Raw genomic sequence first — 49,978 nt, 5'->3', positions numbered from 1 at the left:
TCGTCGAGCGATGCCCGTCCAGGGAGGGATGGCCGAGCTCGATTCTCCAGAAGGTAGCTGGTGACACGAGTGTTGAGCCCACCCAACTAGGGTGACGGAAATTTCTGGGGTTCCGGCTTACATCCCCTCTCTGGAGTGGCTTTGTTGTCGTCAGCTTTCATGCTCAAGCCCCCCCGCCGTCACGAACGCCCCGGGTCACAGTGCGCTTGTATGGGTTGGCCAGGTTTTCCACACACACATGGGCATTGCCGTCACGCAGAACAAACATGCTGTCCAGACGCTCTACGACCACGTAGTCACCCTCACGACGCTTGTTGACCATGGCCTCGGTGCCATCGGGCAACACGCGGTAGAACTGCGGCATATCGGCCCCTTTCTTGAGCAGGAACTTGGTGAACTGCCCATCGTCCATGACCGACTGCAAGCCAATGGCGTCCTTGTCACCCGAATAGCCGTAATTGATATTCGGCGAGCCTGGCGTCCCGGTACTGACCACCGGCGCAGGCTCATGGCTCTTGACCTCAGTGAAGGAGGACACGCGACTGCTTGGGTAGATAAAGCGCACCAGGTACGACTGACCGGTGCGTTTCTTGGAGCTACTGAGCTGGAAGTAGTAGGTGCGCTTGCTGGTGATAACGGTCAGGTTGGTATCCGCATTTTCCTCGACCGGCTTGAGGAAAATGCGATTGCGGAACGGGATGGTTTGCCAGGCGATGGTGTCGCCCAGGGCGACCACCTTCACCATTTCATCAGCTTCGAATTCGAGCGAAGTTTGATAGTTATAAGTGCCCACCAGTTCATAAACTTGGTTCGGATCATAGGGCACTTGTTTGACCCGATTATCGGTCATGAGCGGGGTCGGCAACTTAGCAGCGTGTGCAACACCACCCAAAAAACACAAACTCAGGGCGATAGCGGTCGGCAAAATGCAATGTTTTTTCATGATTTCAGTTTCCTTGAATTGAATGAATTACCGGCGGCTCAGTTCTTCATTCTTACGATAAACGGTAATTACAGTGCCCAGCGGGTTAACCCAACGGTCGCCGAGTTTTCGCGGCTGTAGTGTGTGGGCCAGCTTTACGTTTGCCGTGTAGTTAGTCGCTACAGGTTCGTTTTTACCCGCCTGATGGAAGTACGAAGTAAAAGAGACCTGATAAACATCACCAACTTTGTTGATGGCGTATGCCCTGCCGTCGATCCACTCTTTCTCCCCCAACGTCGCATAAGGGTTAGCCGGGTTATCGGGGCTGATCTCCTGCTCGTACTGGCGGGCAACCTCGGGTGTTGAGTACAGATGGCAAGTGTCTGACAACACCTGACGGCGGCGAGGATCGAAGGTGTTGCACGCATTCACGAAGTCGTACAGGTCAGCTTCAATCAGCGCGTCTTCTGCTCCAACGTTATCCTTGTCGATGACGCGCATTTTCAATACTTCACCGTCTGCACCGACAGTTGCTACCACGGGAATGACCGTGTGAAGGTCAGACAGGACGTAGACCGCACATGCCAGTGCGACAAGAGAAATCGCCTGAGCACCGTTCAGGAACAACGAGCGATTGCGTTCCTGTTTGATCTTCTGTTGCTCGCGCAATGTCTTGCGGCGCAGCTCTTCATCATTTTTGAACGTCTTGTCCATTACACTCGTACTCCCAAAGTTCTTACAGCCATCATCACCAGCGACGAACCTCCTACTGTTGCGCCAGAGGACAACGCAGCGGCCCAACCGCGAACTTGCAACATGCAGATAATCAAGACCCCTTCAACGATCAACAATGTGCCGTACTGTTGAGCCGTCATCAGTGCTGCATCACTGATAGTCGCGGTTTGAGCCACTTCTTCAATGGCGTCCCCAAATACGGAGTAGCCGAACCGGATAATGGCAATGGACAGAATGTAGATAAGTGAGAAGTTCAACATCTTACTTAGCCAATTCATTCCCCATCCCCGAGTTTGTGAGAAGAAAAAGAAAGAGACCAAGACCGGCAAAATCGACATGCTGATGGCAGCGCCAAACTTCGCGATCAGCATATTCAGCACGGCGACCACGAACAGGATGCAATTAATGATGAACAGGCCATAGCCCATCAGGATCATTGCAAACTGCCGCCAACTGACGTTCATCAGAACGCTGGCCACTTTCCCCACATTCACATACAAGGCGTCGAGCATCGACGTGGAACTGACCCCACCGCTCATGATTTTCGCGGCAATGGACTCTGTTGCACCTCCCCATGCCTGATAGAACGCAAGCCCACCAGAAGACCAATTCAGCGTAAGGAACACCATTCCAGTGAGGAACATCCTTTGCGCGAGATCCCAATACTTGAGGGATTGGCCGTTATAGATTGTGAACCCCAAGACCACCCAGTAAGCGACGGCGACCAGGTACACGACCGGAGAGATCAGCTCTGCCAGATCGGGAAACACTTGGCCGACGAAGCTCGTAGTCACTTCGTCAGTGGCACCAATTAAGCCTTCTAGAGTCAGCTGCGCCATGGGTTCGATGCTCCGTACACACCCTTGAAGTGGGAGAGCACTTCAGGATCGCGGAAGTCGCTGGCACTCAACTGCACGCCGGTTTGTGCCTTGATCTCCCTGGCGGTCTGCTCAATGCAGCCTTGAACCAGCGAACCGCCGTAGGACGACGACTTCATGTAGATCTCAGCAAAGCAAGTTCCAGGGAACCAGTTGCCAACGTCCCGTTTGGTCGCGCTCAGCAGTGGGTTTTTCTCGACGCTAATCGGGGCCGATGGGCTGCCCGGTGCAACTGGTTCGGTCGAGAAGTACGAGGCGGTGTTGATGTAAATCACGCTACCAACCACCACAACGCCAACGACTACGGACAGGACGTGATGCAGTTTGAACTTAGGCATTGGTGCGCTCCTGGTCAGCAGTGACAAACGGGGTGAACTGGCAAGCGCAAGGCGACTTGTCGATTTTTCCGGTGTTGGTGACACAGCCCGAGGCAGTACTGACCACCACGGCCAACAGCAGCACTTTCCAGAGCTTGGCGACCATCCACAAAGGCGCCCAGAGCGGGAAGGTGACGATCTTGAGGATCAGGACAAATGCTTTCATTGCGTAGCTCCTTTTCTCGCACGCGAGAATTACTGATCTTTCCACTTGAAGAATTTTTCGTTATCCGCCGTGGCCTGGTTCTCGGCGTTGTTCAGGTTCGCTTGCAGGTTCATGTTCAACGCTGCCAGCTTCGACTGGGCCGAAGACAACATGCCGTTTTCGGCGGCAATACGGTTTTGCAGATCTGCTGCGTCTTTGGCGTTGGTGGTGCTGTCTACTTGGCGCGAGAGCGTGGCCAGATTGTTCAGATGGACTTGCACCTCGCTGTACAAGGCGTCACCGCCCGACATTGCAGCGCGAACGGCGTCTGAGCTGAGTTGGTAACCCTGAGCCCGTTGGCCCTGCGGATTGTTGAACAGCTCCTGCGGTAGCGTGTTGATCAGCTCTTCGTAGTACGACTGCTTGCTGCCATAGGCACCGGAGCCCTGACGAGAAACGACTTCCTGCCATGAACCTGGCACGACCGAGGCCGAGTTGATGGCGTCATTCAGTCCGATAGCACCGCGTCCATACGAGCCCTTGAGGCTTTCCAGAGTGCGGTTTTGCGTCTCGTAGGACTGCTTCAACGTGTCGAACTGCTGTTTCAGAAGAGCGTATTCATTTGCCAATGCAGCCCAGGTCCCGGCGTCGCCAGTTGGAACGCCGGTAGCGTGTACTTGGCCGCTAATAGCCATGACCACCGCTGTAGCGAGGCTCAGCTTTTTGATAGTCGTCATCATTTGACCGCCTTCAAGTTGTGGGTGTTTTTCGCTTTGGCTTCGGCCATGAAGACCGGAACCCATTGCTCAGGATCATCGGTGCCCAGGCGCTTGATGATTGACTCCATCAGGGCCACACCAACATCGTTCGAGGACAGCACAGGGATGAAGTCGGACAGGTCGGCTACTTCATCTTTAGAAGTCAGATCGAATACAACCCTGATCGACTCTTTGCCGCGACGGATAAGAAACTTGCGGGAGCCCTGGCCGATTTCACGGATCCACTTGAGTTCAGCAGCGGTCAGGTTTTGATGATCTTCATCAGTGGCCGCATCGTTCGACAGATAGATCTTGGTGGCACTCTGTTTGTCGATTGAGTCGGTTTCACTGCGGAAGTACTTCGCGTCAGGCGTGACAAAGATAATCAGGCCGTTTTTGCGACGGATCTGCATGATGAAGTTGTCGATTCGCTTCTTCCAATATTCGTTCTTCACCAGGTTCTGCCCTTCCTCCAGTACCAGGATGAAAGGGGTGCCATCCATTGCCTGCTCGATGCGGTGCAGTGGGTAGCTCAACACGACCGGAAGCTCTGGCCGCGCTTCACCACCCTTGAGCAGTTCCATCATTTCGAAGCAGTAGTGCCGAGACGAGTTGAGGTCGATGGAATCATTCACGTTGTCGAAGACACCGGCATTCGCACCAGTAACACCCTTGGCGCCGTGCCAGATGGCCATAACGTCAGCCAGCTCGCCTTGGCCATAGGTCCACACGACATTTCTGAACCGACGATCCGCGAACGGCAGGCTGTAGTTTTCGTCTACCAGAGCCTTGAAGCGTTTGATGTCGTCAGCAGACGTGGGGGTTGATGCATAGCACTGACGCATCAGCACCTGCAGATCCACCAGGAACGCACGGTTTTCAGGAGTATCGGGCAGCTTGAAGGGGTTCCAGTTCATGCCGCTATGAGGCGACAGCGTGGTATGCACTCCGCCCATTGCCTTCATGAACACCTTGGCGCCAAACCGGTTATCGAACCAGAACACTCGCGGCTTGGCTTTGTCAGCCTCGCTTACCATCAGCGAAATTACTGTGGTCTTACCCGACCCAGTATCAGCGGCAATCGCCGTGTGGCCTGCAACCATCCCTTCCAGCTCACGATGGAAATTGAAGTTGTAGGAAGTACCGCTCTCAGTCTCAAAGGCGGTAATGGCCGGGCCCCACAAGTTGCCGTCTCGACGGCCCTTGGCGAAATTGTGCAGCGAGGCAAACCCCGCGAAGTTGGTCGATTTGATTTTGCCGCGACGACCAATCAGGTTCTGTGCCTGGCCAGGCAACTGGGACCAATAAAAGGTTTCCAGTGCCATCCACTCGCGCACGGATTTTACGTTCAGGTCCACGAAGCAGTTTTCCACCAGGCCCACTGCGTGATCGAGGTCCTTCGCGTTTTGCTTGCGGTTGGCATCCGAATCCATGGGCAGAGACGGCACATGAACGAAGATGGTCAGGTGATGCAGGCCGTTGACAGCATCGCCACGACGCAGCGCACGGATACCCTCAGTCAGTTCCTTGCTGTCATCATCGGAAATACCGTGGGTGTCCGAGACAGTCAAACGGCGCTGTTCTTGCGTCATCGCCGATTCAGCTTCGATCCGGTTAGAGAAGAAGAACGATTGCGTGATGATGAATTCCACCGGCTGTTGCAGGAACTTGTTCATCATCCGCGACGGAGTTCTGCGCGGCCATTCGGCCATGCTCAACATCGCTCCGATACGGGAACTGGTGCTGCCGCGCACTTCGCACATAGTTGCCAGCACGCGAAAGTTCAGGCGTGCGTATGGCAACATTTCGCAGATTTTCTGATCACTCACGGGGATCTTGCGATCCTCAAGGTTGATCAGGTAGTTGAAGAACGTACTGAGTTCAGAGAATTCTTCCCCCAAGTAATCCCTCATTACCTCGACAGGGTATTGCTGGTGATCACCGTTATGTTCTTTGAAGTCCACCCAGCTCCAACGGAAGCGGCTCACAGCGTCAAAAGCCTGGTCACGGTCGATGAACTTCGAGTCGGATACAGGGTGCCGCTGGATTTTCAGGCGAGTCGCACCGTACTCCGAGAGCCCACCGAGTAGCATGTTCGACGACTTATACAGATCGTCGGCCATGTCATCGTAGGATTCAGCATCAGGCTTGGTCGGACTGGTCCCGGTAATAAGTGCGATGCCGCGATCCATCAGCCCCGGTACGCCAGAACGAAAACGAGTGCGTACCAGCGAGATATAGATCTCGTTGACGTAGAACCCTTTGTGTTGATAGCGGCCACGCCAAGCGGCGTTGAGCTGCTTCGAGAACCAGGTCCCACCCTCGCCTTCCGGGAAGTCGAAGACCTTCCGGCGTACGGTATGCACGTACAGGCCCAAGTTACTGGACGCGATAGTACGCAGCAGCGTATTACGGCGAACTTCAAACTGTTTGACCTGTTCATCGGTAAGTGAATCAAAGAGCAAGCCATCAATCTTGATAACTTGCACCAATGCACTTTCCTTGGTCATTACCGTTTGATCATCATAGTGATAGTCATACGGCACCATTTCGCTGACTTCCAACTCCAGCAGGTCCTGTTCAGATCCTGCTGGCTGTTGGACACCAAGCGACAGGTCGAGATTGCGCGTCAACTTCTTAAACGCTTTATCAACGAGGCGCATAACTCCGATACCCCCACATATTCCTTAGCCGAGAGGCGCGTAAACGAAATGCAGATTGCAAGACGCCAAACAAATAAACGTCTTTGCTGCAGATGTAATACGACACGCCAAACAGTAGTGGTATTGCCCCAACCGGCCATAACGAGCGAATAATTAATGCCGTTACAAGCGGACCAAATATGCTGATGAGAATGCTCGATAGCGTGAATGCGCCGACCATAGATGGCCGAGCCATCGCTAAAACGAGCACCTCGCCCTCATCGGGCGCGTGCTCGACCGTACTCATTGCAGTGAGCTAGCTGCGCCGGACTTGATCTCGGTGACGATGTTCGGTGCGAAGAACACCAGGAACACACCGGCGACAGTCCAACCGAAGGTGGACCACTCGACACGGCCCGACTTAGCCCGGAAGCCCTGCACCACAATGGCCAGGATGCCCAGGTAGTAACCAATGTCGAAGATCAGGAAGCTGACAACGTCCTTGAGCAGGTTCTTGACCGAACTCATGTCCAGCGCCGCGTTGGCAAATTCAGGGAGGAGGCTGATGGAGAACAGCGACCCGAGGACGGCGATCTTTTCTGCCTTGGCAGTCCAGTCTTTGCGCATCAGGGCCGCATGGTTCATCCCGTCTTTCGGAGTGAAGATATTGCGGAGGGTTGTTGCTGTGTTGCTTTGTTGAATCCTGGTTACCCAGGATTGTTTGTTGGTGGTTGTTTCTTCCTTACGGAAAGTCGATTTTCCAGTGTTGAGTTGCATACCTTTGCCTCTTCTTAGTCATGACGGGGCATCCCCGTACGTTACGGTTATCGCTTTATTTGGATTGTTAGGGCAGGTCTCTTTTATAAAGTCGATGGCGGTATCGGCATTCTTAAAAAGTCTGGTTTTCCCTAACGCAGTTACAACAGAAAATACTTGTCCAGTTGACGGACTTTCGATAATGAGTGCCCACTTGCGCACATCGTCCAAATAGCGCTCTTGCAAATGAACTCGGTAATCCGGCTGGGCGTTTGTGAAAACCGCCAGTTCTTTTTTGTCTAGGGATTGCATCATGTCCTCTGGATAGCTCAGCGCTAAAAACAGAGCGGATACTGGAGTCCCTGACATTTTTCTTCTAGATCCCACCTCGCATTTTCTTCCTCTTTCGTGTTTTGTTCGACGTTTTGCATATTCCGTGACTCACTATAGTAATTTCATTTCACGAAATCAACATTTCGTGGTGTGTTTTTTGGATCCAATCAAAAGGACGGGCAGGAGAAGGCCCCAGGAATGAACCTGCGCACTGATGAGTGGCGATAAGTGATTGAGAAATAAGACGTTTCACGAACTATCCCTTGAGGCCACTGGGTTGGCTTCATGTCGTGTAATGCTGGAAGGCAAGAGGTAGAGCCTTCCACACGCCTATGGACCGTGAGAAATAGTCTTTGTTCAATCAGTGGAGGGGGGGTCAGCAACGAATGCGAGGGGTGATCAAAGGGCAAGGGCTGACCGGGAGCCGCCCCGATCAACCCTCTGGCCAGCTCAGGAGCGCGCAAGGAAACTGACCCCGCGCTCCCAAGAGCGACGTGGCGCGAATTCTAGCAGCCAAAAAACAAATTCTCGCGTGCGAGAACGCATCGCTGCGACCTGTGTTTTCTCGCGTGCGAGAAAAACAAAGTAAACCCTTATTAGGGGTTGACTCACGGGTTTACCATCTGCACACTTGAATCACGGTCCACTATCGGACAAGTCGGAGATCATGATGAAGATCACAACTGTAGCGAATCAGAAGGGCGGCGTAGGTAAGACCACATTGGAGGTTCACCTAGCCTCGTACGCGGCAGAAGATGGTAAACGTGTCCTGGTCGTTGACCTCGACGAGGGCGACCTTTCGCAGTTTTTTGCCGCTGCCGAAGACGGCGATGATACGCCCTACTTAATGTCCAGCCAGCTGTTTAATGGCGGGCATGATGGACGCATGCCACGCCAGGTCGGCCCCAACATCTGGCTGATCGAGGCGGACGTAGCACTGCTCGACGTGGACGATATGGCTCTGGATGTAATCCACAATCTGCGGCCAGCGCTGGACCGGTTTGCCGACGACTTTGATCTCTGCATGATCGACACCCCTCCCAACCTTCAACGTCGCATGGTTGCGGCCTTGACGGCCTCCCATGCCGTAGTGGCACCGTTCAACATCAGCGCCTTCACCTTGGCTCGACTCCCGAAGCTGATGAACACCATCGAAACCGTGCAAGAGCAGTACAACCCTGAGCTGCGTTTCTTGGGTTACTTGCCGAACCTGGTGAACAGTCGTTCGCCCGAGGAAATAGACGCCCTCCCCGGCCTCCGCGAGAACTACGGCAGCGCCATGTTTGCAGAGCAGATCATCTACCGGCCCTGTATCAACAAATCGCTGGCCGCTGGCAATCCGGTCTGGTGGAAGGCTCGCAGTGGTAGTCAGCGCGAAGCTGGCCGGGAAATGAAACGAGCTTGCAAGGCCGTTCTCGATAAAGTTTGGACCGAATGAGGGTTATGTAATGACAACGAAGAAACCCAACGCATTCGGGGGAGCGATCAACAAGCTCTCAGACTTTCAGAAACAAAAAACGGCTGTGCTTGAAGGTGAACGCATCATCAAGGTCAGCCTCGGGGAAGTTGAATGCAAGCCCCAAATCCGTACCAAGGACAACCCGGGCTTTACGCAAGAATCGCTGATTGAGCTGGGCGACGACATTGAGCAGAACGGTCAGGCCGAACCTGCCGTCCTCCGGCCTCACCCGAACCCTGAAAGCGGTTTCAAGTACCTGATGGTCGCGGGCGAACGGCGGCTGCGCTCCTGCACACTCAAAGGAATCTTGCTCGATGCAGTGGTGCGCAACCTCACCGATGCCCAGGCAAAACGGATTCAGCGTGCGGAGAACGTCCAGCGCGAAGGGTTGATGCAGATTGAAGTAGCCCTGTCCCTGAAAGCCGACAAAGAAGAATTAGGCACCCTGCAAGCAGTCGCTGACGAGTGGAAAAAGAGCGTCAGTTGGGTGGCTGAACGTCTCTCTTACCTCGATGCTATTGAAAGCGGCGGGGCAACCCGTACAGCAGTACAGAATGGCGTCACCGCTGACGTGTCGGTGGTTAACGACCTTGCCCGCCTTGAACGTCTCGACCCCGCCGCTGCAGCCGAGGTAGTTCAGCGGGCCGAAGAAGACCCTGACTTGAACGTACGCAACGAGGTACGCACTCAGCTTAGAACAACCAAGGCAATCAGGATCGGCGGTGGAAAGCCCAAGGCAAAACCTGTCGCCACCGGCAAGGCCGCGGAACTGGATCTACTGAAAGAACAAGTCGCCGTCCTGAGTGAACAGGTGAATAGCTTGGAAGCTGAAAAGGCGTATCTCACCGAGGAACTGGAGAAAGCACGGCAAAAAATCGCTGACCAGTGGAAACCCGCAGAATGACTACCCGCCCCGTTGACCAGGACCTGCGAATACCGCACGAAGACTTCGAGCGGATCCGCAGCAACTCAAAGATGCACAGCCGCAGCCTCGACGTGGCCTTTGAAATCCTCGTTGAGGGCAAGAAACTGGTTGCGGTGGCCAACGCGCACGGCCTGACGAAACAACGTGCTTTGGCCATACGCGACAAAATCTATTCCGCCTATTTACTTCAAGCGCCCGAAGGCTGGACCTACGCGCAGATCTGCGCGCCCGAGGAAATGATCGATCGTTTCGTCAAAGAGGCTGACACCGTGCGCTTGCAGTATTGGCAGAACAAATCCATGACGAAGAAGGACCATGACGCATGACCGACAAACACACCCTTGAAGCATTCGCAAAGCTGCTGGAGCCACTGGCGAAGTCACTCAGCAGCATTGATCGTTCCCTCTCGGTGCTGGCCGACCTTGAACTGGCCAAGGAGTTTGAACCCGATCCTGCGAAGCCTTGAATCGTATTCATCGGCACCGCAACCAGTAAGCCATCAGCAATGGAGAACAGCCACATGGAACAGATCGACCAACATCCGTTGATTGGCAAAACAGTGGCGTTTCAGACTGACCTCACCTCATTCGGAACCGGCCAGGTCATCGCTATAAACCTGGCCACCGAGCGAGTCAGCGTGATCGACGACGAGGGACAACGCTGGAACGGCAACATAGATCAAATTGAAATCGAGGGTGTTTGAGCTGTTTCTTTAGGGCATACCCGTGCTGAAACAGCTTTGAGTACATCACTCAGAGCTTTACTTCGATTACTGGTACGCCTAATTTGATACGTCAATAAGTGAACACTCAAACTGATACACCGAGGTGAAGTCCACCATGTTCATCCGTTCATACCTTCGCGCCTCGACCGTCGAGCAAGATGCAAACCGGGCCAATGCAGCGTTGGAGCAATTCGCCGCTGAACATGGACACCTTGTTGCGAGCACATACACCGAGAACGTCAGCGGCACAGAAGCTGACAGGCCTGAATTGCTGCGCCTGCTCAAAGATGCTCGGAAGGGGGATGTTCTTCTTGTCGAAAGCATCGACCGATTATCGCGGATGGAAGATCCTGACTGGCGAACACTCAAAGCCGCTATTGATTCAAAGGGTTTGCGAATCGTCGCCCTCGATCTGCCAACCAGCCACCTGGCAATGAGAACGAACCAAAACGACGAGTTCACCAGCCGTATGCTGGCAGCGATCAACAACATGATGGTCGAAATGATGGCTGCTATCGCTCGCAAGGACTATCAGCAGCGTCGAGAGAGACAAGCACAGGGAATCGCGAAGGCCAAACAGGGAGGCGTATATAAGGGCCGTCCTGCAGACCAGGACTTGCACAAACGTGTACGCGAACTGCTCGCTGCGAACTTTGGCATTCGTGCTGCAGCCAGGCACGCGAAATGCTCGACAACCACTGTGCTCAAAATCCGTGACCAGTTGAGCCGGTCGGAAGTGACTGACTAGCGAAGGCGCAGCCGAAGTCTGTCAGGCGCTTACGAGTGGCCGCTGCCGCAGGCGACTTTGCCTGATTAACATCAAACGCAAAATGTGACAGGTAGAGATCATAAGAGGCAGGAGTTGCGAACCCTTGATTTACGGGGCTTCTAGAGCAGTAGGTAGCTCAATATATGAGCGAACCTTCGGTCACGGTTGATGAACCAACCTCGCTCATAGCGCGTGACCTAACCTAGCTCACCTGATGAGCTACCCCAGACCATGAGCTACCCCTGGCTCATCCTTGCTCGATAGCAAACAGCCATGAGCTACCCGTAGCTCATACGGTGAGCTACCCCTAGCTCATTTCTTGAACGCTATCTGACAAGCCTGTGAGATAGCGAACAAATTTGATCTACCCATAGAGCACGGCGTGAGCTACCCTTGGCTCATTCTTGCACGCTATCGAGCAAGTTTGAGAGATAGCGAACACAACTTGGATGATCTGACAGGAGGGTCAATGTCTGAGGAAATCCGCAACCTACACCAGCCCGCTCCACGCGGGACATGGGTGCAGACAGAGCGTGCTGGGCACGAAGCCTGGGCACAGCTCATAGCGCACGCTCCGCGTGCTGCTCAGCTGCTACACATCCTAGTTGCAAACATGGATAAGAGCGGCGCTCTGATCGCCAGTCAGGCCACATTGGCCAAGCTGATGGAAACCTCGACCGCGACTACCAAGCGGGCCTTGTCGGTGTTGATCGATCAGGCGTGGATTCAAACCATCAGGCTCGGCAGTGATCGAGGCGGCGCACTGGCGTATGTGGTTAACAGCCGAATCGCTTGGGCTGATAGCCGCGAGAACATACGGTTTGCGCGTTTCAATGCGCGAGTGCTGGTGTCGTCGGAAGATCAAAGCGACCTTGGCACCGGGAAGCTGCTGAAAGCGCCGGTCATGGAACCAGGAGATATGCAATTACCTGCCGGTGATGGGATGAACCCACCAGTTCAAGAAACACTGGAAGGCATGCTGCCTGATTTGCCGTCGATCACGGACAAGGCCTAAAAACGACGAAACCCGCAGCACGGCAATGCTTGCGGGTTTCTAGGTTTTCTGCGAAGGAGCAAAAATCCATTCAGATATTCTACAGACTAGAAAGTGGAATGCACAGAAACCCATTCAATTGCATTTTACTTTCTAAAGCTGATTGCAGGCGCCGATGGAACGCTTGCAGCCCGGACAGTTCCCCTACCCCATCGGGCGTTGAGTACCAGGGCATCGGAATAGCACCCCATTCTAAGGTTCCGCAGATCGTGATAGTCATTATCTAAAACCTTAGAGTGCTATATGGACATACAGTAAACAAGGCGCCGTGTCTCTGGTGGTGTTGCAGTGCCTAAGCACCTCCTTCACCAAGTCCAAGAGGGCTATGCGCACCAAATTCCAAGCTTTCATGCCCCTAGCGGAGTCCAAATCACCGCTAAACAATGTACATTGACCATCACTTGAGCACCATCAGAGTGCCAGCACGTAGCGGCACTGCCGCCTTGAAGGATAATTGGGGCTATGGACAAGAAATCGCTTTCCGAACGGGATATCTGTACCAAATTCATCTGTCCCGCTATCGAGCAGGCAGGTTGGGATGTCCAAAAACAGGTACTGGAAGAGTTCGGATTCACCGCTGGTCGTGTAATGGTTCGCGGCAAACTACATAGTCGTGGTGAACGTAAGCGTGTCGATTACCTCCTATCACATCAAAAAAACCTACCGCTCGCAGTGATTGAGGCAAAGGATAACAAGCACTCAATCGGTGCAGGCATGCAGCAGGCGCTAGGATATGCGGAAGCATTGGATGTGCCTTTCGTGTTCTCCAGCAACGGCGATGGTTTTTTGTTTCACGATCGAAGCCATACCGGTTCACAAGTCGAGACGACGTTAAGCCTTGACCAATTCCCCAGTCCTGAGGAACTTTGGAAGCGATATTGTCAATGGAAAGGGCTGCAAGGCGAGGCATGCACGAAGGTCGAAGCGCCCTATTATGATAATGGGTCAGGTCGTATTCCGCGCTACTATCAAACCAACGCCATCAACCGCACCGTTGAGGCAGTAGCAAAGTCGCAGCAGCGGATCCTGCTGGTAATGGCTACCGGTACCGGCAAGACCTACACCGCCTTCCAGATTATCTGGCGTCTATGGAAGTCAAAGCAGAAGAAACGCATCCTGTTTCTGGCGGATCGCAACATTCTTGTTGATCAGACCAAAAACAACGATTTCAAGCCGTTTGGCGCGGCCATGACCAAGATCAGCAAACGTCAAATCGATAAGTCCTATGAAATCTATCTTTCGCTGTACCAGGCAGTTACGGGTAACGAAGAAGAAAAGAACATCTATAAACAGTTCACTCCAGACTTTTTTGACCTGGTAGTGATCGACGAGTGCCATCGTGGTAGCGCTGCTGAGGATTCAGCCTGGCGCGAGATTCTCGACTACTTTTCCAGTGCGACTCACGTCGGCCTCACTGCTACGCCGAAGGAAACGAAGGATGTTTCCAGCACTTACTATTTTGGCGATCCTGTCTACAGCTACTCACTCAAGCAGGGGATTGAAGACGGATTTCTTGCGCCATACAAAGTGGTACGCATCGATTTCAACGTCGATGTCCAGGGTTGGAGACCCTATAAAGGGCAGGTAGATAAGCATGGTCAATTGATCGAGGACCGCATCTATAATCTTAAGGATATGGATCGCAATCTGGTGCTAGAGAAGCGTACTTACCAGGTCGCGCAAAAGGTCACCGATTACCTCAAGGCCACCGGCCCTTTTCAGAAAACCATCGTATTTTGTGACGACATTGATCACGCCGAGCGCATGCGCCAAGCGCTGTCCAACCTCAATCCCGACAGGATTAAGGAGAATCGCAAATACGTCATGCGCATAACTGGCGACGAACAAGAAGGCAAGGCCGAGCTGGACAACTTTATCAATCCCGAAGAGCGTTATCCGGTCATCGCCACCACCAGCAAATTGATGACCACAGGAGTTGATGCCCAGACCTGCAAGCTGATCGTGCTCGACCAACACATCAAGTCGATGACGGAATTCAAGCAGATTATTGGTCGCGGCACCCGGATCAATGAGGAGCATGGTAAGTACTGGTTCACCATCATGGACTTCAAAAAGGCCACTGAGTTATTTGCTGACCCTGCCTTCGATGGTGATCCTGTGCAAATCTATGAACCAGGGGAAGAGGGGAATCCGGTTCCTCCAGATGACGACGGCGACGATATCGATGCATCTTACGACGAATCAAATCCTATAGACGGCTCCGATGACTTACCTCTGGAAAGTGGTGATGACGAACGAGCACCTCGCATCAAGTATGTCATTGCTGACGTAGCAGTTTACGTAATCGCCGAGCGGATTCAGTACTACGGTCCTGATGGCAAATTGATCACTGAATCCTTACGGGATTACACCCGTGCATGCGTAAAAAAACAGTTCGCGTCATTGGACGATTTTCTTCGCCGCTGGACGGATAGTGAGCAGAAGAAGGTCATCATCGAAGAGATGGCCGCCCAAGGCGTTCTCTGGGAGGCGTTGGCCGAAGAGGTTGAAAAGAAACAGGGCAAGCCGCTCGATCCCTTCGACCTGATCTGTCATGTGGCCTTTGATCAGCCTGCGCTTTCGCGTAGAGAACGAGCGGATCAGGTGAAAAAACGCAACTATTTCGCCAAGTACTCCGGCGCCTCGCGCCAGGTGTTGGAAGCACTGCTCGACAAATATGCCGATACCGGCGTCGAACATATTGAAGACATAAAAATCCTTCAGCTTGATCCGTTCAGCCAGATCGGAGCCCCCATCGAGCTGGTCAAAGGGTTCGGTGGCAAAGCGGGCTATGCCAAGGCCGTGCATGAGTTGCAAGATGAATTGTACGCCAGCTAGGCCAGCCTCATTCCGACGCTTTGACACCACAACTAGGTGTCAAAGCTCTACAATCCTCCGCTTTTGTCGTAGCACGTCCGAGAGAATTCCATGTCCATCAGCAGCACCATCAAATCCATTCAGGACATCATGCGCAAAGACGTCGGTGTCGACGGTGATGCGCAACGCATCGGCCAACTAGTCTGGTTGTTGTTCCTGAAAATTTTCGATGACAGAGAAATGGAATGGGAGCTGCTCAATGACGACTATCGTTCTCCTATCCCCGAAAGCTGTCGCTGGCGTACTTGGGCAGCCGACGCCGAAGGCATAACAGGGGATGAGTTGAAGAATTTCATCGACAACGACTTGTTCCCACAGCTTCAAAATCTACATGAATACAGCAATACTCCATCGGCCTTTGTAGTGCGTGGCGTGTTCGAAGACGCCTATAACTATATGAAGTCTGGGCAGTTGATTCGCCAAGTTATCAATAAAGTCCAAGAAGGAATCGACTTCAATAAAGCTCAGGAACGCCACGAGTTCGGTAATCTTTACGAACAACTTTTACGCGATCTGCAAAACGCTGGTAATGCAGGTGAGTTCTATACACCTCGTCCGGTCACCGATTTCATGGTGCGTATGGTTGATCCTAAGCTAGAAGAAAAGGTGATGGACCCAGCGTGTGGTACTGGCGGTTTCCTCACGTGTGCCATCGAGCATAAACGCAGCCGTTATGTGAAAACCGCAGAAGACGAGCGTATTTTACAAGCTAGTATCTTCGGTGTAGAGAAAAAGCCTCTGCCACATCTGTTGGCTACCACAAATATGATCCTTCATGGTATTGAAGTACCAAGCCAGATCCGTCATGACAACACCCTCGCCCGTCCACTCATCAGTTGGGGGCCAAAAGAACGTGTAGACTGCATAGTTGCCAATCCACCATTTGGTGGTATGGAAGAAGACGGCATCGAAACCAACTTCCCTGCAACCTTTCGCACCAGAGAAACAGCTGATCTGTTTTTGGTGCTGATTATGCAAATGTTAAAAACAGGTGGGCGCGCCGCTGTAGTACTTCCTGACGGTTTCTTTTTTGGTGAGGGCATCAAAAGCCGTATCAAGGAAAAGCTACTGACTGAGTGCAACTTGCATACCATCGTTCGGTTGCCAAACGGCGTGTTCAGTCCTTATACAAGCATCAAAACCAACCTGCTGTTCTTTACTAAAGGCACGCCGACCAAGAATGTGTGGTTTTACGAACATCAATACCCGGAAGGTGTAAAAAACTACTCCAAGACTCGCCCCATGCGTGTCGAAGAGTTCATAGTCGAGGAAGACTGGTGGGGCAGCGAGGCCGATGGCTTTGTCACACGAAAGGAACATGAGTTTGCTTGGAAGGTCAGCTTCGAGGAACTGCAGGCCCGCAACTGGAACTTGGACTGCAAGAACCCGCATATTGGCCAGAAGATTAGCCATGACCCGGATGAACTGCTACATGACTATGCACAATTGCAAAAAGGAATCGGCGATCTACGTAACCAGCTTAAAATTATGCTGGCCGAAGCCTTGGAGCGCCAAGTATGACAAAGATGCTCACAGACAAGCTGCCGTTGCTGGCCGGTGCGTCCAATGGCATCCAGAAACTGCGCGAGCTAATTCTGGAATTGGCCGTGCGCGGCAAACTAGTACCGCAAGATCCTTCTGATGAACCAATCTGCGAGTTGCTTAAGCAGATTGCCCAGGAGAAGTTTCAAGACGTTTCTGGTCGAAAGAAATACAGCGAACCATCACCTGATATTACAGACAACCATAAGTATGATTTGCCTAGCACATGGAGATGGGTCCGCTTCGGCGACATCGCTCAGCACAACTCCGGTAAAACCCTAGATAAAGGCAGAAATTCTGGTGTTGCTAGGGACTACATAACAACATCAAATCTATATTGGGGAAGGTTTGAGCTTGATAACGTTCGTCAAATGCTTATTGAGGAAAGTGCTTTAGAACGTTGTACTGCTATCAAAAACGATTTATTGATCTGTGAAGGAGGAGAGGCTGGGCGCGCTGCAGTCTGGGATCAAGATAGGTCAATTTGCTTCCAAAATCATGTACATCGTGCTCGCTTCTATGGGCGAATTCAGCCTTACTATATACAAAAATATTTCGAAAAACTGAATTGTTCAGGAGAAATTTCGAAGTATAGAAAAGGCGTTGGCATATCAAATATGTCAAGCAAGACTTTAGCTTCCATAGCTATTCCACTACCCCCTCTAGCGGAACAAAACCGCATTGTTGCCAAAGTCGATGAACTATTGGAGTTGTGTGAGCGCTTGGAAACTCAGCAGGCAGACGCCGGAGGTGCTCATACCCGACTAGTACAAGCGCTGCTCGATAGTCTGACCATGGACAGCAACGCCACTGAGTTTTCTGGAAGCTGGCAGCGGCTAGCGGAGCATTTTGACACCATATTCACCACGGAATCCAGCATCGAAGCATTAAAATTAACTCTGCAGCAACTAGCAGTGATGGGCAAACTGGTACATCAAGATTCTGATGATGAACTGGCTAGTACTCTGTTAAAAAAGATCGAAATTAAGAAGCAACTGTTAGTCTCAGAAGGCAAACTAAAAAAGCAAAAAATATTAGCTCCAATTTCAGAAGAGGAAAAATCATTCAATTTACCTTCCAGCTGGACCTGGGCAAGAATTGGAGATTTGGCTCTTAGCACAGAGTATGGACTTTCTGAAAAAACCGCAGATATGTCTGACGGCGTCCCAGTACTGAAAATGGGGGATATTCAGAACGGTCGTGTAATTCTTGGTCGTCAAATGAAAGTAAGTAAAGTTACTGAAGGCTTGCCGCAGCTTTATTTAGTCGCTGATGATTTGCTTTACAATAGAACAAATAGTGCTGAGCTAGTCGGTAAAACTGGAATTTTCGCAGGAGAGGATAATCAATATACATTCGCTTCTTATTTGATTCGCATCCGTTGTCTGAAAGAATTTCTGTTGCCATCTTATCTAAATCTTTCAATGAATAGCCCTCTGTTTCGTAAAACGCAAATCAATCCACACCTAAAGCAACAATGTGGCCAGGCTAACGTTAACGGAACAATTATGAAAAACATGGTGGTTTCATTGCCGCCTGTTGCGGAGCAGCACCGTATTATCGCTAAGCTCGAACAGCTAATGACATTGTGTGATCAATTAAAAGTTAAGCTCAACCAAGCAAGTCAGCTCAATGTAAAAATTGCAACTGTATTGGTTGAACAAGCATTGAATGTTGAAGATAAAGCTGCCGACGCAGCAATGGGTCAAGAAAAAGCTAGAATTCTGCTAGCAGCAGAAATCGTTCAACAACTCCATTGTGAAAAGCGCATGGGGCGGGTAAAACTCCAAAAGGTCATATCCTTGGCGGAGCATGTTGCCCGGCTAAAAGAGATTCAAAGTAGAGAAGAACGCTATGCTGCAGGTCCACATGATCCGGCATTAATGAGTCAAGCGATTCAGGGTATGCAAGAAAATCAATGGTTCGAGGAGTTGGCATTGGATGAGGGTAAGCGGTATGAGTATCGCCCTTTGATCCTCTCTGGCTCACACCGTCCAGCCTATGAAGCAGTATGGTCCTCTGAACAGCGCGAGCTGATTCACGAACTTATTGAATTGATGCGTCCATGGGATACCGGTAGATGCGAGCGCGTAGCTACGCTGTACAGCGCGTGGAATGATTTGTTAATCGAGGGACGCGAAGCCAGCGAAGCGGCCATCTTGCAAGAGGTCTTGCATGGATGGAATGAGAGCAAATTAAAGTATAGTGAAGCCCAGTGGCTATCCGAATTGGCAGAAATGCGCCGATATAGCTTTCTTGTCCCTACTGGGTTTGGTATCCGAACCAAAAGCGGAAAAATGACATTGCCAGTCTGATTCTAAAAGCGATAGCGGAGCCGTATTTACTCTAAATGCCCCAAGCCTGACGCTTTCTATCAGGCCTTCAGCCTACACGCCGTCCGCAGGACGGCGTGACCGCCCTTCCGCGTTCTAGGCGGCTCATCATCATCGCTCGGTAGCGGACGCCCCAATGGCCTATCCGCCGCCGTGCCTTGCCTGCAACGGGCTTTCGCGGCATATCCTCGGTCGCAAGCTCCCTCCGGTATTCCACGACCCATTGCACGCGGCCCAGCTCTGGATAGTCCGGGCTTACCGCGACCGACCGACGCTGACGAGCAGACCACCACCGGCAGCGCGCTCCAGGGCGAAGGGTCTTGCGGCGTCCGCTGCGCGAACGCGCTTAAAAGCGTTTGTTTACCGCTCGCAACACTCAGCCTCGGAGCAGCTCGGGAGAGCGGCGGCGTCAAGTCGAAAGGGCAATTTCTCGCACGCGAAAACAGGAATATTTAGTAAAGTAATATTTTACAAATAGTTGACATGATAGGCGGGGTTTGAGATACTAATCCCGTCGAAGCAATACCGCTTCGTCACCCGGAACCAGCGGCGGCAACCGCTCCGGGAATTCTGCGAAGGAGATTCACCCATGGCTTTTGAGCCCCATATCCTCTACTTCAGCGACGCGGCAGAGCTGCGCCGTTACAGCACCTTCACCGTCATGCCTACCCATCAGGCACGACCAGGGCAAGATCCCGCCACCGTGACCCTTTACATGGTCGTCGGCGAGCGCCGCGATGGCGGTCAGCGTGAGGTCGTTGCGGAATTCCCGCTCGAACTGCACGCCGAGATCTTCCGCGACATGGCCAAGGCAACCGCCTCCCAAGTCTGACCCGCAAGGCCCGGACGCCCAAACGCCCGGGCCTTTTGTGAAGGAACACCATGATGAACATGCCGAAAAAGTATGTGCTCAAGCATTTCCATTTCTGCTGTGGGTTGGGTGGCGGGGCCAAGGGCTTCAACCGCAACAAAGAAATCGTCGGCCACCTGCAGGCAGAGTGGCGCGGCATTGGTGGTGTCGATGTTGATGCCGGGGCCTTGCGTGACTTCCAGCGCCTGGCCGGTGTGCCTGGCACGCAGATGGATCTTTTCACCCGCGATCAGTACATCCGTTTCCACGGTAAAGAGCCGCCACTTGGCTGGACAGAAGCCACGCCGGAAGACATTCGCCGCGCTGCAGGCTTTCAGGATCCCGACACCGTTTTCATCAGCAGCCCATGCAAGGGCGCGAGCGGGCTTCTTTCCGAAGCGTTGAGCCTGACGCCGAAATATCAGGCATTAAACGAACTGACCCTGCGCTGTGTGTGGCTGATGTGCGAAGCATGGAGACACAACCCGCCCGGCCTCATTGTTTTCGAGAACGTCCCAAGGCTGGCCACCCGTGGCCGTCATCTTCTCGATCAGATCGCGCAGATCCTCGGCTTCTATGGCTATGCCGTGGCAGAGACAACGCATGATTGCGGCGAGCTGGGCGGCCTGGCGCAGAGCCGCAAGCGTTTCCTACTGGTTGCACGCCACGTCGAGAAAGTGCCGCCGTTCCTGTACGAACCGGACAAGAAGTCGCTGCAGCCGGTCGGTGCTGTGCTGGGACGTATGCCGATGCCTGGTGATATTGAGCGGGCAGGCCCAATGCACCGCATTCCTGCGCTGCAGTGGAAAACGTGGGTACGCCTCGCCCTGGTCGAAGCTGGGAAGGATTGGCGCAGCCTTGATCGCTTGGCGATCGAGGACGGCTATCTGCGCGATTTCATCATTGTGCCGGAGGCTTATTCCGGTTACTTGGGCGTCCATGGCTGGGGGGATTCGACTGGCACCGTGGCCGGGCAATCCGGTCCAACCAATGGCGCGTTTTCGGTCGCGGATCCACGGAGCAAGGCCGGAGCCCTGCAATATCAGCAGTACGGCGTCAGGCGTTGGGACGACAGCAGCGGGGCAATCATCGGTGTGAAGTCACCAGGTCAAGGCACTTTCAGCGTCGCGGATCCGCGCGGTTCGGCCATGGGACACGGCAAATACAGTGTGACGCCTTGGAACGGATCAGCCAGGACGGTGATTGCGGGTAGCACCACTGGCCAAGGCGCATTTGCGGTACAGGATCCACGCCCAGGACTGCGCCGAGGTAAGGGCGATGCGTACCTAACCGGGGGTCATTACGGCGTTATCGGTTGGGATAACCCAGCCGGTGCCGTGTCGGCCAGCGCTCGCCAAGACAACGGACGTTGGAGCGTTGCCGATCCGAGGTTGCCCGCCGCCAATGAACGCCTTGCGTGTGTCATCGAGAGTCTGGACGGCACATGGCACCGCCCGTTCACCACCTTTGAAATGGCCGCGCTGCAGAGCCTGGTCGATCCCGAGGAACAGTTGGAGCTGGACGGCCTGAGTGATCAGGCGTGGCGTGAGCGGATCGGCAACGCCGTACCACCCGACGCAGCCGAGGCAATTGCCGGTGTTATGGCCCGTACGTTGTTGCTGGCCAAGCAAGGCGAAACCTTCCTGCTCAGCCACATGCCGGTATGGGTTCGACCGATTGCGGTCGGCCTGACCATGGCAACTCAACCGCAATGAATAACCGCGCCCTGTTGACCAGGGCGCATACCAACCCGGGAAAAGCGGCGGCAACCGCTCCGGGGACTGCGAAGGAGATACACCGATGCAATTCCGTGACCTCACCCCAAGCAAGGCCCAGCGCTCCAGCATTGCACTGCATTCAGCCGCTCGGCTGGCAGAACAGCAGCGGAAATGGTATTCAGCCGCGGAACTTTATGAAGCTGCCGCCTCGATCTGGCCGACTGGTAACGGTGCCGGGTTGTTGCGCAAAGCGGATCTGTGCCGCTCGCTGGCCGATGTGAACACACCAGACGAAATGGACATTTGAGGATCTGCAGCATGGACGAACACAAAGAGCGTGAATTGAACGACTACCTGGACCTGCTGTTCTGGACAGAAACCGCGTCAGAGTCTGAGATCCAAGGTGCAATGTCCGTAGCGTCTGGTATCACCAAGGAAGACTTGAAAATGGCTGTGAAGTGCATGATCGAGTCGGACCGGCCTGGCTTGGTGCTCTACTTCCCGGAGCTGGTGACGAACCGGTTCAGCCTTTCCGATCTGCGAGGCCAACACCCGGCGCTGGCCGAAGCCATGGATGTGTTAGTGGACTCGATGAAGCGGCGCGAACATGATCCGTCCTATCCGCTGAAAGGGTATGGCCGGACGCTCGGCTGCATCGGAAAGCTGCAGTACCTCGGCGTTATCACACCAGCTCAGCGTGAGCTTCTGATTAGTGAGCTGGCCAGCGTTAAGCGCATCGGCTTTCGGTTGGATAAATGGACTTGGGCCAGGACCAAGCCTAACTAGGTAATTAAATACAGGTAGCCTTCAAGGAGAGCATATGGCGGACGAAATTGAAGCAGCAACAGAAGCAGCTAAGGCTTTACAGGAAGTCGCTAAGGTTAGCGGTAAGGCGATTGATACCGTACGGAGTACCGGTGGATTTTTAGATCGTATATTCGGCCGAGCAATCGAGGAAACAGTCGGTTTGTACTGGACTGACAAAATTGTGGCAAAGCGCATTGAAGCCTCGATCTACAGTTGGGAGCGGCTGGAGTCATTGGTACAAAAAACAAAAAGTCGGCTTGAAGAGAAAGGAGTCGTCAATATCCGGGCGATTCCGCCCAAAGTGGCGCTTCCCCTAATTGAGTATGCAACTGTCGAGGACGAAGAAGATTTGCACACCCTATGGGCGAATCTGATGGCTACTGGAATGGATGCGAGCGAAGAAGGCATACACCGCAAGTACGTGACAACGCTTGGCGAAATGACAGCCGTCGATGCTCTTGTCCTGTCCTCGATGTTCGAGGAGGCGGAGAAGGAAACCTCTAAAAAAGAGACCCGTGATTCGAGTCTTGCTTACGGTCCTGGTGTCGATGGCACGAACGTCCACGATCCTGTGTCCGTAATAACGTTGAATCGGCTAGGTCTTATCGAACCTGCTTACATCAAGTTCAGGACGTTCGAGCCTGGCGGGCACGATGAGCGTTATGGCGAATATGGTTCAACTCAGGATGAGATAAGTTTCCCAGGAGATTTGTCGAGCGTCGTCATTACATCGTTAGGTTATGCGTTTGGGAGAGCTGTTGGTTTGACGATCTCAGACGCAAACTCATCGTCGTCGCGGTCAAAAATTTAGCCTACAGCCAGTCACTCAGTTGGCTGGCCATGTCCGAATTGGGTAGGGACGTGCCCCCTTCGGGGGGCGGCTTACGTGAATCAAGCCCTGGCGGAAAAGCTGCCAGGTCTTGACCCTTCGGGCTTCAATCCTCACGCCTTCGCCCGTTCCGGGCTGCGCGCTCCGCTTACCTCCGGCCTTCGGCCTGCGCACCGTCCTGCAGGACGGCTTGCCCGACCCTCCGCGTTCACCAGGTGGCTCATCATCATCGCTCGGTAGCGGATCGCCCCAATGGCCTATCCGCCGCCACGCCTTGCCTGCAACGGGCTTTCGCGGCATATCCTCGGTCGCAAGCTCCCTGCGGTATTCCACGGTCCCATTGCACGCGGCCTGGCTCTGGATAGTCCGGGCTTACCGCGACCGACCGACGCTGACGAGCAGACCACCAACGGCAGTGCGCTCCAGGTCGAAGGGTCTTGCTGCGCCCGCTTCGCGGACGGCTGAAAAGCGTTTGTTTACCGCTCGCAACTCTCGGCCTCGGAGCAGCCCGGGAGAGCGGCGGCGTCAAGCAATTCGCCGCTTTTCTCGCACGCGAGAATCAAGGGTGTGCGTGTTGCCGTGCTGTCAGATCGAGGCCGACAGCGCGCATGACAGCCAGCATGGTTTTCAGGGTCGGATTGCCCTTGCCGCTGAACGAGCGGTAAAGCTGTTCGCGGGACAAACCGGATTCTTTGGCCAGCTCGGTCATGCCTTTGGCGCGGGCAACAACGCCTAGCGCCTGGGCAATGTGGGCCGCGTCTCCGGTTTCAAAAGCATCGGCCATAAAGAGGGCGATGGTTTCAGGATCGGTCAGCGCTGCCGCTGGGTCGTAGTCATAGATTGGCTCTTTCATTCATCCTCACTCCACTGACTGGCAAGCATCTTGGCGGTTTCAATATCACGTGCCTGGCTGCCTTTGTCGCCGCCGCACAACAACAGCACAAGCTCATTGCCGCGTTGCTGAAAATAGACCCGGTAGCCGGGGCCGTAGTGAATACGCAACTCGCTAACGCCTTGGCCGACCGGCTCAACGTCACCCAAAAGGCCATTGGCTACCCGGAAGACCCGCGCAGCAATGATCGCCTTTGCGCGGTGATCCTTGAGCTTACGTTCCCACGTCATGAACGTGGCGGTTTGTTTGATCGTTTTCATGAGGTCTATTGTAGTTTATAAATCACGGTAAAACAAGCACTATATGTACAATTAAATTTTACAAATAGTTGACATGATAGGTGTGGATTGAGATACTAACCCCGTCGAAGCAATACCGCTTCGGCACCCGGGATAAGCGGCGGCAACCGCTCCGGGAATTCTGCGAAGGAGATTCAAAAATGCGTCTATCCAGCAACTTCCGTAACCCGTGCATGATCCGCAGCGATGCACCTCTGAGCAATGAACAGATTGCCAGCGTTGCCCCTTCGATCTTTGCCGAGGAAGCGCACAACAGCCGCTCCGATCGTTACTTGTACATCCCAACCGTAAAGGTGCTCGACGCGCTGCGCGCCGAAGGCTTCGAGCCATTCATGGCGTGCCAAACCCGCGTTCGTAACACTGACAAACTTGAACACACCAAACACATGATTCGCCTGCGCCATGCGAACCACATCATGGCCAAAGAGGCCAACGAAGTGATTCTGTTGAACAGCCATGACGGCAGCAGTAGCTATCAAATGATGGCGGGCATGTTCCGGTTTGTGTGCGCCAATGGTTTGGTTCTTGGCGATTGCTCCATGGATCAGAAAGTACGTCACAGCGGTCGTGGTGACGTGATCGGCGACGTGATCGAGGGAGCCTATGAAGTGCTCAACCAGTTCAACGCCGTAGACGATCAGCGCGAGTGCATGCAACAGCTCAAGCTGCGGCCTGACGAGCAGGAAGCCTTTGCAATGGCTGCGCTGGCTTACCGCTACGACCCTAAAGAGGGACCGGCGCCAGTGACTGCCCGCCAGTTGCTCGCCCCGCGCCGTGTTGAGGACTACGACAATGACCTCTGGACCACTTTCAACCGCATTCAGGAAAACACGATCAAGGGCGGCTTGCGTGGCCGCAACAAGCAAGGGCGCCGGGCAACTACTCGCGGCGTAAACGGGATCGATCAGGACGTGAAATTGAATCGCGCCCTGTGGGTTTTGGCACAGGCCCTGCGCACTCAGCAGGCCGCTTAACCACCCAACCGGGCGCCCAGTGCGCCCGGTTTCCCGTGCGGTAGGAGATACAGCCATGTCCAAAGTTTTCTATGTACCCGGCCAAACTTCGATCATCGACTATGCCCGCGAGATCGGCCCGAATATGTGGGCAACCCGTTGCAGAATGCTGATGCTACCCGAGCTGCGTGTCTGCCACCCCGGCGCAGTGCTGGGTGATGAAGAGGCGTTCTTGCTGGCCCAGGAAGCCGCGTTAGGTACGCAGCCCCAAGAAACCACCGAGGCGCGCTATGACTACGCGCTGACCCGTCTCCCGGTGTTGGACTTCGCCGCTGATGGCAAAACTTACTCGTTCAAGCTGGAGAAATACGAGGTTGGAAACCTGACGCGCATCTACGCGCTCTGTCATGGCCGCTACTGGACGTTCCTGGGGCTGGCCACCCTCACGCACCAAATAATTGTCCAGCGCGTCACTTTGAGCGCAGCAGGGGGCCTGTTCACTGATCGACAGGCCCACGGATCACCACCACACTAAAAAGCTAAAAGCGCCTGGTAGATCGTCGGGCGCTTCACCAATGGAGAAGACGAATGCAGCCAAAGTACACAGCCGCTCAATGGGAACAGGTATCCCCAGCCTTTCGCGGTTTGGCTGTCGGCACTGTCGAGATGGCCAAGGCGGTATTGGTCGACGGCGTGCGGCCCTCGGATCTGGCGCGACAAGCTGACGTATCCCGGCAGCTTGTCTATGCCGCCGTGCAACGGGTTCGTAAGATCCTGGAGGAACACCAGGCGCAAGAGTTGGTGCCGGTGATGGTCTGGCTCCCGCCTGAACTGGCCGAGCAGGTTCGGCAAATGGCGGCGCCCTATGACCAGCCAGAAGGCAAAGGGAAAGCGAAGAAGAAATGAGGCGAGTGCGCCAAAGCTGGCCACTAATTACCCATAACGAACCAACAGGAAAGGAACCCCGTACATGAATGAACAGAAGACGCCCAATGCCGCCCCGGCCATGAACAACCCTGAAACCCTGGCGCGTGCGCGCATCCGCATTACCGATATCGGCGCCGCTGCGAGCGTTGAGGCGTGGCGGGAAGACATCGGCATTGCCCGTGGCTGGATCGACGCCTTGCAGTGCGAGGGGTTGATTGATGAGGCGACCTTTCGGGCACTGGATGCCGAGATCGATGCGGCGTTGGCCAAGTGGGACGGCGTCGCGCCGGAGTAAGTTCGCGTTACCCATAACGCCGGTACCGGAAAAACTTTGCACCTAATCGGAAAAACTTTTCCGGCCAATCTTACGAAAAAAGGGCACCCCTGCCGGGATGGATGATGCGCTACGCTGGCTACTTCAATACGGCAATCTAAGGAATAGTCATGAGCTTTGCGCATATCGGAAAAATCAAGGAAGTGAGCGATTTTATTCAAGCCAATGAGCTGATCGAGGCGGGATATGAGCTGTTGCAGATAGTGCCAGGCATAACCAGCGACCGAGATCCTTGCACGCTGTTCTATCTCGGCCAGCACAAGCCGAAGGCCGCAGACCCCGAGGGCGAGTATGTCGACGGCGAGTGGGTGCCGAAGGAGTGACGCCGCGTTACCCATAACGACAAATGAACCCCCACCACGAGCGAGAACGATATGACCACACCGACGAACCCGTTTGAAGGCCTGCCACGTCATCACATGATGTTTCTCAACCTGCGCGATGGTGGGGAAACACCGGCTCGCCGAGGCGCCACCGTGGCTGAGTTCTATGGGGTCACGCTGGACGAGCTGAAAGCAAATTGCATCAAGGCCGGTGAAGAGCTGATCGCCGAGCGCGGCGAATTGCTGGTGTACGAACAGCCCGTGTACGACTGGGCGAAAAGCTAAGTCCGCTGCGTTACGAATAACGCGTTAAAAGTTAAATGCCCCCCCGCAGCAAAGCCCACTCCGGTGGGCTTTTTGCTTTTCTCGCATGCTAAAACGAACGCTTTAAGTAAATTATTATTTTACAAATACTTTACATAATGAGCGAGGTTTGAGAAACTAACCCCGTCGAAGCAATAACGCCTCGATACCCGGATCCAGCGGCGGCAACCGCTCCGGGAAGTCTGAGAAGGAGCAACAACATGGCTACTCGCGTATTTGGACCTGGTGTAGAACCTAGCGGCATGGACCTAGACGACAACCACGACGAAGATTTTGCCGCCCAGCGCGCCGAGATCGAGGCCGAGGTTCATGAATTGGATTGGCTCACCATGAGCGACTTCCGCACCTTCGCCGCTGGCATCCGCCAGGCGGCATAATCCCAACCCCTCCGCCCCGGCAACCAATCTGGTTGCCGGACCACCAGTTAAGGGAAGGACGCGATGAGCAACCAATACACCGTAACCTGGACGGTGGACGTCGAAGTAATGGGCGACCACAAAGACGCTGCACAGGCCGTAGCTGACCTCTATTTTCAAGAGCGTATCGCCGCAGGGGAACACGGTAGCGCCTGCTCGTTTACCGTGGCCGGTTCGGATAACTTTCCGGTGGAAATCGACCTTGCAGCTAGCTTGTCGGATCTCGAAGGCGACGACACTCAATAATCGCCTGGTGCGGTGGCCACCGCACCAGGAATACCCCGCGCTACGTTGAAATCTGACGAATCCGCGGGGCTCTACACCCCCACTTTTTAAGAGAGTTCGCGCTCTACCAGCGCGGCAACCCTATGTTCTTCCAATCAACAGCCATACGTTGCCGAATCAGTGCATTGAGATCGGGTCTGACACCATCCCCGTCTCTCTTCTCCGCAAGCAGGCAAAAAAAAACCGCCCTAACCGAAGTTAGGACGGTGCACGGCGCCCAGTTAGATTGCTGTTACAGCCAATCGTCCCAGTTGTCGCGGATGAATTCGTAGATGAGGTTACCCATCAACCGGATCATCAACCCCTTCAGTGCATTAGGCTTGCGCTTCATACTTTAGGTCTCTGAAGTCCGACCTAACCCCCGGCGCTTTTCCGGAACACATGACGCCTTCGGAACATGTCAATGCTTCCTGTGAGGTTCAGCCGGGTTAAAGGGCCTCAGGTTTCATCCGCGCGGATTACTAGGCCCGCGTCCAAGGTCCGAAATCGTTAAAGCAACCCGACCCACATCACGTTTCACGTTCGACAGGGCTCATATTACGTCAGAATTTGACTACACAATGGAGAGAAATGGCGCATGTGTGGCCGAGCATTCATTGAATCCGTGCCGGAGGCAATGTGCGCGGGCCTTTGCGCCGTGATAATTTTTTTTCGCGCACCGTAGGCTGTTATCGCGCTACCCTTAAAAACCAGTGATAACAGCGGCGACATGCTCAAGGTGCCGCCAATCGCCAAAGCTTGTAATTGCTTGTATCCAGTGGCACCACCTTGTATTCTTCTTTACGTCAATGCTTCCTGTGAGTTTGCAAGATCGGCCACTAACCGGACTTGTAAAAAAAAAACCGCCCTACTAAGGCGGTTTTTTTTTGCCTGGACGATACTCAACCCCGCCCCTGTGCGTGTTCGGCTTCGCCAAAACGGCTCTCGTAAACCAAGCCCCGGCCCAAAGCTCGCCGAGTCTTGGCCCTTCGGGCTTCGATCCTCACGCCTTCGCCCGTCCCGGGCTGCGCGCTCCGCTTGCACCAGGTCAACGGCCCTTGCTCGTTTTCTATCGTACGATACAGGGAAAACGCCGGTAGCCCGGGCCAGCCCGGGCGATGCAACGGCCCGCGTCCTGGATCAGCGCACGACTCAGGAAATCACCCTGCAGTTACCCACCGCCCGGGCAAGAAGCCTCCCGGCCCGTGGATAACTGCATCGCTCGCTCTGGCCTCTGACGGGCCCCGCTCACTGGGCGATTTTTGTGTGCGCTGGCCGTTGCATCGGAATGCCTTCGGCGACCAAGAGGGTGCCCCCCTTGGATCCGCAAGTTGAAATGGAGCGGGCTTCGCCCGAGATCTACGCGGCCTATTCGCCGCTCTCAGCCGCTACCTCTGGCGGGACTTCGACCAGCTCTTTCGAGTCCACAAACAGGACTGCGCAATCAACGCATTGAATGCGACCGCTAAGCCCCGGTTTGCCCCATAGATTCAGGTGGCAACTCGGACAGGTGTACTTGCGCTTGTTCTTCGGGTCTTCCTTACCAGGATCTGGCCGCAGCAAACCCGCCGAAGTCAACGCTGATATGTCTATCGTCGGATCCTCCGGCGTACCTGGCACCGGCTCGCCGCCAGGCCCGTAGAGCAGCACTGCCGACATAGGAACCCGTTTGGTTACCACGTCGATCCAGGACAACATGCGGCCCTGTTCGATCAGTTCCTTGCAGGAAAGATCGAACGGCCCGCCCTCGATGATGTAGTGCGTCATTTGCTGGCCATGACGTTTCCCGCCAGGCTCGCCGGTGTCGGACGGCATCAGTCCGATGGACTCCATTTTGTTCGCCCATTCCGCGTTGTGATAACCGGAGCGCGAGCGTCTGCCGAAATGGGCCTGCCACTGGTGGACTTGTTCATGTGCCAACGTCGAAAGCGTCTGCTCAACGCGACGGTGCGCGAAATAGGCAGGGTTCAGCGCAATCTCATCGCTCTTTCCATCGCCGTTCCGGCGAAGAAAGCGCGACTCGGAGTAGTAACCGAACGTGTTGCTTTTGCGCTGCAGCGTGAAGAGACAGCCGGGGAGCTGGCCACTGAACAGCACCTCGTTGAAGTACGCATATGCGCCCTCGATCTCCTCGTAGAGTTCCTGGCTGGCGGTTGCAGTCATGTGTCCTCCTTTTCTCGCACGCGAGAAATCCCCCCCTGATGTGTCTACCTGCGGGGGGAAGGTTGTGGCTATACGGAAAGTTTATCCTGTATCGTACGATATAGGATAAAGCTCAAAAAAGGGGGCGTACCCCCTCACATTGCAGCCAGCCGATACCCGATGAAACCGCCCACAGCACCGGCAACAATCGCCGATACAAACGCCGTGGCCACGAACGCAATGAACCAGCGGCGCAAGCCTCCGGCTGCGAGCATTACCGGCGCCGAACTCCGGTTCAGTTCGTTGCCAATGCGTGCGGCGGCCTCACGGCCAGCCTGCAGCAACGCCGTTTGCTGGGTTTCCATCATTGACTCGAAGTTCAACCGGGTCTGTAGCAACGCCTTGGCCGCGCCGTCCTTGATTGCCAGATCCATTTTCGTGCCTAGTTCGCCGTCCACTTCTTCAAGACGGCGTACCAGGGCGTCAATGTCTTCCATTATCTGGACCGCCAACGCTTCGCGGGCGGTTGTCGGATCCTTGGCCATCGCCATTATTTCCCTTTCCCGAACAGCACCGCGTACACGTCATCGAGGTTCTGCCAGGCCGACTTGGCCAGGCGCTGCACGGAGATCATCCGTATGGCGTGCTCCTTCTCTTGCTCAGTCTTCGCGTCTTTCAGCTGTTCGCGGTACGGCGTGGTGTCCTCCACGACTGCGGAAATGTTTTTCTTGAGCGCACGCAGGCGCTCGAACACCTCGTTGGCATAGATCACCGCGTCAGGCTTGAGGGTGAATTTCTTCTCCAGTTCGTGGAAGCCGAACAGCGCAGAGAAGGTCTGCGGCAGATCGTCCGCATCGTCAATCGGCACCTTGTTGAACACGACCAGGATGCGCTTGGCTGGTACGCCCAGCGCGGACAATGTCTTGATGGTGTTGATCGTGTCGGCCTGCTGTTTTTTCTCGCTGACCGTGGGCACCAGGAAGTAATCGAATTCTTCCTGCGAGCCAGCGAACTGCCCCATGTACTTGAAGAAGTCCTCGACATTCGAGGCCCCCACGTCAACCACCGCCTTGGTTTCGACCATCAGCCATTCTTGCAGCTCGCCGAACTGGCGACCCTTCATGCGCTCGATCTCGGCAGCGGTGTCGGATGCCCCCGCGTTGATCGTCTCGATGGCGAATCGAGGCGCGTTCATCCGTGGCGTCAACAACTGATCGGACACAGTCGTCTTGCCGGTATTGCCGCTGAAATTCACTACGGCGATCTTGCTCATGTGCGTCTCCTTCTGCTTGGGCTCGCACTCTCGTAACGAGCCAGTTCTGAGGCATTCACATCATCCCCAGGGTTCATGATCTTGCTCAGTTCATTCGGCGGCATTGGCGCCGGTGAATCCTGCGATTCTGCATCGTACGATACAGAATCCGGTTTTTCGGCTGGTGCCTCTGGCACGCTCGCCGCTGTCTGCGAACTCGGTACATTTGCCGGTGCTTTGACCTCTCCGGCCTTGACCGACTTGCGATACCGATACAGGTAACTTTTCAGCGTCTCCATGCTGATCTCGATGCCCTGCTCCTTGAGCACGTCCAAGATCGCTTGGCGTCTGACTCCGGCCTTCAGTTGCTGCTCAATAATCGGCATCACCTGGCGTATTTGTGCCGCCTTGGTTACCGGTTCAACTGCCTGCAGTGCAGTCGCTAGGTCTAGCTTTGCCATATTGCACCCTATATGCACCCTTATTGCTCTCTGAGTGCATCCTACTCACCCCCTACACGTAGTCAAGCTAAACCCTTTCTGCCTCCATCATGCAGCCTTACAGCACCCTATATGCACCCTATATGCACCCTGGCTGTACCCGATCTACGGTCTTCGACCTAAACGATGGATACGCCCTTAACAAGAGCATGATTTTTTGCTCCTTAACAGGATCAAAATCTCAATACACATCACGCACCTCCCTAGCGGGAGGTCAGCCCAGCATATACAGTGCTTCCAGTGGGTTTTGCCTGAATGCACATGTGATACAGATGTATTACAAATATACAATATGGACCATATTTTAATAGTGTTTTGTGTATTACATTTGTTATACATGAACTCGAAGACCTGGACCCCTCCATTTCAAGGGGGGATTTTGACCGCCATGAGGGGGCAATGTGGGGAAGACCGTACCGATACGTTTGAACGATGAGCAGCTGGCCAGGGTCGAGGAATCGGCTGCTTTGGCAGGCTACAAACACCTGTCCACCTACATGCGTGATCGTCTGCTTGAGCCGTCCAAAGTGGACAGCCACCAGGGCGGAATCGACCAGTGGGCAGACCAACAACGAATCATGAGTTTGCTCGAATCACTCGACCAGGCGCAGGCCACTAACCGAACCATTCTGGCCATCGTGGTCTACCTGCTACGACAGAACAGCACGCAAGGAAAGCTCAGCGAGCTGCGTGCCGAACTGTCCGCATTGGGGAGCAACGAGGAAGCATTAGCCGCTCTGTTGCCCGAGTTGGCTAAGGACATTGAACGTCTATCAGGAGAGGACTAGTGCACAAACAAGAAGTCGATAGCGCAATATTGACGGCGGGGATTGCTCTGCCAATCGCCGGTTGGGTCGGCGGCGCCTACCTGGCGCAGATGCCGTTTACACCATTCCCCGGCGCCTTCCGCGAGACATTGCACCAGACACTGCAGAACCCAATCATGGCCGGATGCACGGTGGCCACCTCCGTGGTGGCCGGTGCCCTGGTCTACTACCTCAATGAGTATTGCGACGATGGGTTCCGTGGCGAACGGTTCATTGAGCATTTGCGCGGTTCTCGCATGCGAAATTGGCACTACGTGGACAGCAAAGTCCGTAGACGTAACGCCCAAACCAACCGTGAACGCCGCAAAAGTGGGCTGGAAAACATCGAACCGATCATGGTCGGCAAAGTGCCGATGCCACTGCACCTTGAAGATCGAAACACCATGATTTGCGCGTCCATCGGTGCCGGTAAGTCCGTCACCATGGAAAGCATGATGGTCTCGGCGTTGAAGCGTAACGACAAGATGGCCGTTGTCGATCCCAACGGCACCTTTTACTCAAAGTTCAGTTTCAAAGGCGATGTGATTCTCAACCCCTTCGATGCTCGGTCAGCAGGTTGGACGGTGTTCAACGAGATCAAGGGTGTTCACGACTTCGACCGTATGGCGAAATCCATCATCCCGCCGCAGGTGGATCCAGGTGATGAACAGTGGTGCGCGTATGCCCGTGACGTACTGGCCGACACCATGCGTAAGCTCAAGGAAACCAACAACCCGAACCAGGACACGCTGGTAAACCTGCTGGTTCGGGAGGATGGGGACACCATTCGGGCGTTCTTGGCCAACACCGACTCCGAGGGCTATTTCCGCGACAACGCTGAAAAGGCGATTGCCAGTATTCAGTTCATGATGAACAAGTACATTCGCCCGCTGCGCTTCATGACCAAGGGTAGTTTCTCGATCCATAAGTGGGTGACAGACCCGAATGCGGGCAATCTGTTTATCACCTGGCGGGAGGACATGCGCTCGACCATGCAGCCATTGGTGGCCATGTGGATTGATACGATCTGCGCGACCATCCTCAGCTATGAGCCCATGACCGGGAAACGTCTCTGGATGTTCCTGGACGAGCTGCAGTCGCTGGGCAAACTCGAATCGTTCGTGCCAGCAGCCACCAAAGGCCGGAAACACGGCCTTCGTATGGTTGCCAGTCTGCAGGACTGGTCGCAGTTGATCACCAGCTATGGCCAACACGATGCAGAAACGGTGCTGTCTTGCTTCCGTAATTACGTGATTCTTGCCGCATCCAACGCACAAACCTCGGACAAGGCCAGCGAGATCCTTGGCCAGCAGGAAGTCAGGCGTATGCGTGTCTCTTTCAGCAACGGCCGCAGCAACCGCTCGCCAGAGATCAAGAAAGAGCCCGTGGTCATGGACTCCGAAATCTCAAATTTGAAAGACCTTGAGGCTTATCTGAAATTCGGTGAGGACTTCCCTATCACCAAAATCAAGCTGCCCTATGTGAATCACAAAGAGAGAGCGCAGGGAATAGTCGTTGCCGGTCAGGCTGCGTAACGGAGGTTGCATGCTCAACGTCACGCCGATTCGAGGAAACAACCAGTACGCTGCAGCACGTTATTTCTCTGCTGCAGACGACTACTACGCCAAGGAAACACCCGGCGAGTGGCAAGGCGAAGGTGCCGAACGGCTCGGCCTGGTCGGCCCCGTCGATCAGCTGCAACTGGCCAAACTGCTTGATGGCAAGTTGCCGAACGGCGAGCGGATCCACACCACGTTCAATGCCGAAACCAACAAGCGGCGCATGGGCTTGGACATGACATTCTCGGCGCCGAAATCGGTGTCGATGCAAGCACTCGTCGCCGGCGACAAAAATGTCACCCTGGCTCACGACCGGGCGGTGGCCAAGGCCATGCACCACGTCGAAAAGCTCGCCCAGGCACGGCGCAAGGTACAGGGCAAGTTCCTGCGCGAACGCACGGGGAACATGGTCATTGGCAAGTTTCGCCACGAAATGAGTCGCGGCAAGGATCCCCAACTGCACACCCATGCGGTGATCATGAACATGACGCAGCGCGCCGATGGTAAATGGCGTGCCTTGTTCAACGACGATATTTTCAAGGTTCAGCATGAAGTTGACGCCATGTACAAGGGCCAACTGGCCTTGGAGCTGCGCGAGCTGGGCTACGAGATCCGCGTACTCGATGGCAAAGGCAACTTCGAGCTGAATCACATTTCACGGGAACAGATCGAAGCATTCTCCAGCCGCAGCAAAGTCATTGAAGAAGCGTTGGCCAAGGACGGGAAAACCCGGGCCGACGCGACCACTCTGGAAAAACAAGTTATCTCAATGGCCACCAGGCCGCACAAAGACGAGCGCGACCACGATCTGGTGAAACAGTATTGGGTGACGAAAAGCCGCGAGTTAGGGATCGACTACGGCCCACAAAGCCGATTGGATGGCCGCGAGTATGGTGAATCAGGCCCAGCGTCAGGCGCTGGCCGCGTTCCATCTGATCCCAATCTACCCGCAGGGCTGACACCGGCCCAAGCCGTTGTGCAATACGCAATCAATCACCTGACCGAGCGTGAACAGGTTGTTACCCAGTTGGACCTGTTGACCGTGGCGCTCCAGCGTTCGGTAGGGTTGGCCGGGCCTGACCAGGTACGGGCCGAAATAGCCCGGCTGGTACAACAAGGTACGCTCATAGAGTCAGCACCGGCCTACTCAATGGCACAGCCCACGGAAAACGCGCCCGTGTTGTCGCCTGCAGGTTGGCAAGCTCACCTGCAGGAGTTGAAAGGCTGGACGGACAAGCAGGCAAAACAGTACGTGGCCACCGCCATCGAGCGCGGTTCATTGGTGCCAACCGAGAAGCGCTACACCACACAGAAAGGCTTGAAGCGCGAGAAAGCCATCCTTGCCATTGAGCGCACTGGCCGGGGCCAGGTGACGCCGCTCATGTCCCAGGAGCAGGTCGCTAAAGCACTTGAAGGATCAACCCTCACCGCTGGCCAACGGCAAGCCGTCGAGACCATCGTCAGCACGGAGAATCGGTTTGTCGGCATTCAGGGTGATGCTGGTACGGGCAAAACCTACTCCGTTGAGCGGGCCGTGCAACTGCTCACATCCGTCAACGAGGCAATGAGTTACGGCAAGACAGAGGATCAACTCGGCTATCGAATCCTCGCATTGGCGCCGTATGGGAACCAAGTTGCCGCACTCAAAAACGAGGGGATGGACGCTCATACCCTGGCCAGCTTTTTCAACACCAAAGACAAGACCCTGGACGAGAGGACTATCATTGTTCTCGACGAGGCCGGTGTCGTCGGCGCTCGCCAGATGGAACAGCTCATGCGGCTGGTGGAAAAGTCCGGGGCCCGCCTTGTTCAGCTGGGCGATACCAAACAGACCGAGGCCATCGAGGCGGGAAAACCATTCGCCCAGCTCCAGCAGAACGGCATGCAAACCGCCCGGATCAAGGAGATCCAGCGGCAGAAAGACCCCGAGTTGAAATTAGCCGTCGAGCACGCCGCCGATGGCAATACTCCCAAGTCGCTGCAGCACATCAAGCACATTGAGGAACTGCGCAACCCTATCGATCGACATCAAGCGATCGTCAACGACTACATGCAACTGACTGACCAGGAGCGTAGAGAGGTATTGATCGTTGCCGGTACAAACAAAGACCGCAAAGAGATCAACACTTTGGCGCGCAAGGCATTGGGCCTTGAGGGCCGGGGGGCGAAGTTCGACACGTTGAACCGCGTTGATATGACTCAGGCAGAGCGGCGCTACGCACCGACCTACCAGCAAGGAATGGTCATTCAGCCGGAGAAAGACTACAAAAAAGCGGGCTTGGTTCGTGGCGAGAACTACACCGTCAAACAGGCGTTACCGGGAAACATCCTTGTCGTGACCGGTGCCGATGGCCAGAGCCGTCAGATCAACTCGCGACAGGTTACAAAGCTCAGCGTCTACAAGGCAGAGCGCCCGGAGCTGTCCATTGGCGACCTGGTACGCATCACCCGCAACACGCCATCACTCGACCTCACCAACGGCGACCGGATGCGAGTTATCAGCACAGCCAACGGCATGATCGAGCTGGCTTCGACCAGAGAGCGCGACGGAAAGCCGGAGCGCGTGGTGAAGCTGCCATCGAACAAACCGCTGCACCTGGAACACGCTTATTCCGCGACTGTTCACAGTGCGCAGGGCCTAACCAATGATCGCGTGATGATCTCCGTGAACACCAAGAGCCGTACCACTTCGCTAAATCTGTTCTACGTGGCCATCAGTCGGGCGCGGTTGGAAGCGAGGATCTACACCGATGCTATCGCCGGTTTGCCGGGTTCTATTGCCAAGCGCTACGACAAAACCACGGCACTGGCGCTGCAAAAAGAGCGGGACGCCCAGCGCCTGCAGAAAGCGCACGCCCCGAAAACGGTTGTGGATGGGCCAAAAACCGAGCGAGCTTTGGAACGCGAAAAACGCATGCGGCCCAACAGCCCAAGCGGCGGCATACCAAATTAGTGAACTTTGCCTTATCTCGGCATGCCCCCTATTACCGTGCCATCCGCTCGGCTTTCGCGGTATTGCACAGCGCCACCGAGCATGTGCGCGAGAAGTCCGTCATGCGCCAGGTGACCATCAGCTTGATTCCGCTGTTTGGCATCAACCTGTTCATTCCGAGGCTGGTCGAGTTCCTGGCGCAAAACCCGGAACTGGACATCAACGTCACCTACGCAAACCACCGCAGCTATTCCAGCGAACCAGCCACTGGCCGGGCAATCACAGCGAGCCGCTGATCTCGGGTGCCGTCTCGCCCTATTGCAGCCGCGAATTCCTTCAGCGCCACGCCCCCATCGACTCGCCCCAGGCCTTGAGCCAACTGCCGTTGCTGCACGACGAAGAACGCGGCACCTGGGCCGAATGGTTTCAAGTCGCCGAGGTCAAGCACGCCAGTGCGCTCAATGGCTTGCTGCTCGAAGACGGGCAACTGGCGCTGACCGGCCTGGGTTGCTCGCTGCTGCGCGAGCCGTTGGTGGCGCCGATGTCGCCAGCGGCGAACTGGTAAAGCTGTTCGACCTGCACGTGGATGACGGCCGCCAGTACTACCTGTGCCGGCGCTCCAACAGCGAACTGTCCGACGAAAACCTGAGCTCAAGCGCAGCCTAGTGACGGCTACGCCAGCAACCGCTGATTGATCACCATTTGCTCACGCCCGCGCGCCACAATCCAACGGTGGAAGTCGCGGCAGTGGGCCTTGTCGAACGCGCCCTTGGCACCCACCAAAAAATACGCCGACGGCAAGGGCAAGGCCCGGGCAAACGGCCTGATCAAACGCCCATCTGACAACGCATCAGCCACCATTGAGTATTGCGCCAGTACCACACCCTGCCCCGTCAATGCGGCCTGGATTGCCATGGCAGACAAGGAATACACGCGGTAGCCATCGCGAATGCTTTCGCAGTCCACCTGTTGGGCCTTGAACCAGTCACGCCACGAAGGCGGCGAGGCAAACTTCGGTAGCCAGTCGATGGACAGCAGCGGATATGCCAGCAGGTCTGCCGGTTTGTTGAGCAGCACATCAGGCCGCAACAACCAAGGGCTGCACACCGGCACCACGCAATCGCGAAACAGTTCGATGGCGTTTTCCGTGGCCACGTAGTCGCCGTAGGTGAAGCGAAAATCGATGTCGTAGCCCTCTGGCGAAGGTTCGGCGTGACTGCCATCGAGAAACAAATTGAGTTCCGGGTGCTCGTCCTGCCAGGCATAGATGTGCGGTGCCAACCAATCCGACAGCAATGACGGCAAAGCGCTGATGCGCAGGTTGCTGGCGTTTTTCGACCGCTCGACCTCGACCTGGGCGATGCGCAGGCTCTCGAATGCCGCTGCGCAGCTATCGTGATAACGCTGGCCGGCGGCGGTCAGGCGAATACGCTTGCCGACCTTCAAGGTCAGGCTCAAGCCCAGGGTGTCTTCCAGCAGTTTCATTTGTTGGCTGACGGCACCGGCCGAGATACCCAGACGCTTGGCGGCCTCGACAATGCCGCCGAAACGTCCCACGGCTTCAAAAACCTGCAGCGCGCGCAGGGAAGGCAAGCTGTTCATCATCATCTCCATAGCAATCGACGGTTTTATACTTTAGCTGAGCTATAGCAAGCCACAGTTTTCGACATTTTTTGTATATGAAAAGCCTCGTATTCTGGCTTTGGCGGGTATTTACCTGTCCCGGTCAGGAGACGCCCCATGTTGTTACGCAAGACCCGATACGGTGCAGCCTCTGATGTAACCATGCGTACCAAAAAACCATAGTGGCCCGGCGACTCAGCCACCCCGGGCTTATCAGCACCGCGAAAAACAGCACCTTGCAGGCATTTTCCGTGAATTGGCCTGCATTTTGCATTAAATGTATATACAGGTACTATCATATAAAGATTTTTCTGTAATACATCGTTAGCGTTCGATCCGTCAGACAAAGGAAAAACAACAATGAAAAAATTTGTACTCGCCACCGTCTTTGCATTGGCTTCCACCGGCGTCCTGGCCAAGGATTTAAGCGTCATTCGCTTTGGCGTCGATCCGACCTTCGCTCCGTTCGAATCGAAAAACCCCGACGGTCAACTGGTGGGCTTTGACATCGACCTGGGCAACGCCATTTGCGCCGAGCTGAAGGTCAAGTGCGTGTGGGTGGAAAACGCATTCGACAGCATCATCCCGGCGCTGCGGGCGAAAAAGTTCGATGCCGTGTTGTCGGCAATGACCATCAACGACCAGCGCAAAAAAAACGTGGACTTCTCCGACCGTCTCTATAACTCCCCCAACCGTTTGATCGCGAAAAAGGACAGCGGTCTGCTGCCTACGCCAGAATCCCTGAAAGGCAAGCGCGTCGGCGTAGCCCAAGGCACTACCCAAGAGACGTACGTCAAAAAAATCTGGGCGCCTAAAGGGGTGATCATGGTCACCTACCCCAATCAGGACTTGCTGTATCCGGACCTGGTCAGCGGCCGTATCGACGCCAGCCTGACCGATGCCGCCGTGGCCGAACTGGGTTTTTTGCAAACGCCTAAGAACACCGGTTTCGCCTTCGCCGGCGACGCTGTGTACAACCAGGAACTGCTGGGCGAAGGCATTGCCATCGGCCTGCGCAAGAACGAGCCGCAGCTGATGGAAGCCATCAACCGGGCACTGGCCGAAATGCACAAGAACGGCACCTACGACACCATCCAGAAGAAGTACTTCACCTTCGACATCTACAACTAAAAGCCCTGCGCTTGACCGGTGCCGGAACGCTCGCGGCTTGGTGATCCGGCGCCTTGCCCATCCATTTCGCGCAAGGGCCGGCCCCCGGGCCGCCCTTGCCAACGGAGAGACAGAACATGCTTTTACAGGGCTATGGTTCGCTCATTCTCGAAGGTACGTTGGCGACCATCCAGCTGGCACTGATGTCCATGGTACTGGCCGTCACGCTGGGCCTGATCGGCGCATCAGCCAAACTATCGAAACAACCGCTGCTGCGTCACCTGGCCGCCGGCTACACCACGCTGATTCGCAGCGTGCCGGACCTGGTGATCATGTTGTTGCTGTTCTTCAGCCTGCAGATCTGGCTGAACAACCTGACTGAATGGCTGGACACCGAACAGATTGACATCAACCCCTTCGCGGCCGGGGTGCTGACCCTGGGTTTCATCTACGGTGCCTATTTCACCGAGACCTTCCGCGGCGCTTTTCAGTCCGTGCCAGCCGGCCAGTTGGAAGCTGCCGTGGCCTACGGCATGAATCGTCGGCAGGTGTTTGTGCGGGTGCTGTTTCCACAAATGATGCGCTTCGCCCTACCGGGAATCGGCAACAACTGGCAGGTGTTGATCAAGGCCACGGCGCTGGTGTCGATCATTGGTTTGATCGATATCGTCAAAGTCACCCAGGACGCGGGCAAGAACTCCATGGACCTGTTTTTCTTCAGCGTGGTCGGCGGCCTGATCTACCTGGCCCTGACCACCGTTTCCAACGGCGTGCTGATGTGGCTTGAACGCCGCTACTCGGTGGGCGTCAGAGGTGCGCAGCTATGATCGATATCGTCCAGGAGTACTGGAAAGCCTACCTTTGGTTTGACGGCTACCAACTCTCAGGCGTGGCCATGACCCTCTGGCTGCTAGTCGCTTCCATCGCCATCGGCGGCACCCTGGCCGTGCCGCTGGCCGTGGCACGAGTCTCGTCCAATCCGCTGCTGCGCATGCCCGTATGGTTCTACACCTACGTGTTTCGCGGCACGCCGTTGTATATCCAACTGCTAATCCTCTACACCGGGATCTACAGCTTGCAAGTGGTGCGCGACCAACCGACCCTCGATGCGTTTTTTCGCGAGGGCATGAACTGCACCCTGCTGGCCTTTGCCCTCAACACGTGCGCCTACACCACGGAGATTTTCGCCGGCGCCATCCGCGCCACGCCCTATGGCGAGATCGAAGCAGGCCGCGCCTATGGCATGTCCACCTTCACCCTGTACCGGCGAATCATCCTGCCCTCGGCATTGCGCCGTTCGCTGCCGTACTACAGCAACGAAGTGATCCTGATGCTGCACTCCACCACTCTCGCCTTCACCGCCACCGTGCCCGATCTATTGAAGGTCGCTCGCGACGTCAACTCTGCGACCTACTCCTCGTTCGAAGCCTTCGGCCTGGCGGCGGTGCTGTACGCGCTGATGGTGTTTACCCTGGTCTGGCTGTTTCGTCGCTGCGAAGTGCGCTGGCTGGCCTTCTTGCAACCGCAGGCGCATTGAGTGACCGTCCTTTTGGAGACATCGAACATGTATAAGCTAAGCGTAGATGAGCTGCACAAGAAATACGGCGACCACGAAGTACTCAAGGGCGTATCGCTCAAGGCCAAAGCTGGCGACGTAATCAGCATCATTGGCTCCAGCGGCTCGGGCAAAAGCACCTTCCTGCGTTGCATCAACTTCCTGGAACAGCCGTGCGCCGGAACCATCACGGTAAACAACGAGCAAATCCGCACCAAACAGGATCTCAACGGCGCGCTGCGGGTGGCCGACCCGCGTCAGCTGCAAAAAGTGCGCACCAAACTGGCGATGGTGTTCCAGCACTTCAACCTGTGGCAGCACATGACCGTGCTGGAGAACATCATCGAAGCACCGGTGCATGTGCTGGGCGTCAAGCGCAAGGACGCAGAGGCACGCGCGCGGCAGTACCTGCATAAAGTCGGTCTGGACCCGAGCGTTGAGAAAAAATACCCGTCCCACCTGTCCGGCGGCCAGCAGCAAAGGGTCGCCATTGCCCGTGCCTTGGCCATGGAACCGGAAGTGATGTTGTTCGACGAACCCACTTCCGCGCTGGATCCGGAACTGGTGGGCGAGGTGCTGAAAGTGATGCAGGCCCTGGCCGAGGAAGGTCGCACCATGGTCGTGGTCACCCACGAGATGGGGTTTGCGCGCAACGTCTCCAACCATGTGATGTTCCTGCACCAAGGCCGGGTTGAAGAGCAAGGTCCGCCGGGTGAAGTGCTGGTCAGTCCGCAAAGCGAGCGCTTGACCCAGTTCCTCTCCGGCCGCCTGAAGTAACCCCATTTCGACAGGAGACAACCATGAGTAACGGTTTTCCATCACACCGCAGCTTTACCCAGCAGCGTGAACAATTCCTCGCCGCCGCCGAGGCCGTCGGCGCCCGTCTTAGCCATTACCCGCACCCATTGCGCGGCCCGTTCGCCGAGGCCCTGGGCACAGATGTGGCCCTGCTCGGCAACCCCCAGGCCAAACGGGTGTTGGTGGCCTTGAGCGGCACCCACGGCGTGGAAGGTTATTACGGCTCGGATTGCCAGCGCCAATGGCTGCAAACCTTCAGGGAGCGCAGCCTGCCCGACGACGTCGCGGTACTGATGATCCACTTGATCAACCCGTGGGGCACGGCCTGGATGCGTCGGGTCAACGAGGACAACATCGACCTCAACCGCAACTACCTGGACTTCACTAAGACACCACCCGACAACGCGGCTTATGAAACTCTGCACCCGATCTACACCTGTACCCAACTGCGTGGCCCCGAACGTGAGCGCGCCGATGCCCAGCTCAATGAACGGATCAGCCGCGAGGGCTGGTCGGCGGTGATGTCGATTGTCGAGGCCGGTCAGTATCGCCATCCCGATGGCCTGTTCTACGGCGGTAACAGCTCAAGTTGGTCGAACCAGACCCTGCACCGGATCCTCGGCGAACACCTGGCACACGCCGAGGTCGCGATGTGCTTCGACCTGCACACCGGCGCGGGCGATTATGGCCATCCGATGTTGATGACCATTGCCCAGGCCTCGTACCCGGCACTGCCCCAGGCCCAGGTGTTGTTCGGGCCCTGGCTGTTCACCCTGATGACCAGCGCCAACAGCCAGAGTGACACCGGCGTTGCTGCCACTGCCACCGGTTACACCTCCCAGGCCATCATCAACGCCTTGCCTCATGTGCAACTGATGCCGTTCGTGATCGAGTGCGGCACCTACCCTGGTCAACAAATCCATGCGGTGCTGCGCGACGATCAGTGGCTGCACCTACACGGCGACCCAACCGGCCCCGAAGCACGGCAGATCAAGTTGCAACTGCTTGAACAATTCTTCCCCGCGGACAGCGACTGGCAAGAGTTGGTGTGGGTGCGAACGCGGCAGATCTGGGAACGGGCGTTGTCCGCGATAGGCACGCGCGGCGGTCTGTAAAACGCACAGCACCCAGTGTGGGAGCGAGCAAGCTAGCTCCCACAGGAGATGTTCGTGGGGACGCGATAAACACTTAAGAGAACCTAAACCAAATATCAGTTTTATCCATCTATTCTTACTCAACTGGCCTCTCGTATTCTGGATCCGTCGTTAGCCACGATCCGAAGAATAATAAGGAGAGACCCCATGTTTATGCGCAACGCCTGGTATGTCGCCGCCAGTGAAACCGAACTCGGTGAGCAACTGTTTGCGGTCAAGCTGCTGAATGAGGCGGTAGTGCTTTACCGCAAAGGCGATGGCACCCCGGTCGCCCTAGAAGATGCCTGCCCGCATCGCAAACTGCCGTTGTCCTTAGGGCGGCGCCAAGGTGACGACATCGAATGCGGTTACCACGGCCTAACCTTCGACTGCTCGGGCAGTTGCGTGCGCGCCCCCGGCAGTAAGCACGTTCCCCAAGGCGCCAAGGTGCGCAGTTATCCGCTGGCCGTGCGCTACGGCCTGATCTGGATCTGGATGGGCGATGCCGAGCTGGCCGACGCCAGCAAGATTTGCCACGTGCCCGAATGGGGCGATCCGGCCTGGGGCCTGAATCGTGGCGACAGCATGGTCATCCCCTGCAACTACCTGTACATGACCGACAACCTGCTCGACCCCTCCCACGTGGCCTGGGTTCACCAGTCCTCCTTTGGCAGCGCCGCATGCGCCCAGGAGCCGCTGCAAACTACGGTGACAGACGTCGGCGTGATCGTGTCGCGGTGGATGCGCGACATCGAAGTGGCGCCGTTCTACGCCAAGTTCGTCAAGTTCAGCGGCAACTGTGACCGCAAGCAGCATTACGAAGTGCACTACCCGGCCCAGGCCATCATCAAGGCCATCTTCACCCCGGCCGGCACCGGATCGGATGCCGGGCCGGTGCACGAACAGGTGTTCTTGATGAACTCCTACAACTTCATGACCCCCATCGATGAGTCCACCACCCGCTACTACTGGTTCCAGGTGCGCAACTTCGACCAGGACAACGAGGAAGTCTCGCGCCAGTTCGATGAGGACGTACGTCACGCTTTCGCCGAAGACCGCGTGGTGCTCGCCGCCGTCCATCAAGGCATGGCCAACAAGTGCAGCCCCAATATCGACCTGGCCTCCGACTCGGGACCCCTGCGTTTCCGGCGTAACCTGGCCAAATTGATTGCCCAGGAACAACCTGCGGACTTGATCCCGCTGGTACAAGGCCAGACCGCAAACAGCGGGGGTTTGAGATGAGCAGCCAACCCCAAGGTTTCAAGGCTTGGCGGGTGATCGAGAAAACGCCGGAAAGCGCGGTCATTACCTCCTTCGTCCTCGCGCCGCAGGACGGTCCTGCACCCATGGACTTTCGTCCGGGGCAGTTCCTCACGGTGCGGCTGGTGTTGGGCGACGGCACTCGAGTGCTGCGTAACTACAGCGTCAGTGCCCTCACGGACAACCCGCTCCAGGTACGAATTTCGGTCAAGCGTGAACCCGCCCCGTTCGATCGCCAAGACCTGCCGGCCGGACAAGGTTCCAACCACCTGCACGACGGCGTGCGGGTTGGCGACGTACTCGACATCGCAGGCCCATCCGGCACCTTTGTGCTGGACGAGCAAAGTCCAAGGCCGGTGGTGCTGTTCAGCGGCGGCGTCGGTTTGACGCCCATGCTGAGCATGCTGCATCGCCTGAGCGGCCAGTCGATGCGCCCGGTGCACTTTCTGCACGCCTGCGAAAACGGCGCGGTGCATGGGTTTCGCGATGAAGTGCTGGCCCTGGCCGACCGGCGCCCGGGCATTGAAGTGCACTTCTGTTATCGCAATCCGAGCGAGGCGGATCGTGACCGCTTTCACAGCCAGGGCCTGATCAGTCGCCAAACCCTGCAAAGCCTGCTGCCGTTGGACGACTATGATATCTACCTGTGCGGCCCCAGACTTTTCATGCAGGCCAACTGGCGGCTGTTGCGCAGCCTTGGGGTGGCCCGCGAACGAATTCATTACGAGTTTTTTGGCCCGGCGACGGTGCTTGAGGAAGACGACGTCAGTCCAGCGCCGCCACCTGAGCCGACGCTGAGCGAACCTGTGGCAAAGGACGGTGCCGTAAGTGTCTGCTTCATGCCGTCCGGCACCCGCGTAGCCTGGGATGAAAACTGCCATTCATTGCTCGAATTGGCCGAACAGGCGGGCCTGACTCCGGCGTTCAATTGCCGGGCGGGCTTGTGCAATACCTGCCAGGTGAGCTTGCGCGAAGGTACGGTCGAGTACTTCGACGACCCGCTGGACGCTCCGCAAAACGGTGACATCCTGTTGTGCTGCACGCGGCCCACCAGTGCGATCACGGTGCAACTGCGCCAATAGTAAGCGCCGTAGGCGAAGTCGGCCGCGTGTCTGATGCTGGGCGCGAAAAATCAGATCCAATATTTGGGTACCCGTCTTGGCTATAAGCGTCAGGGCATGGCGCCCAGCAGTTGAGCGCGCTTCTTCGAGGTTGCTGCGGTGATCGGCGACCACCGCCACGTCAACACCGCGTTGCTTGGCGGCAACCAGCGCTCGGGTAACGTCTGGACTGGTGAAGACGTACGCAGCAACGCGGATAGAGCTGGTGGCCGCGTAAATGGTGCGCAAGACTAGTTTCTGTGCAGAGCCCTCGGGCTAGAAACCGACCTCGATGCGACGGCTTGCGTCGCCCTCGTTGTCAGCAGCCAGGGCCAGCACTTGCAGGCTGCCCCCCGCGACCAGTGCCATCGTCAACGCCAGTGGCTTGAAAACTCTAGAAACCATGTTCTACAGGCCCCCAAATATCGTTGGCCTTTTTAGTCAAACCCTCATCGTCCTTGCAGGACTCAACAGTCTCCCCCCGTGCGGCTTTCGTGCGCGAAGGACTGAAATGTCCGTGCTTGTAACGCTTGATACTGAAATATTTCTGGATGTACTTGTCGCAGTCACCATCGCGGGTCATGCCAAGTAGACAAAGAACAGCACCGCAAGCGTCGGGGTTACTGTCATGGCCATAGGGCGGCTGGACCGGTTCATCAGCAACGGCTGGACCTGACAGCAATAACGCTCCCAGCAAAAAAACGGATGGAAGTTTTTGCATAAATCCCCCTTTTCTCGCGTGCGAGAAATTCAATTGATGATCTGTACGAAAGATGGCTCGACTTGCGCTTGCCCTTGGCCGGATGCCAGCGCAGCGGCTGGTTTGGGATCAGCGAAGCGTTGGAACTGTTCAACCGGCGCAGCATCGCCAGTGTCCAGCGCAACTTGAATCCTTGACTGCTCAGGGCTCGCCGGTTGCATCGCAGCCTGTTGAGCGGGTTGCGGTGCCTGGCCGTTTTCGTCGGTCACAATCACCCATGGGTCACTATGTTTTGACGAAGCTGTACGAGCGCGCACAGGCGTTTTTCGTGCCCCTGGTGATGCAACCGCTACGGGTATCGCCTCATCGCCTGCAGTGGCCTCCACAGCAGGCACAATCGGATCAGCACTCGAAGGATTCAGGGCACCGACCACAACTTTCTGCACGTAGGACAGATCACCCTCTTTGTCCGGGCGATAACCACGTACAGGGTTCCCGCTGTAGTACATCGAGAGCGAGTCGCGCAGGGCTTCTTGTGGGTTCGGATTCGCGGTCAGGGCTTTGGTGTAGTTCTTGACCATCAGCTCGCTAATCGCCTGCAGGTTGCGGCACGGCTCAAACGCTTGGGCGTAGCTCAGGCCGAGAGCCCGCATGTTCGTCACCAGGAGCTGGCCAATACCGACCGAGAAACGGAAGCCTTCGCGCTCCAACCGTTCGGCGGTGGCCACCGCTTCACGCAACGACTTGGGCTGACGCTCCAATCGGCCATCGACAACCCCAATAGCGTAAGGGTTGTAGGTCGATTCATTGCCGATCAATGACTTTAGGGTCTGCGGATGCACGGTAGGCGCGCACTTAACGGCCAGCTCAGAGAACGGCACCGGGGCTTGTTCATCGGCCCAGGCCTGGCCGAGAGTGCAGGCCAGTGCCAACAGCGTTACCGCGAACTTAGGCAGCTTTTGCATATTGAACCTCCGAGATGTAGCGACGGCCATCAAAGCCGTACTCCCACTGAATGACGACATCGATCAGTTGCCGCGAGTATTCGATCAGTTGCGACTTGTTCATTTCGGCGCCGCCACGGGCAGCCATAGAGGCCAAGCGGTCAAACATCATTTCCGGCGAGTCCGAGTGAATCGAGGACAGCGAACCGCTGTGACCGGTGTTCAGCAGCTCCAGAAACGGGAAAGCTTCGCCGCCGCGGATCTCACCCATGATTGCCCGGTCGGGGGTCAGTCGAAGGATCGACTCAAGCAGGTCAAACGGTGTGACCTTGGCGCGACCTTGACCGCCGCGTGAATAGATCAGGTGAACCACATTCTTGTTGGGCGTGCGGATCTCGCGGGTGTCTTCAATGGTTACGAGACGTTCATGCGGATCAATGTGCTCCAGCATCCCGTTGAGCCATGTGGTTTTGCCCGCGTTGGTTCCAGCTGAAATCATGATGTTCTTGCGGGCTTTCATGATCCCGATGAAGAACTCTTTCCAGCGTTTGCTGCGATACAGCTCTATCAGGTGATCGTCGGAATAGTCGCTGTGCAACCGAGGCTCATTGATATGCTCGAAAGCCCCGGTGTCCTGGTATTCATCCAATGTGATTTGCTTGATACCGGGCTTACGGATACAGACGATGCCGCCAATGTGCTGTTCGACCGCAGGGGCTAGAACAACCTGCACGCGGTAATCGCCGCGCTGGTTGTCTGGCACACCATCGGCGAGGTTGATCGGAATACGGCCCGACAGGATCGGCGTATACGAATCAACCTGCTGCCCGGTGTGAGCGGCAATCACCTCACCGAGCGAGGTAATCAGGCCAGTGGTTACCCCCTCGATCTCCACCGGCTTCATAAACCGACTGCCGCGATACCCGGCCCAGACATTGCCCGGGCCATTGATCGCAATTTCGGTCACCTCAGGATCGTCCAGCAGCGTGACCAGGTTTTTCAGTTTGGCGCGGAACGATGCAATCTCAGACATACCGCTTCCTCACTGGATAAAGGTGACGCCGCCACTCTTGGCGTGCTCGATCTCGGCCTCGAACTGCGAGGTGAAATCCAGATCGCGCTGCAGATAGATCACCACACGCGAGCCATGAGGCACGGTCAGAGTTGGCTGGATACTGGCGTAACGACCCAGGATCGTTTGGGAAGATTCAGCCGCGGCTTCCTGTACTTCGGAGCGGTAACGCGATGCCGAGTTTTCCTGATCGCCGGACGACACGCCGGTATTCGAAGCACCCGCGCCGATGATCGAGACTGCTGCAGCAACACCGAAGATTTGCCCCCAGTGGTTATCGACCACCCCACCTTGGCCAGCGGTGCCAAGCTGGTCAGAGCCCGCGCTGTTGATAGCGATCTCCATAGCTGGCCGTCCCGGCAAGTTCGGCGTACGCAACCAATTCCAGATGGTGAACAGCCGTTCTTGACCAGGGCGCAGACTGGCGTTGTAGCTGCCGCATACCGACGAACCCCACGGAATCAAAACCCTGCGACCGACTGCCGCGTAAACGTCCTGCTGAATGTCTACGCAGATCTGCCCTGGCAACTGACTCTGGGCGCGTGGCTGCAGGACAGCTTCGATAACAGCGCCCTGCAGAACCTTGTATTCCAGGTTTTCCATCTGGCGAACTTTGGATACCGCCACCCCATCAGTGAAGGTCGAGGCGGCATAAGCGCTGTTCGCATTGTTCGAAACAGGAGCGTTTCTATCGCTCCCCCCGCCCAAAGACCCAAGCCCACCCTGCTGCCCCGCCGCTTCCTCCTTGAAGCCATCTTCTTTCGCACTGGCGAAAATGGCCGAGCGTTGACGTGCGGCTAGCATCTTTTGCTCTTCGAGCTGACGCTGCAGCTCCATGGCTTGCCGACGCTTCTCGGCTTCGCTCATACCGGCCTGTTCTTGACGATCCACGACAGTGCGCGGCGTATCAGCAGGTGGAGTGCTCCCATCATTGCTGACGGGAGCGACCTTCGCGGCCTGACGCTTTGGCGTAGGGTCTTGCACACGACGGGGCTCTGCAGCAGTCAGCGCGTCATTGCCGACGCCTCCCACTGCTACGGGTTCACCGCTGCTTTTCAACCAGTAGACGAACCCACAAAGAGCAACTGCCGTGACCAGCATAGCGATGCCGGAGAGCTTGTTTGAACCTGGCTTCGCCTTGAGCATCGAGTTGGATTGCGATTCGTTCCACTCGCGAAGTTCGTCCTCGCGGCTTTTCTCTGGGGTTGTACGCCGGAATCCCAGAAATTTCCGTCAGCCCAGCTCCAGTCCCGCCACGAGCGCATCCAGGTCGATGAACTTGCCGTCAGTCTGGAAGGTGTAATGCCCGTTCAGCAGGATGTGCCGC

At 55.7% G+C, this 49,978-nt stretch carries 53 protein-coding genes and 3 pseudogenes; 34 read left to right on the top strand and 22 right to left on the bottom strand.

The genetic code is table 11. From position 1 onward, the window contains the following. Positions 1-163 precede the first annotated feature (163 nt). From JFT63_RS27615 to JFT63_RS27570, 10 genes are all read right to left on the bottom strand, one after another. The gene (locus JFT63_RS27615; protein WP_233102430.1) at positions 164-850 is read right to left on the bottom strand and encodes a TrbG/VirB9 family P-type conjugative transfer protein; all 687 of its coding nucleotides are present in this window, start codon (positions 848-850) and stop codon (positions 164-166) included. A 120-nt stretch (positions 851-970) separates the two neighbouring features. Then, on the bottom strand, positions 971-1,636 hold the full coding sequence (locus JFT63_RS27610; protein WP_198845185.1) for a VirB8/TrbF family protein: 666 nt from the start codon (positions 1,634-1,636) through the stop codon (positions 971-973). Continuing rightward, positions 1,636-2,496, bottom strand: coding sequence for a type IV secretion system protein (locus tag JFT63_RS27605; RefSeq protein ID WP_198845184.1), 861 nt, complete (start codon positions 2,494-2,496; stop codon positions 1,636-1,638). The genes JFT63_RS27610 and JFT63_RS27605 overlap by 1 nt, the downstream gene beginning before the upstream one ends. Further along, positions 2,484-2,873 (bottom strand): hypothetical protein, encoded by a 390-nt coding sequence (locus JFT63_RS27600; protein ID WP_198845183.1) that lies wholly within the window; start codon positions 2,871-2,873, stop codon positions 2,484-2,486. Before JFT63_RS27600 ends, JFT63_RS27605 begins: the two co-directional genes overlap by 13 nt. After that, positions 2,866-3,078: a hypothetical protein gene (locus JFT63_RS27595; RefSeq protein WP_198845182.1), complete on the bottom strand. Its 213-nt coding sequence runs from the start codon at positions 3,076-3,078 to the stop codon at positions 2,866-2,868. The genes JFT63_RS27600 and JFT63_RS27595 overlap by 8 nt, the downstream gene beginning before the upstream one ends. Before the next feature lie 29 nt (positions 3,079-3,107). After that, positions 3,108-3,794 carry a type IV secretion system protein gene (locus JFT63_RS27590; protein WP_198845181.1) on the bottom strand — a complete coding sequence of 229 codons (687 nt, stop codon included), beginning with the start codon at positions 3,792-3,794 and terminating at the stop codon, positions 3,108-3,110. After that, on the bottom strand, positions 3,794-6,478 hold the full coding sequence (locus tag JFT63_RS27585) for a type VI secretion protein (RefSeq protein WP_233102429.1): 2,685 nt from the start codon (positions 6,476-6,478) through the stop codon (positions 3,794-3,796). Before JFT63_RS27585 ends, JFT63_RS27590 begins: the two co-directional genes overlap by 1 nt. After that, the gene (locus tag JFT63_RS30190) at positions 6,465-6,764 is read right to left on the bottom strand and encodes a VirB3 family type IV secretion system protein (RefSeq protein WP_198845180.1); all 300 of its coding nucleotides are present in this window, start codon (positions 6,762-6,764) and stop codon (positions 6,465-6,467) included. The genes JFT63_RS27585 and JFT63_RS30190 overlap by 14 nt, the downstream gene beginning before the upstream one ends. Further along, positions 6,761-7,234, bottom strand: coding sequence for a TrbC/VirB2 family protein (locus JFT63_RS27575; protein WP_198845179.1), 474 nt, complete (start codon positions 7,232-7,234; stop codon positions 6,761-6,763). Before JFT63_RS27575 ends, JFT63_RS30190 begins: the two co-directional genes overlap by 4 nt. 18 nt (positions 7,235-7,252) lie before the next feature. After that, a complete protein-coding gene (locus JFT63_RS27570; protein WP_198845178.1) occupies positions 7,253-7,525 on the bottom strand; it encodes a hypothetical protein in 273 nt (90 codons plus the stop codon). A 691-nt stretch (positions 7,526-8,216) separates the two neighbouring features. On the opposite strand from JFT63_RS27570, the gene JFT63_RS27565 reads away from it, so the two are divergent. The 15 genes and pseudogenes from JFT63_RS27565 (at position 8,217) to JFT63_RS27495 (ending at position 23,415) form a co-directional block, all read left to right on the top strand. Further along, complete coding sequence (locus JFT63_RS27565; RefSeq protein WP_198845177.1) at positions 8,217-8,984, top strand: ParA family protein; 768 nt, start codon at positions 8,217-8,219, stop codon at positions 8,982-8,984. Positions 8,985-8,994: 10 nt separating this feature from the next. Beyond that, positions 8,995-9,909: a ParB/RepB/Spo0J family partition protein gene (locus JFT63_RS27560; RefSeq protein ID WP_198845176.1), complete on the top strand. Its 915-nt coding sequence runs from the start codon at positions 8,995-8,997 to the stop codon at positions 9,907-9,909. Then, positions 9,906-10,256, top strand: coding sequence for a TrfB-related DNA-binding protein (locus tag JFT63_RS27555; RefSeq protein ID WP_198759585.1), 351 nt, complete (start codon positions 9,906-9,908; stop codon positions 10,254-10,256). Before JFT63_RS27560 ends, JFT63_RS27555 begins: the two co-directional genes overlap by 4 nt. Further along, positions 10,253-10,396 (top strand): hypothetical protein, encoded by a 144-nt coding sequence (locus tag JFT63_RS27550; RefSeq protein ID WP_198845175.1) that lies wholly within the window; start codon positions 10,253-10,255, stop codon positions 10,394-10,396. The genes JFT63_RS27555 and JFT63_RS27550 overlap by 4 nt, the downstream gene beginning before the upstream one ends. A gap of 54 nt (positions 10,397-10,450) precedes the next feature. Further along, positions 10,451-10,633 carry a hypothetical protein gene (locus tag JFT63_RS27545; RefSeq protein WP_198845174.1) on the top strand — a complete coding sequence of 61 codons (183 nt, stop codon included), beginning with the start codon at positions 10,451-10,453 and terminating at the stop codon, positions 10,631-10,633. 136 nt (positions 10,634-10,769) lie between these two features. Beyond that, on the top strand, positions 10,770-11,402 hold the full coding sequence (locus JFT63_RS27540; protein WP_198845173.1) for a recombinase family protein: 633 nt from the start codon (positions 10,770-10,772) through the stop codon (positions 11,400-11,402). 490 nt (positions 11,403-11,892) lie between these two features. Further along, positions 11,893-12,438 carry a hypothetical protein gene (locus tag JFT63_RS27535; RefSeq protein ID WP_029380360.1) on the top strand — a complete coding sequence of 182 codons (546 nt, stop codon included), beginning with the start codon at positions 11,893-11,895 and terminating at the stop codon, positions 12,436-12,438. A gap of 501 nt (positions 12,439-12,939) precedes the next feature. Continuing rightward, complete coding sequence (gene hsdR, locus JFT63_RS27530) at positions 12,940-15,315, top strand: EcoAI/FtnUII family type I restriction enzme subunit R (RefSeq protein ID WP_198845172.1); 2,376 nt, start codon at positions 12,940-12,942, stop codon at positions 15,313-15,315. 90 nt (positions 15,316-15,405) lie between these two features. Then, a complete protein-coding gene (locus JFT63_RS27525; RefSeq protein WP_198845171.1) occupies positions 15,406-16,875 on the top strand; it encodes a type I restriction-modification system subunit M in 1,470 nt (489 codons plus the stop codon). After that, a pseudogene (locus JFT63_RS27520) lies at positions 16,872-18,566 on the top strand (restriction endonuclease subunit S); the annotation flags it as partial. The gene JFT63_RS27525 and the pseudogene JFT63_RS27520, both read left to right, overlap by 4 nt. A gap of 1,252 nt (positions 18,567-19,818) precedes the next feature. Further along, positions 19,819-20,061, top strand: a complete 243-nt coding sequence (locus JFT63_RS27515) for a hypothetical protein (RefSeq protein WP_016715805.1) — start codon at positions 19,819-19,821, stop codon at positions 20,059-20,061. Between the two features lie 53 nt (positions 20,062-20,114). Beyond that, positions 20,115-21,794, top strand: a complete 1,680-nt coding sequence (locus JFT63_RS27510) for a DNA cytosine methyltransferase (protein WP_198845169.1) — start codon at positions 20,115-20,117, stop codon at positions 21,792-21,794. A gap of 85 nt (positions 21,795-21,879) precedes the next feature. After that, positions 21,880-22,104 carry a hypothetical protein gene (locus JFT63_RS27505; protein WP_198845168.1) on the top strand — a complete coding sequence of 75 codons (225 nt, stop codon included), beginning with the start codon at positions 21,880-21,882 and terminating at the stop codon, positions 22,102-22,104. A gap of 11 nt (positions 22,105-22,115) precedes the next feature. Continuing rightward, positions 22,116-22,583, top strand: a complete 468-nt coding sequence (locus tag JFT63_RS27500; RefSeq protein ID WP_198845167.1) for a hypothetical protein — start codon at positions 22,116-22,118, stop codon at positions 22,581-22,583. Positions 22,584-22,617: 34 nt separating this feature from the next. Next, positions 22,618-23,415 (top strand): Abi-alpha family protein, encoded by a 798-nt coding sequence (locus JFT63_RS27495; protein ID WP_198845166.1) that lies wholly within the window; start codon positions 22,618-22,620, stop codon positions 23,413-23,415. 577 nt (positions 23,416-23,992) lie between these two features. Here JFT63_RS27495 and JFT63_RS27490 read toward each other — a convergent pair. Then, complete coding sequence (locus tag JFT63_RS27490) at positions 23,993-24,286, bottom strand: addiction module antidote protein (RefSeq protein WP_198845165.1); 294 nt, start codon at positions 24,284-24,286, stop codon at positions 23,993-23,995. Then, complete coding sequence (locus JFT63_RS27485) at positions 24,283-24,585, bottom strand: type II toxin-antitoxin system RelE/ParE family toxin (protein WP_177031937.1); 303 nt, start codon at positions 24,583-24,585, stop codon at positions 24,283-24,285. The genes JFT63_RS27490 and JFT63_RS27485 overlap by 4 nt, the downstream gene beginning before the upstream one ends. A gap of 179 nt (positions 24,586-24,764) precedes the next feature. Here JFT63_RS27485 and JFT63_RS27480 point away from each other — a divergent pair, with 179 nt between their 5' ends. The 8 genes from JFT63_RS27480 (at position 24,765) to JFT63_RS27445 (ending at position 28,147) form a co-directional block, all read left to right on the top strand. Continuing rightward, positions 24,765-25,598, top strand: a complete 834-nt coding sequence (locus tag JFT63_RS27480) for a DUF932 domain-containing protein (protein ID WP_198845164.1) — start codon at positions 24,765-24,767, stop codon at positions 25,596-25,598. 55 nt (positions 25,599-25,653) lie between these two features. After that, positions 25,654-26,112, top strand: coding sequence for a hypothetical protein (locus JFT63_RS27475; protein ID WP_198845163.1), 459 nt, complete (start codon positions 25,654-25,656; stop codon positions 26,110-26,112). 53 nt (positions 26,113-26,165) lie between these two features. Continuing rightward, on the top strand, positions 26,166-26,483 hold the full coding sequence (locus tag JFT63_RS27470) for a TrfB-related DNA-binding protein (protein ID WP_198845162.1): 318 nt from the start codon (positions 26,166-26,168) through the stop codon (positions 26,481-26,483). A 64-nt stretch (positions 26,484-26,547) separates the two neighbouring features. Next, positions 26,548-26,799, top strand: a complete 252-nt coding sequence (locus tag JFT63_RS27465; RefSeq protein WP_198845161.1) for a hypothetical protein — start codon at positions 26,548-26,550, stop codon at positions 26,797-26,799. Between the two features lie 149 nt (positions 26,800-26,948). After that, positions 26,949-27,161: a hypothetical protein gene (locus JFT63_RS27460; RefSeq protein ID WP_024126000.1), complete on the top strand. Its 213-nt coding sequence runs from the start codon at positions 26,949-26,951 to the stop codon at positions 27,159-27,161. Between the two features lie 51 nt (positions 27,162-27,212). Continuing rightward, on the top strand, positions 27,213-27,446 hold the full coding sequence (locus JFT63_RS27455) for a hypothetical protein (RefSeq protein WP_198845160.1): 234 nt from the start codon (positions 27,213-27,215) through the stop codon (positions 27,444-27,446). Between the two features lie 239 nt (positions 27,447-27,685). Further along, a complete protein-coding gene (locus JFT63_RS27450; RefSeq protein WP_198845159.1) occupies positions 27,686-27,862 on the top strand; it encodes a hypothetical protein in 177 nt (58 codons plus the stop codon). Positions 27,863-27,925: 63 nt separating this feature from the next. Next, positions 27,926-28,147 carry a hypothetical protein gene (locus JFT63_RS27445; protein ID WP_198845158.1) on the top strand — a complete coding sequence of 74 codons (222 nt, stop codon included), beginning with the start codon at positions 27,926-27,928 and terminating at the stop codon, positions 28,145-28,147. A gap of 1,386 nt (positions 28,148-29,533) precedes the next feature. Here the strand turns inward: JFT63_RS27445 and JFT63_RS27440 are convergent. From JFT63_RS27440 to JFT63_RS27425, 4 genes are all read right to left on the bottom strand, one after another. Continuing rightward, entirely contained in the window at positions 29,534-30,328 is a 795-nt protein-coding gene (locus JFT63_RS27440) for a SprT-like domain-containing protein (RefSeq protein ID WP_198845157.1), read from the bottom strand. 134 nt (positions 30,329-30,462) lie between these two features. After that, positions 30,463-30,852 carry a hypothetical protein gene (locus JFT63_RS27435; RefSeq protein WP_198845156.1) on the bottom strand — a complete coding sequence of 130 codons (390 nt, stop codon included), beginning with the start codon at positions 30,850-30,852 and terminating at the stop codon, positions 30,463-30,465. A gap of 5 nt (positions 30,853-30,857) precedes the next feature. Beyond that, the gene (gene stbB / locus JFT63_RS27430) at positions 30,858-31,580 is read right to left on the bottom strand and encodes a StbB family protein (RefSeq protein WP_198845155.1); all 723 of its coding nucleotides are present in this window, start codon (positions 31,578-31,580) and stop codon (positions 30,858-30,860) included. Next, a complete protein-coding gene (locus tag JFT63_RS27425; protein ID WP_198845154.1) occupies positions 31,577-32,020 on the bottom strand; it encodes a conjugal transfer protein TraD in 444 nt (147 codons plus the stop codon). The genes stbB and JFT63_RS27425 overlap by 4 nt, the downstream gene beginning before the upstream one ends. Positions 32,021-32,460: 440 nt before the next feature. Between JFT63_RS27425 and JFT63_RS27420 the strand changes: the two genes are divergently transcribed. The 4 genes and pseudogenes from JFT63_RS27420 to JFT63_RS27405 form a co-directional block, all read left to right on the top strand. Beyond that, positions 32,461-32,847 carry a hypothetical protein gene (locus JFT63_RS27420; protein WP_048377551.1) on the top strand — a complete coding sequence of 129 codons (387 nt, stop codon included), beginning with the start codon at positions 32,461-32,463 and terminating at the stop codon, positions 32,845-32,847. Then, positions 32,847-34,400, top strand: coding sequence for a type IV secretion system DNA-binding domain-containing protein (locus JFT63_RS27415; RefSeq protein WP_048377552.1), 1,554 nt, complete (start codon positions 32,847-32,849; stop codon positions 34,398-34,400). The genes JFT63_RS27420 and JFT63_RS27415 overlap by 1 nt, the downstream gene beginning before the upstream one ends. A gap of 10 nt (positions 34,401-34,410) precedes the next feature. Continuing rightward, entirely contained in the window at positions 34,411-37,377 is a 2,967-nt protein-coding gene (gene mobF, locus JFT63_RS27410; protein WP_048377553.1) for a MobF family relaxase, read from the top strand. 29 nt (positions 37,378-37,406) lie between these two features. Beyond that, positions 37,407-38,022 (top strand): annotated as a pseudogene (locus JFT63_RS27405) (LysR substrate-binding domain-containing protein); the annotation flags it as partial. A 6-nt stretch (positions 38,023-38,028) separates the two neighbouring features. On the opposite strand, the gene JFT63_RS27400 reads toward JFT63_RS27405, so the two are convergent. Continuing rightward, a complete protein-coding gene (locus tag JFT63_RS27400; RefSeq protein WP_198845153.1) occupies positions 38,029-38,958 on the bottom strand; it encodes a LysR substrate-binding domain-containing protein in 930 nt (309 codons plus the stop codon). A 381-nt stretch (positions 38,959-39,339) separates the two neighbouring features. Here JFT63_RS27400 and JFT63_RS27395 point away from each other — a divergent pair, with 381 nt between their 5' ends. The 7 genes from JFT63_RS27395 (at position 39,340) to JFT63_RS27365 (ending at position 45,917) form a co-directional block, all read left to right on the top strand. Then, the gene (locus JFT63_RS27395) at positions 39,340-40,110 is read left to right on the top strand and encodes an ABC transporter substrate-binding protein (RefSeq protein WP_009682421.1); all 771 of its coding nucleotides are present in this window, start codon (positions 39,340-39,342) and stop codon (positions 40,108-40,110) included. Positions 40,111-40,226: 116 nt separating this feature from the next. Further along, entirely contained in the window at positions 40,227-40,916 is a 690-nt protein-coding gene (locus JFT63_RS27390) for an ABC transporter permease (protein WP_009682422.1), read from the top strand. Further along, entirely contained in the window at positions 40,913-41,626 is a 714-nt protein-coding gene (locus JFT63_RS27385) for an ABC transporter permease (RefSeq protein WP_009682423.1), read from the top strand. Before JFT63_RS27390 ends, JFT63_RS27385 begins: the two co-directional genes overlap by 4 nt. Positions 41,627-41,653: 27 nt before the next feature. After that, a complete protein-coding gene (locus JFT63_RS27380) occupies positions 41,654-42,421 on the top strand; it encodes an ABC transporter ATP-binding protein (protein ID WP_009682424.1) in 768 nt (255 codons plus the stop codon). Positions 42,422-42,444: 23 nt separating this feature from the next. Next, complete coding sequence (locus tag JFT63_RS27375) at positions 42,445-43,557, top strand: DUF2817 domain-containing protein (protein ID WP_009682425.1); 1,113 nt, start codon at positions 42,445-42,447, stop codon at positions 43,555-43,557. Positions 43,558-43,743: 186 nt separating this feature from the next. Then, complete coding sequence (locus JFT63_RS27370; protein ID WP_009682426.1) at positions 43,744-44,817, top strand: aromatic ring-hydroxylating dioxygenase subunit alpha; 1,074 nt, start codon at positions 43,744-43,746, stop codon at positions 44,815-44,817. Beyond that, a complete protein-coding gene (locus tag JFT63_RS27365; protein WP_009682427.1) occupies positions 44,814-45,917 on the top strand; it encodes an FAD-binding oxidoreductase in 1,104 nt (367 codons plus the stop codon). Before JFT63_RS27370 ends, JFT63_RS27365 begins: the two co-directional genes overlap by 4 nt. Before the next feature lie 72 nt (positions 45,918-45,989). Here the strand turns inward: JFT63_RS27365 and JFT63_RS29815 are convergent. From JFT63_RS29815 to JFT63_RS27340, 5 genes and pseudogenes are all read right to left on the bottom strand, one after another. Next, a pseudogene (locus JFT63_RS29815) lies at positions 45,990-46,184 on the bottom strand (phospholipase D-like domain-containing protein); the annotation flags it as partial. Positions 46,185-46,329: 145 nt separating this feature from the next. Further along, positions 46,330-46,656, bottom strand: a complete 327-nt coding sequence (locus JFT63_RS27355; protein WP_053070061.1) for a TrbM/KikA/MpfK family conjugal transfer protein — start codon at positions 46,654-46,656, stop codon at positions 46,330-46,332. Positions 46,657-46,685: 29 nt separating this feature from the next. Then, positions 46,686-47,600: a lytic transglycosylase domain-containing protein gene (locus tag JFT63_RS27350; RefSeq protein WP_048377555.1), complete on the bottom strand. Its 915-nt coding sequence runs from the start codon at positions 47,598-47,600 to the stop codon at positions 46,686-46,688. Then, complete coding sequence (virB11, locus tag JFT63_RS27345) at positions 47,584-48,612, bottom strand: P-type DNA transfer ATPase VirB11 (RefSeq protein ID WP_198845152.1); 1,029 nt, start codon at positions 48,610-48,612, stop codon at positions 47,584-47,586. The genes JFT63_RS27350 and virB11 overlap by 17 nt, the downstream gene beginning before the upstream one ends. 9 nt (positions 48,613-48,621) lie before the next feature. Next, complete coding sequence (locus tag JFT63_RS27340) at positions 48,622-49,797, bottom strand: TrbI/VirB10 family protein (protein WP_198845151.1); 1,176 nt, start codon at positions 49,795-49,797, stop codon at positions 48,622-48,624. Between the last annotated feature and the right edge of the window lie 181 nt (positions 49,798-49,978).

Origin of the sequence: Pseudomonas sp. MF7453 (assembly GCF_016405455.1) — a bacterium.
GTDB lineage: Bacteria > Pseudomonadota > Gammaproteobacteria > Pseudomonadales > Pseudomonadaceae > Aquipseudomonas > Aquipseudomonas paralactis.
This window is presented reverse-complemented; position numbering and strand designations above follow the sequence as displayed.

What these genes read in the sequence shown, in the direction of transcription:
- JFT63_RS27565 (WP_198845177.1), top strand. Translation starts at nt 8,217, where the DNA reads ATGAAGATCACAACTGTAGCGAATCAGAAGGGCGGCGTAGGTAAGACC.
- JFT63_RS27355 (WP_053070061.1), bottom strand. Translation starts at nt 46,656, where the DNA reads ATGCAAAAACTTCCATCCGTTTTTTTGCTGGGAGCGTTATTGCTGTCA.
- JFT63_RS27495 (WP_198845166.1), top strand. Translation starts at nt 22,618, where the DNA reads ATGGCGGACGAAATTGAAGCAGCAACAGAAGCAGCTAAGGCTTTACAG.
- JFT63_RS27595 (WP_198845182.1), bottom strand. Translation starts at nt 3,078, where the DNA reads ATGAAAGCATTTGTCCTGATCCTCAAGATCGTCACCTTCCCGCTCTGG.
- JFT63_RS27540 (WP_198845173.1), top strand. Translation starts at nt 10,770, where the DNA reads ATGTTCATCCGTTCATACCTTCGCGCCTCGACCGTCGAGCAAGATGCA.
- JFT63_RS27350 (WP_048377555.1), bottom strand. Translation starts at nt 47,600, where the DNA reads ATGCAAAAGCTGCCTAAGTTCGCGGTAACGCTGTTGGCACTGGCCTGC.
- JFT63_RS27545 (WP_198845174.1), top strand. Translation starts at nt 10,451, where the DNA reads ATGGAACAGATCGACCAACATCCGTTGATTGGCAAAACAGTGGCGTTT.
- JFT63_RS27605 (WP_198845184.1), bottom strand. Translation starts at nt 2,496, where the DNA reads ATGGCGCAGCTGACTCTAGAAGGCTTAATTGGTGCCACTGACGAAGTG.
- JFT63_RS30190 (WP_198845180.1), bottom strand. Translation starts at nt 6,764, where the DNA reads ATGAGTACGGTCGAGCACGCGCCCGATGAGGGCGAGGTGCTCGTTTTA.
- mobF (WP_048377553.1), top strand. Translation starts at nt 34,411, where the DNA reads ATGCTCAACGTCACGCCGATTCGAGGAAACAACCAGTACGCTGCAGCA.
- JFT63_RS27610 (WP_198845185.1), bottom strand. Translation starts at nt 1,636, where the DNA reads ATGGACAAGACGTTCAAAAATGATGAAGAGCTGCGCCGCAAGACATTG.
- JFT63_RS27485 (WP_177031937.1), bottom strand. Translation starts at nt 24,585, where the DNA reads ATGAAAACGATCAAACAAACCGCCACGTTCATGACGTGGGAACGTAAG.
- JFT63_RS27385 (WP_009682423.1), top strand. Translation starts at nt 40,913, where the DNA reads ATGATCGATATCGTCCAGGAGTACTGGAAAGCCTACCTTTGGTTTGAC.
- JFT63_RS27560 (WP_198845176.1), top strand. Translation starts at nt 8,995, where the DNA reads ATGACAACGAAGAAACCCAACGCATTCGGGGGAGCGATCAACAAGCTC.
- JFT63_RS27515 (WP_016715805.1), top strand. Translation starts at nt 19,819, where the DNA reads ATGGCTTTTGAGCCCCATATCCTCTACTTCAGCGACGCGGCAGAGCTG.
- JFT63_RS27465 (WP_198845161.1), top strand. Translation starts at nt 26,548, where the DNA reads ATGAATGAACAGAAGACGCCCAATGCCGCCCCGGCCATGAACAACCCT.
- JFT63_RS27615 (WP_233102430.1), bottom strand. Translation starts at nt 850, where the DNA reads ATGACCGATAATCGGGTCAAACAAGTGCCCTATGATCCGAACCAAGTT.
- JFT63_RS27505 (WP_198845168.1), top strand. Translation starts at nt 21,880, where the DNA reads ATGCAATTCCGTGACCTCACCCCAAGCAAGGCCCAGCGCTCCAGCATT.
- JFT63_RS27590 (WP_198845181.1), bottom strand. Translation starts at nt 3,794, where the DNA reads ATGACGACTATCAAAAAGCTGAGCCTCGCTACAGCGGTGGTCATGGCT.
- JFT63_RS27445 (WP_198845158.1), top strand. Translation starts at nt 27,926, where the DNA reads ATGAGCAACCAATACACCGTAACCTGGACGGTGGACGTCGAAGTAATG.
- JFT63_RS27570 (WP_198845178.1), bottom strand. Translation starts at nt 7,525, where the DNA reads ATGCAATCCCTAGACAAAAAAGAACTGGCGGTTTTCACAAACGCCCAG.
- JFT63_RS27395 (WP_009682421.1), top strand. Translation starts at nt 39,340, where the DNA reads ATGAAAAAATTTGTACTCGCCACCGTCTTTGCATTGGCTTCCACCGGC.
- JFT63_RS27490 (WP_198845165.1), bottom strand. Translation starts at nt 24,286, where the DNA reads ATGAAAGAGCCAATCTATGACTACGACCCAGCGGCAGCGCTGACCGAT.
- JFT63_RS27510 (WP_198845169.1), top strand. Translation starts at nt 20,115, where the DNA reads ATGAACATGCCGAAAAAGTATGTGCTCAAGCATTTCCATTTCTGCTGT.
- JFT63_RS27600 (WP_198845183.1), bottom strand. Translation starts at nt 2,873, where the DNA reads ATGCCTAAGTTCAAACTGCATCACGTCCTGTCCGTAGTCGTTGGCGTT.
- JFT63_RS27365 (WP_009682427.1), top strand. Translation starts at nt 44,814, where the DNA reads ATGAGCAGCCAACCCCAAGGTTTCAAGGCTTGGCGGGTGATCGAGAAA.
- JFT63_RS27455 (WP_198845160.1), top strand. Translation starts at nt 27,213, where the DNA reads ATGACCACACCGACGAACCCGTTTGAAGGCCTGCCACGTCATCACATG.
- JFT63_RS27435 (WP_198845156.1), bottom strand. Translation starts at nt 30,852, where the DNA reads ATGGCCAAGGATCCGACAACCGCCCGCGAAGCGTTGGCGGTCCAGATA.
- JFT63_RS27390 (WP_009682422.1), top strand. Translation starts at nt 40,227, where the DNA reads ATGCTTTTACAGGGCTATGGTTCGCTCATTCTCGAAGGTACGTTGGCG.
- JFT63_RS27380 (WP_009682424.1), top strand. Translation starts at nt 41,654, where the DNA reads ATGTATAAGCTAAGCGTAGATGAGCTGCACAAGAAATACGGCGACCAC.
- hsdR (WP_198845172.1), top strand. Translation starts at nt 12,940, where the DNA reads ATGGACAAGAAATCGCTTTCCGAACGGGATATCTGTACCAAATTCATC.
- JFT63_RS27555 (WP_198759585.1), top strand. Translation starts at nt 9,906, where the DNA reads ATGACTACCCGCCCCGTTGACCAGGACCTGCGAATACCGCACGAAGAC.
- JFT63_RS27480 (WP_198845164.1), top strand. Translation starts at nt 24,765, where the DNA reads ATGCGTCTATCCAGCAACTTCCGTAACCCGTGCATGATCCGCAGCGAT.
- JFT63_RS27550 (WP_198845175.1), top strand. Translation starts at nt 10,253, where the DNA reads ATGACCGACAAACACACCCTTGAAGCATTCGCAAAGCTGCTGGAGCCA.
- JFT63_RS27450 (WP_198845159.1), top strand. Translation starts at nt 27,686, where the DNA reads ATGGCTACTCGCGTATTTGGACCTGGTGTAGAACCTAGCGGCATGGAC.
- JFT63_RS27460 (WP_024126000.1), top strand. Translation starts at nt 26,949, where the DNA reads ATGAGCTTTGCGCATATCGGAAAAATCAAGGAAGTGAGCGATTTTATT.
- JFT63_RS27585 (WP_233102429.1), bottom strand. Translation starts at nt 6,478, where the DNA reads ATGCGCCTCGTTGATAAAGCGTTTAAGAAGTTGACGCGCAATCTCGAC.
- JFT63_RS27400 (WP_198845153.1), bottom strand. Translation starts at nt 38,958, where the DNA reads ATGAACAGCTTGCCTTCCCTGCGCGCGCTGCAGGTTTTTGAAGCCGTG.
- stbB (WP_198845155.1), bottom strand. Translation starts at nt 31,580, where the DNA reads ATGAGCAAGATCGCCGTAGTGAATTTCAGCGGCAATACCGGCAAGACG.
- JFT63_RS27425 (WP_198845154.1), bottom strand. Translation starts at nt 32,020, where the DNA reads ATGGCAAAGCTAGACCTAGCGACTGCACTGCAGGCAGTTGAACCGGTA.
- JFT63_RS27525 (WP_198845171.1), top strand. Translation starts at nt 15,406, where the DNA reads ATGTCCATCAGCAGCACCATCAAATCCATTCAGGACATCATGCGCAAA.
- JFT63_RS27440 (WP_198845157.1), bottom strand. Translation starts at nt 30,328, where the DNA reads ATGACTGCAACCGCCAGCCAGGAACTCTACGAGGAGATCGAGGGCGCA.
- JFT63_RS27470 (WP_198845162.1), top strand. Translation starts at nt 26,166, where the DNA reads ATGCAGCCAAAGTACACAGCCGCTCAATGGGAACAGGTATCCCCAGCC.
- JFT63_RS27575 (WP_198845179.1), bottom strand. Translation starts at nt 7,234, where the DNA reads ATGCAACTCAACACTGGAAAATCGACTTTCCGTAAGGAAGAAACAACC.
- JFT63_RS27370 (WP_009682426.1), top strand. Translation starts at nt 43,744, where the DNA reads ATGTTTATGCGCAACGCCTGGTATGTCGCCGCCAGTGAAACCGAACTC.
- JFT63_RS27475 (WP_198845163.1), top strand. Translation starts at nt 25,654, where the DNA reads ATGTCCAAAGTTTTCTATGTACCCGGCCAAACTTCGATCATCGACTAT.
- JFT63_RS27340 (WP_198845151.1), bottom strand. Translation starts at nt 49,797, where the DNA reads ATGCTCAAGGCGAAGCCAGGTTCAAACAAGCTCTCCGGCATCGCTATG.
- JFT63_RS27535 (WP_029380360.1), top strand. Translation starts at nt 11,893, where the DNA reads ATGTCTGAGGAAATCCGCAACCTACACCAGCCCGCTCCACGCGGGACA.
- JFT63_RS27500 (WP_198845167.1), top strand. Translation starts at nt 22,116, where the DNA reads ATGGACGAACACAAAGAGCGTGAATTGAACGACTACCTGGACCTGCTG.
- virB11 (WP_198845152.1), bottom strand. Translation starts at nt 48,612, where the DNA reads ATGTCTGAGATTGCATCGTTCCGCGCCAAACTGAAAAACCTGGTCACG.
- JFT63_RS27375 (WP_009682425.1), top strand. Translation starts at nt 42,445, where the DNA reads ATGAGTAACGGTTTTCCATCACACCGCAGCTTTACCCAGCAGCGTGAA.